This is a genomic window from Sphingomonas flavescens (assembly GCF_030866745.1).
Taxonomy (GTDB): Bacteria; Pseudomonadota; Alphaproteobacteria; order Sphingomonadales; family Sphingomonadaceae; genus Sphingomicrobium; species Sphingomicrobium flavescens.
The window spans coordinates 226,424-283,497 of record NZ_CP133016.1; the positions used below are offsets into that span (position 1 = coordinate 226,424).

Below are 57,074 nucleotides of genomic sequence, written 5' to 3' on the forward strand. Positions count from 1 at the left end.
TGGAAAGGGCCGAGCGGTCTTCGCGCCGAACTGGACGCGCACCATTCAACTGCCGTCAGCAAGCCGACGTCGCCTTATGGCAGCAACATCGCAGTCGGTACTGCAGTCTACGGCGTTCGCAGCCAAACAATCGATTTCTCCCAGGACATGCCGGTGATTTCGGCGACCATGTATCCGGGGTCTGAAATCACGCCTGCCAACATCCGTCCGGCCGGCAACGCATTCCGCAATGCCTATATGAAGGACCGCATCAATGAGGTCGCCTTCAAGGGCGGCTTCGACTTCGATGCCTCATTCATCAAGAGTCTCGACTTCGGCGCGACCTACACCGACAATAAGGTGCGGTCGGCTTACGGCTTCATTCAGAACGATACTTGGGGTGGAACGCTGTCCGCGGCGGCGACGCCAGACTCGCTTTTCATCCCTCGCTCGTTGCGTCCAGACCTCGCGGGCATGTCGGGATCGCAGTCCTCGACCATTCTTCCGCAATATTTCCAGATCGATACCACTGGCCTGATCAATCTACTCAACAGCAGCCTTGGTATCTGTTCCGCGACGACAGGCGGGGCAGGGACGTGCCTTGCGAAATATTCCGTTGACCGCCGCATCCGTGAAAAGACGGTTTCGCCTTATGTGCAGACCACGCACGTGTTCGATCTGTTCAACAACCCGGCCCACTTGCGGCTCGGCATCCGTTATGAACGAACCAAGGTAAGTTCCACTGCGCTCACGGACATCCCGTCCGGTACCCGCTACACCGGCGGCAACGAAATCGGGATCCTACCGAGCAACGGGCAGTCGCAGTTCCTGACGTCGCGGGGCAAGTATCATTTCTGGCTGCCGGCGGCGGACTTCGACGTCGAGCCGATCCATAACTTCAAGCTCCGCGCGGCCTACAGCCACACGATCACGCGTGCAGACTACGCTTCGCTTGCGGGTGGTCTGACCGTCAATTCACCCGCGCGGCCTGATGGCGGCGGCACGGGCGGAAGCGGCAACCCTAATCTTCGGCCCTATCTTTCGAAAAACATCGATCTGTCTGCTGAGTGGTATTACGGCCCCTCCAGTTACGTGTCCGTGGGTTATTTCCGCAAACGGGTCAGCAACTTCATTGGCAACATCACAAGCCAAGGGCCTGCGTTCGGCTTGACCAATCCGGCACGAGGCGCGGCCTATCAGGCAGCCGTGACGGCGCTGGGTGCCAATGCGCCCTTCTCGTCGATCCTCGCCTACATCCGGACGAACTATCCCAATGCCTATTCAGCGCCCGCAGGCGGCGACAACGGGGGTATTTTGGGCCTGCCGACGGACCCGGCGCTGCAGTTCACCTTTACCCAGCCAGGCAACAGCGACCGTGTCGCACATCTCAACGGCTGGGAGTTCGCAGTCCAGCATAATTTCTGGAACACTGGCTTCGGCGCCATCTTGAATTATACGATCGTAAACAGTGACTCCAAGTACAACAACTCGCTTCGCTACACCGTTACCCAGTTCGCGGTGCCTGGCGTCAGCGACAGTGCGAATGCGGTCCTCTACTATGACAAGAACGGCCTGCAGGCCCGAGTCGCTTACAACTGGCGGCAAGGCTTCCTCGCCTCTTATGGTTTCGATCCCAGCTACACGGAATCCTATGGTCAGGTGGATGCGAGCGCGAGCTACGAGTTCCGCAAGGGCGTCACCATCTTCGCCGACGGCATCAATATTTTGAATGCGGATCGTCGCGGACACATGCGCAACGATCACACGGTCACCTTCGCACAACCCGGGTACGCCCGATATTCGGGCGGCGTCCGCTTCACCTGGTGATCGGCCATCGTGCCGATCATCGAAGTTGACGTACTAGAGCCGCCCCACCCTCTCCGGGGCGGCTCTTTGCGTTTGGCCGCTGGCGATAATGCATTAGACCGGCCTGCATGACAGACACTGTGACACGGATTGTCGTTGGTGGTGGCGGGACCGCCGGTTGGCTGTCAGCGGCATTCCTGGCGGCATGGGCCAAGCGCACTGGTCGAGACGACCTGTCGGTCACGCTGGTCGAATCGCCCGACATTCCGAACATCGGTGTTGGAGAGGGTACATGGCCGACGATGCGGGAAACGCTCGCAACGATCGGCATCGAGGAAGCCGATTTCCTCCGATCATGTGATGCGTCGTTCAAGCAAGGATCGCGGTTCGATGGCTGGCGCACCGGCGGGATCGACGACCGTTATTATCACCCCTTCACACCGCCGACCGTCGCCAATGCTCACGACCTCGTCGCCGTTTGGCAGGCGGCTAATCGCAGTCGGCCATTTGCCGGCGCCACTTCCCCTCAGCCCGCGGTCTGTGACGCCGACCTCGCGCCGCGCCAGGAATCAATGCCGTCTTATGCCGGCGCGCTAAACTACGGCTATCATCTTGACGCGGGGAAACTCGTCGAGCTCTTGCGGCGTCACGCGGTCAGCCGGTTAGGCGTGTTCCACGTTCAGGGCCGGATCCAGTCGGTCATCGCTGATGAATCAAACGGCATAGCCGCCGTCGAAGTCGACAGTGCTGGCCGTGTCGACGGCGATCTGTTCCTCGACTGCTCGGGGCTCAAGGGGTTGCTAATCGGCGGCCACTTTCAGTCTGCGTGGAAAGACCAGTCGTCCGTTCTTGCAAATGATCGCGCGCTCGCGGCCCAGGTGCCCGTCGATCCGAAATCGTCGATAGCGTCCCAGACCATCGGCACCGCGCACGAAGCCGGCTGGTTGTGGGACATTGGCCTGCCGACACGGCGCGGGATAGGTTGCGTCTATTCTTCGCGCTTCGTCGAAGACGACCGCGCCCGCGCAATCCTGGATGATTACATCCGCGCGCGAATCCCGGGCGATCGCGAATATTCGGTTAGAAAAATCGAATTTCCTACCGGGCACCGTGAGCAATTCTGGGTTGGCAATTGCGTCGCCATCGGTCTGTCCGCAGGCTTCATCGAGCCGTTGGAAGCGTCGGCCATCGTCTTGGTCGAGCTTTCCCTTCGAGCCTTGACCGAGAGCTTCCCATCTTCGCGGGCACGGATGCCGTTCCTGGCAGAGCGCTTCAACGCTCAGTTCACGCTTCGGTGGGAGCGGATCGTTGAGTTCCTCAAGCTACACTACGTGCTCAGCGAGCGCGATGAGCCTTATTGGCGGGCCCAGCGCGACCCTGCGACCGTGCCGCCGCGGCTGAACGAGATGCTGGCCTTATGGCTCGATCAGCCGCCTTCCGCCGCGGATTTACCCTTTGTCGACGAAATGTTTCCCCCCGCGAGTTATCAATACGTTTATTACGGGATGGGCGGTGCGCTGCCTTCCCGACTCCCGCAAGCCAGTGCCGAGATGATTGCGAAGCTGGCGCGAGCGACCGAGCGAACTCGCGCGCTTTGCTCGGCGCTGCCGACCAACCGCGCTTATTTGGATGCGCTGCGCTCGGGTTCGCGGCAGGAGAGTGCCGCGTGAGCAACCACGCCATCCTGAGCGCCGACGACCATCGCGACCTCCGAGTCATTACGGACCATTCGGCATCGCTCGGTGACGCCGTGATGAGCTGCTTCACCATTCCTGCCGAGTTCCGGCGCCTGCAGAATGAATTCGTCATCCTGTTTCGCCGTGACGCCCGGAGTCGCTCCTTCTCAGCGCTTGCGCTGCTCGGCTTCGAAGCGGGCGAGAACCTGTATCTTGATGGAACCGAGTGGCTCGCGGGATACAAGCCGCTGGCTTTGACGATTGCTCCCTTCCTTGTGGGTCGTGCCGAACAGGATGATGGCGATGCCCAAGTTCACATCGACCTTGACCATCCGCGCATTTCGAAGAGCGGCGGGGGCGTGCGGATTTTCGACGATCACGGCGAGGCGTCACCATTCTTCGAGCAGACGGTACGTCAGCTTGGCGCGCTGGACGAGGGGCATCGGGCGAGCTCGGAATTTTTCGCGACGCTTGAGCGGCACGACCTGCTTGAGCCGTTCGCGCTGGATGTCGAACTCCGCAATGGCGCGCGACATCGGATGGTCGGTTATCATATCATCAACGAGGACCGGCTGGCGTCGCTTGAGGGTGGCGCGCTGGCCGAGCTGAATGCGTCCGGGCATCTCTTGCCGATCTACATGGCCCTCGCTTCGCTCGAAAATTTGACTCGACTGATTGAGAGCAAGAACAGGCAAGTCGGCCATGGCTGATCGGTCGACGGTGTTCGAGAGCCTGCGCCCGGTACCTGAAGAGGTGCTGGACGCATCAGAACTCGCATCAAGGCTCGATCAGGCTAGCGAACCATTTGTCGTCCGCGGCTTGGCGACGGACTGGCCGCTCGTCCAAGCGGGGACTCTCGGGCCGGATCAGGCTCGGGAATATTTGAAGGCTCGGGCGCGAGACCGGAAGTTTACCGTGAACGTCGGCATGCCCGGCGGCGGCGAGCGGCTGTTTTACGACGAGGAAATGGGTATGAACTTTCGAACGGCGCAGGGGCCGTTCGACGAGATCATCGACGGGATTGCCGCGAACGAAGGCAAGCCCGACGCGCCGACGATTTACCTCGCCTCGGTGGACGTTGGCGATTATTTCCAGGGCCTCGGCGAGGAGAACAGACTTCCGCTCGGTCAGCGCCGGCCGATCGAGAGCATCTGGATCGGCAGCCGCACACGGGTCGCTGCCCACACCGACGTGCCGAACAACGTTGCCGTTTGCGCCATAGGGCGGAGGCGCTTTACGCTGTTTCCTCCCGATCAGTTCGCAAACCTCTATCCGGGACCCATCGAGAATACACCGGCGGGGCGGCCCATTAGCATGGTCGACTTTCACCGACCGGATTTCATGGCTCACCCGCGCTTCGCTGAGGCGATGGGAATCGGCCTGGTTGCCGAGTTAAATCCAGGCGATGCCATTTTCGTGCCGTCCCTGTGGTGGCACCATGTCGAGGGGCTGTCGCCCTTCAACGTGCTCGTAAATTACTGGTGGCGAGACGCCCCCGCCTTTCTTGGCAAGCCGGAGGATGCGCTAAATCACGCGATCCTGGCCATCCGCGATCTGCCGCCGGCCGACAAGGCGATCTGGCGCGCGCTATTCGACTTTTACGTCTTTGATAACGGTCCTCGTACCGTTGATCACATTCCGAAGGGCGCGCGGGGCGTTCTCGATCCCTTGACGCCCGATACCGCGGGCCAACTTCGTGCCTTCCTGCTGCGGAGCTTGTCCCGATGAGCGAATGGAAATTGCGCAGGATCGTCATCGCCGGCGGCGGCACCGCGGGATGGATGGCGGCAGCGGCCCTTGGCCGAACGCTGGGTCCTATTGCGAACATCACGCTCATCGAATCCGACGCCATCGGTACGATCGGGGTGGGCGAGAGCACGATCCCGCCGATCGTCACTTTCAACAATCTGCTCGGGATCGACGAGGCGCGATTCATGCGCGCGACCCAGGCTACATTCAAACTGGGCATTCAATTCGACGATTGGAAGCAGGTTGGCGAAAGCTATTTCCATAGCTTTGGCACTGCCGGAAAAGATCATTGGTCAGCCGGCTTTCAGCACTTTTGGCTTCACGGACTCACCCGCGGCCATGATGCTCCGCTGGACGATTATTGCATCGAGCTAAAGGCGGCGCTGGATTGCCGCTTCGCGCATCTTCCCGACAATGGAATGAACTACGCGTATCAGCTCGACTCGACGCTCTACGCGAGATTCCTGCGCGAGATGGCCGAGCGTGATGGCGTGCGACGGCAGGAAGGAAAGATCTCGTCCGTCGAGCAGGATCCGGCCAGCGGCTTTATTCGCTCGCTTACGCTCGAGAGCGGCCAGATTATCGAAGGCGACCTGTTCCTCGATTGCACGGGGTTCCGAGCGCTGCTGATGGAAGGTGCGCTGGGCGTCGGCTTCGACAATTGGGAACGTTGGCTACCGTGCAACCGCGCGATTGCCGTGCAGACCAATTCCGTTGGCCCGGCGATACCGTACACCAAGGCGATGGCGCACGATGCCGGATGGCAATGGCGCATTCCGCTGCAGCACCGGACTGGCAACGGGATCGTCTATTCCAGCCAGTATCTTGACGATGACATGGCGATGGACCGGCTGCTTGGAACCATCGTCGGCGACCCCATCACCAAGCCGAACCGGCTGAAGTTCGTCACCGGCGCGCGGTCGCAGCAATGGCAGAAAAACTGCATCGCGATCGGCCTCTCGGGCGGTTTCATCGAGCCGCTGGAATCGACGGCAATCCACCTTATTCAGCGGGCGGTGCTTCGGCTGATCCGAATGCTGCCGATGGCCGAGGTCAGCCAGCGCGACATCGACGAATTCAATGATCAGCAGCTGACCGACATGGTGCAGATCCGCGATTTCGTCATACTCCACTACAAAGCCACGGAGCGGCGAGACAGCCCCTTCTGGCGGTACGTTGCGGACATGCCGATCCCCGACGCCCTCGCGCAGAAGATGGAACTGTTTCGCGAGACTGGCCGCGTTTTCCGGAAGAACGAGGAACTGTTTCAGGAGAATAGCTGGGTGCAGGTCATGCTGGGGCAGGGGATCACACCACGCGCCCACCATCCTATTGCAGCCAAGCTGAGCGACGCTGAATTGAACGGCCTTCTGTCCGGAATTCGCGACAATATTGCGCGCACCGTCCAGTCCCTGCCCAGACATCACGACTACATCGCCCGCTATTGCGACGCGGCGGAGGCCGACGCGGCATGATAGTGCTTGCATTGATGGCCTCCGCTGCGGCCGCGCCTTCGGGGGACTGGCAGCTCGTTTGGAGCGACGAGTTCAACGGGTCGAAGGTCGACAGGACGAAATGGAGCTTTGCCGTCGAATGCTGGGGCGGCGGCAATAATGAGCGACAATGCTATACCGATCGCAACGCCGTGGTCCGCAATGGCGTGCTGACGATCACCGCGCGGCGGGAAACGACCACCGGCCCGAATCTACCGGAGTCGCAGCGCAAGCCGGGTCAGCCGGTGGCGACGAAAACGCAGCCCTACTCGTCGGCAAAGCTGACAACCGCTGGTAGGGCTCAATGGACTTACGGACGCTTCGAAGTCCGCGCGCGACTGCCACAGGGGCAGGGAACATGGCCCGCGATCTGGATGCTGCCCGCGGACTGGGCCTATGGCCAGTGGGCCGCATCGGGTGAAATCGACATCCTGGAGACGGTAAACCTTGGCGCACCGTGCGCCGAGTGTCCGAGCGGCAAGGATGACCGGGTTCTGGGAACCTTGCACTTTGGCGGCGTCAATCCACGCAACCAGCACAAGGGCGAGGAGATATTCTACCCGCCGATCCTGGACGGAAAATTCCACACCTTCGGGCTTACCTGGTGGCCGGACCGCATGGTTTGGACTGTCGATGGAAAGCCCTACGCGACGCGCACTTCGTCGGAATGGTATACCGAAAGCAGCAAGGCGCCCGGCGCGCCGTTCGACAAGCCATTCTACCTGATCCTTAATCTCGCCGTGGGTGGCGGATTGCCCGAAAGCCGCGATCTCAAGACGGTCGACCCGAAAGCCTTTCCGGCAAGCCTCGACGTCGACTACGTCCGCGTCTGGGCGCGGAAACCCGGGTCGGCGGGCGACTAAACTTGATCAGGGGGGATTAGCGAGATGGGGCGCCGGCGCCAGCAGGTGACCATACGTCATGTCGCGGCAGATGCGGGCGTCAGCCTGCAGACCGTGAGCCGCGTCATCAATCGCGAACCGAACGTCCGCCCGGAGATGGTGGAGCGAGTCCAGGCTTCGATCGACAAGCTTGGCTATGTTCCGTCGATCGCGGCGCAGCGGCTCAGTGGTTCGCGGTCCTATCTTATTCTCGCACTGAACGACCGGGATCGCACGATCGCCGACTGGCGCGAACGGCAGGGCACGGACTGGGTCGATCAGATGCTGCTCGGCGGCATGCTGAAAGCGGCCGAATATGGCTATCGGATGATGTTCGAGCTGGTTGATACGCATGACGACCATATCGCGCGCGAGCTCAGCGCGACAATCGCGGCCCTTCAGCCGGACGGCATCATTCTTACGCCGCCGCACTCGGAAGATCCGAAAATCTGCCAAGTGCTGGCCGATGCGGGAATTGTCTTTGCGCGGATCGGTTCGATTGAGAGTGGTTCCGGCATCGCCATGACTATGGATGATGACCACGCGGCCGCTCTCGCCACCGCCCATCTTGCCGAGCTCGGCCATCGCAAAATCGGGTTCATCAGCGGCTCACCCGAATATTCTTTGAGCCAATGGCGCGTGGACGGATGGCGCGCGGAGATGGCCAAACGTGGTCTGGCGACGGACGGCCTGCTCGAAGAGGGCGACTTCAGTTACGAATCCGGTGAAGCCGCCACCCGCCGGCTGTTGTCGCGAGCGGACCGCCCGACCGCAATCATCGCTAGCAATGACCGCATGACATTGGCGGCATTGGCGGCCGCCAAGGAACTTGCGCTGGAAGTACCGCGGGACCTGTCGATCGTCAGCTTCGACAACACTCCGATCGTCAATTTCACGGAGCCTAAACTGACCGCCGTAGATCAGCCGGTGGCGGAGACCGCGTCGAAGGCGATTGAAATGATCATTCGGAAATTGCGCGGAGACGAGGTGCCGGAAGAGCCGATCGTCGTCGAGGCAAGCCTGGTCGTCCGCAACTCGACCGCCGCTCCACTTGGTCTTTGATAGCCAGCCGTCGACGCGGCAGCCCGCGGCGTTTCTTTGGCTGTATGCCCTCGCCTGGGCCGGCGGCGCTGTCGCCTATGTTCCGTTTCTTACGATCCTCCTTCCGGCGCGGGTTGAGACCCTTACGTCCGACGCCGTTCGATGGCTCGCTTACATGACCTTCTTCGGCGCCATCGCGGCAAGCGTGGGCGGGATCCTGTTTGGCTGGCTGAGCGACTATACGCGGTCGCGCCGTGGATGGATTGCGGCAGGTCTCGTCAGCACCATAGTCCTTATTCACCTGGTGCCCTTCTTCCGCCAGCCGGTGGCGCTTCTGTTCCTGATCATGGCCTGGCAACTCGCGCTGAACATGATGCTTGCGCCCCTCGCGGCATGGGCTGCCGACCACGTGCCGGCCCGCCAGCTGGGATCGCTTGGTGGACTGCTTGCTTTCTCGCCAGCGCTCGGCTCCGCGGCTGGTGCAATCGTTACGATTCGGGGATTGGCGACACCGGACCAGCGTCTGACGCTCGTCGCTGCACTCGTCGCGATATGCGTGCTTCCCGCACTGCTGCTTGGACAGCCAGCATCCCCGCGTAAGCAGGCTCCTGCTATGGACGGCGTTCCTCCGGCTGCGCCATCGCGGAGCATCGCGATTGCGATGTGGGTTGCTCGTTTTCTCGTCCAGGTCTCCGAGGCGGCACTATTTGCCTATCTTTATTATTATTTCCGCTCGATCGACCCCGCGCGCGATGCTGCCTCGATCGCGCGGCTGTTCGGTCTCGTTGTCGGGGCGTCAGTACCGGTCGCGCTGCTGATCGGCCGTTGGTCCGACAAGCACCAGCGTCCGATTGCTCCCCTTTTCGTCGCCTCCACGCTCGGCGGCTTGGCTCTGATCGCCATGGCTACCGCACACGACGCAACGCAAGCCACGGCCGGATATGTTCTGTTCGGCCTGACGACCACGGTTTTTCTGTCGCTGCATTCCGCGCAGACGTTCCGCGTTCTCCGCCACAGCAGCCGGCGCGGACGCGATTTGGGCATTTTCAACCTGACCAACACGTCGCCGTCGCTGATCATGCCGTGGCTGACGGTGTCCATTGTCCCGGTGTTCGGATTTCAGGGCCTGTTCGCGTTGCTCTCCGCATTCTCGCTGGGCGCGGCGGTCATTCTCATTGCCGTTGCGCGCATGGTGCGCCGCGCTTGATTGCTGGACGGATTCGGGCGACAGTCTTGGGAACGTTCACATGGGGAGCAGCGCGGATGGGAAGTTTCAAGCTTTGGGCCTTGCTGGCAGCTTCAACCTATCTCATGCCGGGCGCAGCTTTTGCTCAGGCCGCAAGCGATGCTGTCGCACACGCTGCCAAGTGGCCTTCGGCACACAGCCCGAGCGCAATCACGGATGCGGCCACGGAGCGGATGATTACCGACCTGTTGGCGCGAATGACGATCGAGCAGAAGGTCGGTCAGCTGATTCAAGCCGATATCAGCACGATCAAGCCCGAAGACCTGCAGACTTATCCGCTGGGTTCGATCCTCGCGGGGGGCAACAGCGGACCATATGGCAACGAGCGCGCAAGTGCCGCGGAATGGAGCCGCCTCGTCGGGGAATTTCGTAAAGCCTCGCTCACGCCGGCGGCGAACGGAGTAGCGGTTCCGATCCTTTTCGGCGTCGATGCTGTTCACGGCCACAGCAACCTGCCGAATGCCACAATCTTCCCGCATAATATCGGTCTCGGCGCAGCACACGATCCGGGACTGATTCAAAGGATCGGCGCCGCGACGGCGGACGAGATTGCGGCCAGCGGGATCGAATGGACCTTCGCTCCGACCTTGGCGTCGCCACAGGACCTGCGTTGGGGACGGAGCTACGAAGGCTATTCGTCCGATCCCAAGCAAATTGCGGAGAACGCCCGGGCGATGGTCACGGGCCTTCAGGGGTCTTTGCGCGCCGGCGTTCCGGTTGGATCCCACCATGTCGCGGCAACGGCAAAGCACTTTCTTGCTGACGGCGGCACATTCGATGGGCGCGACCAGGGAGACGCGCGGATCGATGAGACGACGCTGATTGCCCGGCACGCCGCGGGTTACCCGGCGGCAATCGACGCGGGAGCGCTGACCGTGATGGTCAGCTTTTCCAGCTGGAACGGCGTCAAGAATCACGGCAACCGCAGCCTGATCACCGACGTACTCAAAGACCGCATGGGCTTCGAGGGTTTGGTCGTCGGTGACTGGAATGGGCACGGACAGGTTGCGGGCTGCACGGTTACCGACTGCGCAGCATCGGTAAATGCGGGTCTTGACCTCTACATGGCTCCGGACAGCTGGAAGGGTCTCTATGCCAGCCTGCTTGCGGAAGCGAAGTCAGGGGCAGTTCCCGCCGCACGCATTGACGATGCTGTGCGGCGCATCCTTCGCGTGAAGGCGAAATTGGGTTTGCTGGGATCGAAAGTTGAGCGGCGGCTCGATCCCAGTCGCATTGGGGCGCCGGAACATTTGGCCCTGGCGCAAGAGGCCGTCGCCAAGTCCCTGGTCCTCCTCAAGAACAACGGCTCCGTACTGCCGATCAAGCCTGGCGCGAAGGTGCTGGTTGCCGGCCCTGGAGCGGACAGCATCGCAATGCAGGCGGGTGGTTGGACCGTGAGTTGGCAGGGTAGCGATGTCACCAATGCCGACTTCACTAACGGGCAGACGATTTACGGCGCTATTGCCGAAGCGGTCCGCGGCACGGGGGGCAAGGCGACTCTGTCTGCCGACGGCAGCTTCGTGGAGAAGCCCGATGTCGCTGTCGTGGTGTTCGGGGAAAAGCCCTACGCTGAGTTTCTTGGTGATGTTCCGACACTCGCTTACCAGCCGGGCGACCAGCGCGACTTGGCCATGCTCAGAAAGCTTAAGGCCGCTGGAGTACCGGTCGTTTCCGTCTTTCTCTCAGGGCGCCCGATGTTCGTGTCGCCTGAACTGAACGCGTCGGATGCGTTTGTCGCGGCTTGGCTTCCGGGTACGCAAGGAAAGGGCGTTGCCGATGTCCTGGTTGCGGGGAAGAATGGCCGGCCTCTTCGCGACTTCAGTGGAACGCTTTCCTTTCCTTGGCCCGCAGACGCGCGATCGCCGGTTAATGCCCCTCTCTTCGATCGTGGCTACGGACTGACATATGCAAAGCCGGCTGCTGTACCGGCGTTGTCGGAAGATCCCCGAATGGATCTCGCTGCAGCCGTCGACCTCAATCATCTGATCGTCGCAGGCCGTGCCGTCGGCCCGTGGTCAATGAACCTGGGGGACGCTGCTGGCGGGCGCGTGGTGATGGGCGCTACCGCAAGTAGTCTCGGTGGCAAAATATCGATGTCGACTGTTGACCTGTCCGCGCAGGAAGACGGGCGGCGATTCCGCTGGACCGGGCCTGCGAGCGTCTCCATCGACGGCGCGCCGGGCGACTTCACCCGTCAGCTCAACAATGCATTCGCCTTGCGGCTGGATCTCGCGGCTTATGCTGTGCCGGGACCGGTGCAACTGACCTTCGCCGGCAAGTCGATCGACATTAGTCGCATCCTGCGCGGGATGCCGCCAGGTAAGCTGGCAACGGCCAAGATACCGTTGCGCTGCTTCGCCAACGTTGGTGCGACGGTGAACGCCGTCGGCACGCCGTTGCGGATTGAAGCTGGCGCCGGCACCGATCTCGCCATTCGATCGGCGACAATCGAAGCGGTGGGCGAACCGCTTCCCTGCGAATAAGCTTAGCCGGGATCGTCGGTTAGTTCGTCGCGCGCGACTTTCTGGAGTGCGGATGCCTGCGCCGATGATAACCCAAGTTCTTCCGCGGCACGCTCGTTGGGGCCGAGCTTCGTCGGATCGATGCCGGTTACACGACCGAAGACGACCAGCGCTTCGAGGTAGTAGCCCGCAGTGCTGGCGTGATACTGGTCATAGGACCAGAGATCGAGCTGGCCGAACGTGAGCCCGTCGTAAGGATTCGGGTCAGCGACCTTCCTGCTAAAGGCGCGGTTCCAGGCTCGCCCTACCGGCAGTATTCCTGATACGCCTTCCGTTCGACGCCAGACCAACTCGGCTGCCCTGTGAAGGTCGTCGGCCATCGCGCTTACCGGCTTGGCATACCAATGGCCGCTTGGTCGGTAGGTCTGATCGGCACGCGTCCACGTCGCCATCAACTCGATTTTGACGTTCGGATTTCTCGTCCGGAATAAACTGGTGAGTTTACCGACCGAATGAAGATAGGTCGTCGAGTCCCCGGGGTGTGCCTGATCGAGCGTGCTGTACTCCTGGAGTACGACGACGTCCCATGGCCGGTCGATGAGGACGCGACGCTTTTCGTAGTGGAATGACAGCGGCTGACCCCCTTGGGTTTCAAGGCTGACTTTATAGTTCAGGCCGCATTCCTCTGCGAACTCCTGGAAGAGCGCCGGGACGCCGCCGAAGCCTTGGCCAGTGAGATCAGTGACGCGATCAGCGTGCCAATTCCGAACGGGAGAATTTGCGGCATAGGTGAAACTGTTCCCGACAAACAGGATGGTCTTTGACGCTCCGGCTGCGTGAGATGAGCCGGCAGAGAGGCTGAATAGCATTACGGCGATGAGAGGGGTCCGCACCGGGTAATCAGTCCTGCGGCGGGCTGCCAAGAGCGCCGACTTCGCTGGCGATCTTGCGGCCAAGTTCCGTTTCATTGGAAAATGGATTGCTTGCTCGCCCGCCGAGCGCAGCTTTCAGTTGCGCGGGGTCGAGAGCACCATCCCACTTGGCGACGATGATCGTCGCGACGGCGTTGCCGACGAAGTTGGTGAGGCTGCGGCACTCGCTCATAAACCGATCGATGCCGAGGATAAGCGCCATCCCAGCCACCGGCAGGGATGGGATGATCGACAGCGTCGCGGCAAGCGTGATGAACCCCGCGCCCGTCACGCCGGCGGCGCCTTTGGAACTGATCATCGCAACGGCAAGCAACGCGACCTGCTCGCCAAGCGACAGGTGGACGCCGGTCGCCTGCGCAATGAACAGCGCGGCGAGCGTCATGTAGATGTTGGTGCCGTCGAGGTTAAATGAGTAGCCGGTCGGGATAACCAGACCGACCACGCTGCGCGCGCAACCGGCGCGTTCCATCTTGTCGACGAGGGCGGGCAGGGCGGCTTCCGACGAAGAGGTACCAAGCACGAGCAGCAATTCGTCCTTAAGGTACCGGACCAGCGCGAAAATCGAGAAACCCGCGAGCCAGGCGACGCTCCCGAGCACCACGAACACGAAAAGCAGGCTGGTGATGTAGAAGGTCGCCAACAAAGCGCCCAAACTGCTGAGGCTGTCGATGCCGTAGGTACCGACAGTGAAGGCGATGGCGCCGAACGCACCAATCGGCGCGGCCCGCATCAGGATGCCCACGATCCGATAGACGATGAGGCTCAGCCGTTCGAGAAGATCGAGCACCGGTTCTGCAGGCTTACCGACGAGCGAAAGCGAAATGCCGAACAGGATCGCGACCAGCAGAGTTTGCAGGATCGCACCCTCGGTCAGTGCGGAAAGGAGGGTGGTCGGAATAATGTCCAGCAGGAAACCGGTAATACTAGTTTCGTGCGCTTTCTCGGAGAAAGTTGCGACCTTACTTGTATCGAGGGTCGTTGGATTGATGTGCATGCCGGCGCCGGGCTGAACGACATTGGCCACGATCAGGCCAACGATCAGGGCGATCGTGGAGAAGAACAGGAAGTAGGCAAAGGCCTTGGCGGCGACGCGACCGACCGCCGCCATCTCACGCATCCCCGCGATGCCCGTGACGAGGGTCAGGAAGATGACCGGCGCGATAATCATCTTCACCAGCTTGATGAAACCGTCGCCGAGAGGCTTCAGCGATTCTCCTTCGGCCGGCCAGAAATGGCCGACCAACGTACCGAGCGCGATCGCGACGAGCACTTGCACGTAAAGATGGCGATAGAGCGGCCGGCGAACGGAGACCGACTCGTCTTGGTCCACACGAACGATAGATCTTCTCCCAGCCGGACCGGTTTCACGCTCGTCCATCGGCATGAGAAACCCTCCTAAGATGCATGTCGAAGCTCGCCAACCGGCTTTCGCGCGCTTGACTTGGACGCATCAGGACCTATCTAGCCGTTCCATCGTTTTAACACGCTGTAACATAATTGATGGTGCTAGTGACCAACCCAACCCGCGACCTTGATGCGCTGACCGATGACCTCTGCGAGGCAATGCTGACCGCGAACAGCCGTGCTGAGTTGCGCAAGCTGCTTCTCGACCTGTGCACGCCGGCTGAAATTCGGACGCTGGCGGAACGCTGGCACGTCGCGCGGCTGCTCGACGAGACGACAATGTCCTACCGCGAAATCCATGACCGAACTGGCGTGAGTACGACCACGATCGTTCGCGTGGGCCGATTTCTGCGACAGGAACCGCATCAGGGTTATCGGCGCGCACTTGATCGTTTGAGGCCAGCCAGTGCTTAGCGACCGCACACGCCTGCACATTGCGCTGCAGAAGTCGGGGCGGCTGTCCGATTACAGCCGCGAGCTCTTGCGCGATGCTGGCTTCCGAATCCAGTCGGGGAAGAACAGCCTGACCGCACGGGTGGAGAACTTCCCGGCCGAGCTCATGTTCGTCCGCGATGACGACATTCCGACCTTTGTCAGCGATGGCGTTTGCGAGTTCGGGATTGTCGGGCAAAATGTTCTTGAGGAGTTTTCCGCCGAACGGACGGATCTGGGATATGAGGTGCTCGCCGAACTCGGTTTCGGCCGCTGCACGCTCAAGCTCGCCGCGCCCGAGTCGATGCCATATGAGGGACCGGCATCGCTTGCAGGTCAGCGCATCGCGACGTCTTACCCACGACTGCTCGCAAGGTTCCTCCGTGAGAACGACGTCGACGCTACGATCGTGACTATGAGCGGCGCGGTGGAATTGGCGCCGCGTTTGCAAATCGCGAGCTTCATCTGCGACCTGGTGTCGACCGGCGCGACGCTGGAGGCGAACAACCTGCGCGCGTTGGACACCGTCCTGGACAGCCAGGCCGTCCTGATTCGAACGACGCGCCCGATGGACGCGACGCGGGCGGACATCGCCGCCGGCATGATGAGCCGGATCGAAGGCGTGCTGGCGACCAAGGAATCCAAGTACATCATGATGAATGCGCCGGGCGAGGCGTTGAAGCAGATCACCGACATCCTGCCCGGTGCGGAGGCGCCCACGATTGTGCCCTTGCACGGACGGCCGGGAAATTTCGCCGTCCATGCGGTCTGCCAGGAGTCGGTCTTCTGGGAGACGCTGCAGAAGCTGAAGGCCGCAGGGGCTTCAGCCATCCTCGTTGTGCCAATCGAAAAGATGATGATGTGAAGACGCTGGATTGGAATAGTCTGACAGCGGATCAGCGCATCGCTGCGCTGGAACGCCCGGAACAGCGTGATGATGTCGCGTTGAAAGACGGCGTTCGTGCAATCGTCGAAGATGTCCGCAACGGCGGCTGGGCGGCGCTGCAAGGGATCGCCCGGCGGCTGGACGGCGCCGAGCCGCGGCTGGTGGAAGTTGCGCCAATTGCGGTGCAGGCGCGACGGGATCTGCCGGCGGACGCGGTCGAGGCGATCCAGCTGGCGGCGCGGAACATCCGTCGCTTCCACGAGGCGGGAATGCCGGCGGACGTCTCAATCGAAACCATGCCAGGACTGACCGTAGGCAAGGTCTGGCGCGCGATCGATCGTGTCGGCGTCTATGTTCCAGGGGGCAAGACGCCCCTTTTCTCGACGCTCCTCATGCTGGCCATACCCGCCGCAATCGCCGGCGTGCGCGAGTTGGTGGTGGTGACACCGCCTCGAGCAGATGGCGGGCTTGATCTGCTGATCGCTCTTGCTGCCGCGGAATGCGGTATCGAGCGCGTTTGGACCGTTGGTGGTGCGCAAGCCATCGCGGCGTTGGCGTTTGGCTCGGGCAAATTACCCAAAGTCGACAAGATTTGCGGTCCCGGGAATGCGTGGGTGGCGGAAGCCAAAAGATTAGTTTCGGGAATGGTCGGCGGACCGGCAATCGACATGCCGGCGGGCCCCAGCGAATTAATGATCATTGCGGACGATGCCGCAGACGCGCGTATCGTCGCGGCCGACCTGCTCGGCCAGGCGGAGCATGATCCAGCCGCGCAGGTACTGCTCGTGACGGATTCCCAGCGCCTCGCGAGCCAGATCGATCGGCACATCGACGAGCAGCTTTCGACGTTGCCAAGGAAGCCTATTGCAAAGGCGTCACTGGACGCCGCACGGATCATCGTTGTGGAAGACCTCCATCGCGCGGCGGAAGTTGCAAACCTGTATGCACCCGAGCATCTGTCTCTAGCCGTAGGCGATCCCGAGCCGCTGATCGCATCGATCCGCAATGCCGGCGCCGTATTCGCTGGTCGTCTCGCAGCCGAGACCTTCGGGGACTATCTCGCCGGGTCCAGTCACGTCCTTCCAACGGACGGCGCGGCGCGCGCCTGGGGCGGCGTCTCGGTCTACACGTTTCTTAAGGCGATGACGGTGCAGTCGCTGACCGCGGACGCCACCCGGCACTTGGCAAGGCCGGCTGCCCTGCTGGCAAGGCTGGAAGGGCTCGAGGCGCATGCCCGCGCGGCGGACCTGAGATTGGAATTGGTCGGATGAGCACGCTAGCTGCCCGCCTCGCGAGGCCCGAAGTGCTCCAGCTCTCGCCATTCGACATTTCGGCCAACGCAAACGTGGAGTTTGGCCCTAACGCTATCAAGCTCGACGCTAACGAAAATCCCTTCGCGCCGCTTGGTGATGGGCCGCTGGCAGTCAACGTCAATCGCTACCCCGAGCCGCAACCTCGCGGTCTCGTTGCGGCAATGGCCGCCTTATATGGCGTTGACAGTGACCGCTTGGTGATCACGCGCGGTGCCGACGACGCCATCGACATGCTCCTCCGCGCATTCTGCCGCCCGCAAGTAGATGCGATCGCCATCTCCTCTCCGACCTTCACCGCTTACCAGCATTTCGCAAACTTGCAGGGCGCGCGGGTGGTTGATGTTCCGCTCGGGCCCAATTTCGACTTCGGCGCGGAGCGCTTCATTGCCGGGGTGAGGGGGCAGGGCGTCAAGCTCGCCTTCATCTGTTCGCCGAACAACCCCACTGGGAATGAAGTCGACCCGGCCGCGGTGCTGCGCGTCGCCGATGCGCTCGATGAAGTGATCGTCGTCGTGGACGAGGCGTATCTGGAGTTCTCCTCGACACCTAGTCTTGCCATCGCAGCAAGCGCGCGTCCGAACCTCGTCGTGCTCAAGACCCTGTCAAAGGCCTATGGCCTCGCGGGAGCGCGGGTGGGCGCGGCAATCGGCAACGCCGATCTCATTGCGATTGCGTCGCGAGTATTGCCGCCATATCCGTTGCCAACCCTGTCGATTGAGGCGGCTTTGGCTGCGCTCAATCCAGCGCGCCGCGCGCTTCATGAGGAGCGGATCAACCGGATAAAGTCGGAACGTGACCGGCTGGCGCCTTTGCTCGCGACATCGCCATTGATCCGGTCGGTGCGCAATGGCGGCGGCAATTTTCTCTTCCTCGAAGTAGAAGATCCGGAAGCCCGAGCCTCGGAGCTTCGCAGGTTGGGCATCAGGGTGCGCTTCCGACCTCAGGCCGCGCCGGGCGGACTGCGGCTGACTATTGGCACCGAAGCAGAAAATGCAGCGGCCTTGTCTGCTTTTGGAATCAATGAACGCGGGAACTGTGCCCGCAAGGCGGACGTCGTGCGCGAAACCAAGGAAACGAGCATTGCGGTTGCGATCGACCTCGACAGTCCCTCGCCGCGCAGGGTTCATACTGGAATCCCGTTCTACGACCACATGCTCGACCAGGTGGCCGCTCACGGGGGGTTCAGTCTTGTCCTCGAGTGTGATGGAGACCTTGAGATCGATGCCCATCACAGCGTCGAGGATTGCGCCATCACGTTAGGAACTGCTCTATCCAACGCCTTGGGCGAGCGGCGGGGGATCGGCCGGTTCGGCTTTGCGCTCCCGATGGATGAAGCCGAGGCGCAGGTTTTGATCGACGTGTCGGGCCGACCTTTCAGTCGATTCGAAGGGCAATTTTCAGCGAGTCACATTGGCGACTACCCCACCGAGATGACGGAACATGTGTTTCGGTCTTTTGCTGACAGTCTGGGCGCCGCCATTCACGTCCGGGTTGAGGGCGACAATGACCACCATAAGACCGAAGCCTGTTTCAAGGCGTTCGGTCGGGCATTGCGCCAGGCGATCCGCTTCGACGGTGACGCGCAGGCACTGCCGAGCACCAAAGGCGTACTGTGAACGTTGCGATCGTCAATCTAGGTTGCGGCAATATCGGATCGGTTCGCTTGGCGTTCGAACGGTTCGGCATTGATCCTCTGGTAACCGCCGATGCTAAAAGCATTTCCACCGCCGATCGGGTCATTCTGCCGGGCGTCGGCGCGGCTGGCTTCGCGATGGAACGGATCGATGCGCTTGGTCTGCGTCAAACCCTGATGACGTTAAGGCAACCTGCGCTTGGCGTCTGCCTTGGCATGCAATTGCTGTTTGAAAGTAGCGACGAAGATGAAACGCCCTGTCTCGGATTGATCGAGGGCAGGGTTCGCAAGCTTGAAGCGGCAACCGGACTGCCTGTTCCCCACATGGGCTGGACGCGGGTCACGGCGAGGTCGTCAGAAAACGGAATTCGGGACGGCGATTATTTCTACTTCGCGCACAGTTACGCTTGCGATGTTGGCCCGGCGACCGTCGCGACGGCAACCTATGGCCGCGAAATCGCGGCCGTGGTGCGGCGAGACAACTGGATCGGCGCGCAGTTTCATCCTGAACGCTCCGGCAATGCAGGAACGCGATTTCTCGAAGCGTTTCTCCGATGATCGTCTACCCCGCAATGGATCTGATGGGCGGCAAGGCCGTGCGCTTGAAGCAGGGGCGGTTCGACGACAAAACCGCCTACGACACCGATCCTGTTGAGGCCCTCCGCGCTTTCCAGGATGCGGGTTCGCGATGGGCTCATATCGTCGACCTCGATGGCGCCCGCGCGAAGGCGCCTATTCAGCATGAGTTGATACGATCGCTAGCGGCTTCCACGAGCCTGAGCCTGCAGGTCGGCGGGGGCTTCCGGGATGCAGGCCACATCGCGGACATGCTCGATGCTGGCGTCGAGCGCGTGGTCATCGGGAGTCTGGCCGTGCAACAGCCGGCCATGGTGAACGGATGGCTGAACGACTTCGGGGCTGATCGCATCACCATTTCGATCGATGTCAGGATGTCGGGCGGACAGCCGATGGCCGCTGTCGGAGGCTGGGCGGAGGCGAGCGACCGTACTTTGTGGGAGGTCGCTGCGCAGTATGCCGATTTGCGGCATGTGCTGATCACCGACATCGGCCGTGACGGGATGCTCCAAGGGCCGAATTTTAAGCTTCTGGACGAGGCCGTTGAGCGGCTCCCGCATCTGGCCATTCAGGCTTCTGGTGGGGTCTCGAGCGTTGAGGATCTCAAGCGGCTGTGCACCAACGGCGTCATCGTTGGCAAAGCCCTGTGGGAAGGCCGCGTCAGTCTGGAAGAGGCATTGTTCGTTGCCCGCGCGTAGGATCATTCCATGCCTTGACGTCAAGGACGGGCGCGTCGTCAAAGGCGTGCAATTCCGTGACCACCGCGACGCCGGCGACATTGTCGAGCAGGCCAACAGGTACCGCGATGAAGGGGCCGACGAACTCGTGTTCTACGACATCGGTGCAAGCGCGGAGGGCCGCAGCATCGACCTCGGATGGGTTCGCGAAATTGCCCGGATCATAGATATCCCATTCGCGGTGGCCGGGGGGCTGCGGACGCGAGACCAGGCGGCAGCTTGCCTGGATGCCGGCGCGGACAAGATTTCCCTGAATTCCCCGGCACTTGAGCGGCCGCAGTTGATTGACGAACTGGCACGGGATTTCGGCAGTCAGTGCGTTGTGCTCGGCGTCGACAGCTTCGCTGTCCAGGGCGACTATTTCGTCAAGCAATACACCGGCGATCCGGACCGTACGCTTGATGCTGGTCGGCGGACACTCGACTGGGTTCGTGAGGCTTGTGATCGCGGCGCGGGAGAAGTTGTCGTCAATTGCATGCGCCGCGACGGGGTCCGCGGCGGCTATGATCTCGCGCACACCCAGGCGGTTGTCACCGCGGTCGACGTTCCGGTTATCGCCTCAGGAGGCGCCGGAATCCCCGAGCATTTCCGCGACGCCTTCCTAGACGTGGGGGTTAGTGGAGCGCTGGCCGCTACGGTCTTCCACGATCGCATCATCGCCATACCGGAGCTTAAGGAGTTTCTGACCGCATGCGGGATCGAAACGCGCCGCTAACGCGCGACGACATCGCCAGCCTCGATTGGGACAAAATGGGCGGCCTACTTCCCGCGATCGTCCAGGATCGCACTTCGGGACGCGTCCTGATGGTGGGATACATGAATCAGGAAGCGCTTTCCGCGACGTTGAAGAGCGGCCTGGCCACCTTCTTCAGCCGATCAAAGGACCGCCTGTGGCAGAAGGGTGAGACCAGCGGCAATGCGTTGCTGGTCGATGCCATTTTTGCCGACTGCGACGCGGATGCACTGCTCGTGCTCGCGGCGCCGAAAGGCCCTACCTGCCATTTGGGAAGCGACAGCTGTTTCGGCGCTGCACCCACGTGCGGCGCCGGCTGGCTCGAAGAGCTGAGCATGATCGTCAGGGATCGAGCGCGTTCCGCCGATTCTACAAGTTACACGCGCACGCTGCTTGCGGCCGGGCGGGGTCGCATTGCGCAAAAAGTGGGTGAGGAAGGCGTGGAGGTCGCACTTGCGGCGGTTTCGCGTCCGGCTTCCGAATGCGCGGAGGAACTGGCCGACCTGATCTACCATCTGACGGTTCTGATGGAGTCGCTCGAGCTCGGCTGGGGCGACGTCATCGACCTTCTACAGGAACGTCACTTCGCAAGCAGCTCGACTGCGGCTTCGTAAAGCTCGCGCGAAGCGGCGGCGATGACATTGCCGCTGGCGAAATCCTCGCCACCATGCCAGTCGCCAAAATGACCATCGGCCGCACGTACGACCGGGATCAGCGCGTAATAATCGTGCGGTTTCAACCCGCTTTCGATCACCAGATCGATGCTGCCGGCAGCAAGGCGCGCGTAGGCGTATGCGTCATGCCCGAACCGAGCGACGCGGATTGCGTCCAGCACCCGTTGCAGTCTGCTGTTCGCAGAGCCGAACAAATAGGGATCCGTGGTTGAAAAGCGCGCTTCAGCCAAACGCTTGCAGCCGCTAGTCGAGATAGCGCGCCGGTCATTGCCCCGAATGAGCACAGCGCCATCCTCGCCCCCGACGTAAATTTCATCGAGGCAGGGGGCGTCGATTAACCCGAGGACGGGATCGATGCCGTCCAACATGGCGATGAGCGTTGTCCAAGTTGGCAGGCCGCAAATGTACGAGCGCGTTCCGTCAATGGGATCGATGCTCCAGCGGATGGAGCCCTGTCCGAGGGTCTCAGCAAATTCCTCACCAGAAATCCCGTGATGGGGAAATTTGCGGGAAATCATGTCACGGATGACGGTCTCGGCTGCCCGGTCCGCGTCCGTCACTGGGTCGTATTGCCCACCGTCGGATTTATCTTGCGCGTTATGACCGCCCGGCTGCTCCCGCAGGGTTTCTTGCCGTGCCGCCATTGCCAGCTCGATGGCGAAGTCCGCCAGATCGTGGTCCATTGTCATCGGCGGAATGCGCGCATCCAATATTGGCTGGTGAGCCCTGCTGGATTCGAACCAGCGACCTACTGATTAAAAGTCAGTTGCTCTACCGACTGAGCTAAGGGCCCGACCAGCCCGGCTCCGTTAGCTGCGTGGCGAGCGGTGAGCAAGGCGATGCGCAAGATGGCGAACTGTCGTCGATCCATGCACCCGCCAGCCCGGTGCGATTGCCGCCAAAGGGCCGAGCACGAATTCGCGGCTTGCAAGCGAACTGTGTGGGATTTGAAGCCGGCGATCACGGTGACGCCCGCCGCTCCATAGGATCAGGTCGAGGTCGAGCACGCGCGCGCCCCAGCGACGCCCCGAGCGCCGTCCGAAGCTGCGCTCGATCTGTTTGAGGGCCGTGAGCATTGCTCGCGGTGTCAGATCGCTTTCGACCAACGCAACTGCGTTGGCGAAATCGCGCCCGGCACCTCCGTGCGCCGCGTTGAGCATGATTGGAGACGCGTCGAATAGGTCAAAGTCGCGGTCGAGGCTGGCAATTGCCGCTTCGACGACGCCAGTCGGGCGCCCGAAGCGTCCATGCGGGCGATTGGAGCCGATCGCGATGGCATAGAGGTGCGTTGCATGCGGCACGCGCACTCGCCTAGGTCAGGCTAATGCCGTTCGCCAGCCCTGCCGATTTGTCGCCACTGCCGCGCGCTGAAGCGCCGCGCGATTGCCCGCTGTGCCCGCGACTGGTCCATTTTCGCCAGGAATGCCGTGCCGAACATCCCGACTGGTGGAATGCGCCAGTGCCGGCGTTCGGCGATCCGGCCGCCTGGCTGGCGATCGTTGGACTAGCGCCGGGCAAGCATGGCGCCAATCGTACCGGCCGGCCCTTCACCGGCGATTTCGCGGGTGAGCTGCTTTACGCCACGCTCTCGAAATTTGGGTTAGCCCAGGGTCTCTACGGGGCGGCTCAAAATGATGGGCTGCAGCTGCATGGGGCGATCATCGTCAATGCAGTCAAATGCCTGCCCCCGCAAAACAAGACCCTACCTGTCGAAGAAACCAATTGCCGTCCGTTCCTGACGGAGGCGCTGCGAAGTCTGCCGAACCTCACCACGCTGGTTGCGCTCGGGAAGGTCGCGCACGACAGCTTGTGCCGAACCTTCGCTTTGCCCTTATCGCGTGCCAAGTTCGCGCACGGTGCCGAACATGAACTGCCTGGAGGATTGCGGTTGTTCGATAGCTATCATTGCAGCCGCTACAATCAGAATACGAACCGCCTGGACGGACCCATGTTCGAAGCCGTTTTTGCGCAGGCGATGGCCGGTCGCGGTGAGTGACGAGCTTCGCACCGACCGACTGGTGCTGCGGCGTGCGCGCTATGAAGACGCCGAGGCAATGCACCGGATCATGAGCAACCGCGTCGCAATGCGCTACTGGTCGAGCCCGCCGCACCAAGCGCTCGCTGAGACGGAGGAGTGGATGGCATCCATGGTCGAAGCCCCGCCCGAGCTTAGCGACGATTTCATCGTCACCCTGGGCGGGCGATTGATCGGGAAGTTTGGTGCGTGGCGGTTGCCGGAGTTCGGATTCCTGATCGATCCGGCACAGTGGGGACAGGGTTATGCCAGCGAGGCGCTGGTTGCCTTCATCAACCATCGCCGGGGCGCCGGTGGGACCGAGCTAACGGCGGACGTCGATCCGCGAAACGAACCGTCCATTCGCTTGCTCACTCGCCACGGTTTCGAGGAGACGGGCCGAGCAACCGGCACCTGGCAGATCGGCGACGAGCTGTGCGACAGCATCTACTATCGGCTGGAATTGTAGCTCAGACGTCCTGAACGAGGCGCCCGTAGAGTTCCGGCCGGCGGTCGCGAAAGAAGCCGAAGGCGGCGCGATGCTTCTTCGCCTGCACGAGGTCTAGTTCGGCAACCAGGACGCCGGTTTCTTCCGCCCCGAACTCAGCAAGCATGTCGCCGCGTTCGTCGCAGATGAAGCTGTGGCCATAGAAGCGCTGCCCATGTTCAGTGCCGATGCGGTTCGCGGCGACGACGGGGACGACGTTGCTGACCGCGTGACCAATCATCGCACGGCGCCACAGGCGCGACGTATCGAGATCGGGGTCGTGCGGCTCGGTGCCGATCGCGGTCGGGTAGAAGAGGATATCCGCGCCCATCAGCATCATCGCGCGCGCGGTCTCCGGGTACCATTGGTCCCAACAGACGCCGACGCCTAGGGTCAACTTGTCGGGCCCTTTCCAGACCTTGAACCCAGTATTGCCGGGGCGGAAGTAGAACTTCTCCTCATAGCCCGGCCCGTCGGGGATATGGCTCTTGCGATAGACGCCGGCGATCTTCCCATCAGGGCCGATCATCGCGAGACTGTTGTAATGATGCGGGCCGTCGAGCTCGAAGAAGCTGGTCGGGATCCAGATGTTCAGCTCTTCCGCCAGCTTCTGCATCGCCAAAACGCTTGGATGCTCGGCCGTTGGCATCGCCGTCGCGAACAGGCTCTCATCCTCGACCCGGCAGAAATAGGGGCCCTCGAACAGCTCAGGCGGCAGCACGACCTGCGCGCCCTTGCCTGCGGCCTCGCGCACCAGCTCGCTCACCGCGCGAATGTTCGCGGCGGTGTCGTCGGTGAAGGCAAGCTGCAGCGCAGCGACGTTGAGCTTGGTCATGCGGGAACCTGCTGGGAGATACAGTGGAAGCTGCCGCCTCCGGTCAGGATGTGGTCGGCACGCAGGCCGATTGCAACGCGGTCCGGAAATAGCGCCTGAACGACGTCGACGGCATTGCGGTCGTTCGCCGCGCCATATTGCGGGACCACCACCGCGGCATTGCCGATGTAGAAATTCATGTAGCTCGCCGGAATGATCTCACCGTCATCATCCACGATCCGGCCGGGGGAGGGCAGGGTCACGATGTCGAGCCGGGCTTCAGCAAGACGGCGCGCTGCATCCTTGTATACCGCTTCATTCGGATCATCCTTGGTCGCCGTCGGAATGGCTACGCGCCCCGGAGCTACAAAGCGGGCGAGATTGTCGACGTGGCCGTCCGTGTGATCGTTCATTAATCCCGATCCGAGCCAGACGACGCGTTCAAACGCCAAGTCATTTCTGAAGCGCTCTTCGGTTTCCTCGCGGCTTAGTTGATTCCGGTTCGGATTGAGCACGCATTGCTCGGTAGTGATCACCGTGCCTGACCCATCGCCATCGATCGCCCCGCCTTCGAGGATCCAATCGGCTTTGGCGGATGGCAGCGAAGCCCGAACAGCCAGCCGCTCTCCGATATCCTGATCTCCCTCCAGGTCGTACTTTCCGCCCCAGCCGTTGAAGACGAAGCCTTGAGCTTGGCGGCTTGCCCCGGAGCCCACAACGATCGATCCGGTGTCGCGGAGCCAGATATCGCCAAACGGCTCCATGATCACCTCGGCAAAGGGGGCCAGGCGCCGCGCATTCTCGGCGGCGCCCTCATTCGCGGCGACAAGCCAGACCTGCTCGCCAGCGCCATTGGCGTGGATTGCTTCGGCGAAGGCTGCGACTTCGCGTTCCGCCGGCTTGAGATCTCCCAGCCAGAGTTCGGGGTCACTGGGAAAGCCGATCCATACCGCTTGGTGCGGCGCCCATTCCGGAAGGGGAGGAGTTGTCATCGCCGCGCCGCTAACAGTGTCCCACGCCAACGCCAAATTTAGAATCTTGCAAGTCTTTGAACGGAATGCATGATTGAGGTGCCGAGGGAAGGGGGCTCATGAAAGTCACAGGAATGTTGTTGGCGTCCGCAATTGCGTTTGCGGGCTCCGCTGTAGCGTCACCAATGCCGTTGACGGAGGCCGCCAAACTCTTTGGTTCGCGGCCCGACAGCTTCGCGGCGGATTTGTCTCCATCCGGCGATCGTGTCGTGTACCTTTCTGCAATCGGCGGCTCAAAAACAGCCGTGGATGTGCTGGATGTAGCCACCGGCAAGACAACCCGGTTGACAACGTCCGACGGCCGGCCGGCCTCGCTCACGAGTTGCGAGTTCGCCAGTGACACGATGCTGATCTGCGAATTTGGCGGGATGACCAATCTCGTCGGTCAAATGGTGGGCTTCTCCCGACTGTTCGCGATCGACACCACGAAGGCGTCCATCAAGTCGCTGGGCGTTCGGGCCACCGATCGTGACCAGGGCCTCCATCAGAACGATGGAGAGATCCTCGACTGGCTACCCGACGAAAAACGGGCTGCCGTGCTGATGGCGCGTGAATACGTGCCGCAAAGTGGCCGGACAGGCTCGATTATCGAATCTCAGGAGAAGGTCGGTGGTCTTGGCGTTGACCGGATCGACCTGCAGAACCTCCAAACAACCTCGATCGAAAAGCCCAGGCAGAATGGGTGGCGGTATCTGACCGATGGACACGGCAATGTCCGGGTGGTCGGCGTTTACGAGGTCGTCGGGGACAGCCAGCAGCTGACCGGTCGGATCAGATATCAATATCGCCGAGCCAACGACAAGAAATGGATCGACCTGTCCACCTACGATGGCGTCAACAATAAGGGTTTGAACCCCGTCGCGGTCGATCAACCGAGTGACTCGCTGTATTTCCTGCAGGCGCTCAACGGCCGTGATGCATTGTACCGGATGAGGCTGGACGGCAGCGGAACTGCGCAATTGGTCGCGAAGAACGATCGCGTGGACATCGACGGGGTCGTCAGGGTGACGCGCGGATCTCCGGTGATTGGCTATCGCTACACGGACGACGTCCAGCACACGGTCTACACCGACCCGACTTTTCGCGACCTCGCGACCAAGCTCGGCCGAGCTTTGCCGAACACGCCGCTGGTGGAATTCGCCGGCAGTTCGCGCGACGGTACGAAGCTCTTGATCCACTCGGCTTCCGATCGCGATGCGGGGACCTATTATCTGCTCGACCGCGCCAGCAGCAAGATGTCGCCGATCATGGCTGACCGTTCGAACCTGGACGGCAAGGTGTTGGCACCTGTCAAATCGATCACGTATCCCTCGGCGGACGGTAAGCAAATTCCCGCTTATCTGACGATGAGCGCGGACGGCCCCGCCACCAACCGGCCGGCGATTGTCCTCCCACACGGCGGCCCCAGCGCTCGCGACGAATGGGGTTTCGACTGGCTAGCTCAATTTCTGGCTTCGCAGGGCTATGTCGTGATTCAGCCCAATTACCGGGGGTCGGCGGGCTACGGCGACGACTTCATGGGCGATAACGCCTTCCGTGACTGGAAGACCGCCATGAGCGACATTCGGGATTCCGCGAAGTATCTCGTCGACAAAGGCATCGCCGATCCGAAGCGCATGGCGATCGTCGGCTGGTCCTATGGCGGTTATGCGGCGCTGCAGTCGGCGGTTACGGATCCTGACCGGTACAAGGCGGTCGTTGCCATTGCGCCGGTGACCGATCTGTCGGCGCTCCGCACCGATGCGGAAGGGTACACCAATGCCGACATTGCCAAAGACTTCATCGGCAAGGGACCGAACTTGCAGGCCGGCTCGCCGCTCCATCACGCCTCGGCAATCAAGGTGCCCGTTCTGCTGGCACATGGCGACCTCGATGGAAATGTTCGCATTGCGCACAGTCAGCGCATGGAAGCGGCGCTGAAGCGCAACGGCACGCCGGTAGAGTTCCTTCGCTACAAGGACCTTGAGCATCAGCTCGACGACAGCGATGCACGCACCGAACTGCTGACGCACATCGGGGCACTGCTCGACCGCACGATCGGTCACTGACACGAAAAAGGGCGGCTCGGCTTTATGCCGGCCGCCCTCATCATGCGCCGATGCGTTAGCGATTAGCGCGAGTAGAATTCGATCACGAGGTTCGGCTCCATCCGGACCGGATAGGGGACCTCGTCGAGCTTCGGGACGCGCGTGAAGCTGATCTTCGACGTGCCGTCCGGAACTACGTAATCAGGGATTTCGCGCTCGGCGAGGCTCTGCGCCTCAATGACCAGCGCCATTTCCTGCGCCTTCGCGCCAAGCTCGATCACGTCGCCGACGTTCACGCGGCGGCTGGCGATGTTGCACTTCACGCCGTTGACGCGGATGTGGCCGTGGCTGACCAGCTGGCGGGCGGCCCAGATCGTCGGCGCGAACTTGGCGCGATAGACGACCATGTCCAGACGGCGCTCGAGCAGACCGATCAGGTTCTGCGAGGCGTCGCCCTTCATCCGGCTGGCGTCGATATACTGCTTCTTGAACTGCTTTTCGGTGATGTCGCCGTAATAGCCCTTCAGCTTCTGCTTGGCGCGCAGCTGAATGCCGTAGTCGCTGAGCTTGCCCTTGCGACGCTGGCCATGCTGGCCGGGGCCGTATTCGCGGCGGTTCACCGGGCTCTTCGGGCGTCCGAAGACGTTCTCGCCCATGCGGCGGTCGAGCTTATATTTGGCGCTGGTGCGCTTCGTCACGTGTCAGTCTCCAATTTGCTTGGTCATGTCCGCCCGGGACCGCACCGCCAGTCCAGTCGACTGACGCGATCACCGCTTCACCGGGCATGCGGGATCAATTGCGAGCGGCGCCCTTAGCCAAGAGGGCGCTTGCGGTCAAATTCGACGCCTATTCGTTGTTCAGGCGGTGGCCGTCCGCCCGGCCCGGATTATTGCCGCGGCCGTTGATCGACTGAAGCGTCTCCTTCGTGTGCGCTTCGATCAAATCCCACTCGGACTTCTTCATGCAGACCTTCTTGGGACGCATATGCGTGCCGACTTCGGTGCCAACGTTCTGCCGCGTGCAGATGACCGGGTCCTTGTCATTGGCCGTTTGGGGGACCGGTGCGGCTTGGAAAGCCAACATAGCAAGCAATAGCATGGCTTAGAAACCGGCAGGGCGGGCAGGAGCCGTGTCGAATGTATCGCGCCTTCCGTTGAGCATCCGCTCAGCATCTTCCTTTTCGATCCGCCACTCGTCAGTTGTCTTGCAGACCGTGCGGCCACCCATCCGCGTACCGGTGATTTCCTGCGTGCGGCAGATCTTGGCTTCCTTTTTCGGCTTCGCATCCGTCGCCATCGGTGGAACCGCGGGATCCCCGGCCAACGCTGTCGCAGCGATAAAGAATGAGATCATGCCCCAACTCCTCTTACAAGATGTTGATGCGCTTCAACGGCTTAACGGTCAATCCTGCGTCCTGCGAGGATTTACCAGTGCGCGAATGATTCCACGAACCGCCTTCACTTCGCGTGACGACCAGCTCGCCTTGGTGAATATCGTCCGCAGCGTGTTTTTCGTCGCCTGTGTACGCGAAGGCGGGTGGAAATAGCCGGCCTTCTCGAGTTCTTGCTCGAAGTGGCCGACCAGACCTTCCAGTTCCGCGTGCGGTGCCGGCGGTTCAAGTTCCTTGGCGGGAGGCTGGGCGAGGCTGCTCCGGCGCGACCACTCATAAGCGAGCAAAATGACGGCCTGCGCCAGATTCAGCGATCCGAATTCGGGATTGATGGGAACGGTGACAATGGCATTGGCCAATGCCACGTCCTCGGTCTCCAAGCCTGACCGTTCCGGCCCGAACAAAATCGCACTGCGCGCGGCCGACGCGGTGATGCTGTCAGCCATCGCGTCAGGACCGACGACGGGCATGACGAGGTCGCGGCGGCGCACGGTTGACGCGAAGACCTGGCCACAATCGGCCACCGCGTCGGCGACCGTGTCGAACACCCGCGCATCGGCCAGCACGACATCGGCGCCGCTGGCCGCGGGGCCAGCTTCCGGATTGGGCCAGCCGTCGCGGGGAGCGACGAGCCGCATCTCCGTAAGGCCGAAGTTGAGCATCGCCCGGGCGGCCTTGCCGATATTCTGGCCGAGCTGCGCCCGGACTAGCACGACGACCGGCTTCGGAATTTCGCTCACAGCAGCTTGTCGTGGCCCGGCGGCGGGGTCGCTTCCTTTTCCACGCGCTCGGCGATCTCCGCGAAATCGCCCGGCTCGCTGAAGTCCTTGTAAATACTGGCGAAGCGGATGTAGGCGACGTGGTCGAGCGACTTCAGGCCCGCCATTACGGCCTCACCAATCCGCGCGGTCGTCACCTCGTCACCCATCGTTTCCATCTGTCGCTGCACGCCGCTGGCGAGGCGGTCGATGCGCTGCGCATCGATGTCGCGCTTTCGGCAGGCGTGGCCGATGGCGCGGGCCAGCTTGTCGCGGTCGAACGGCTCGCGCTTGCCGTCCTTCTTGACGACGGTGAGGTCGCGCAGCTGGACGCGCTCGAAGGTCGTGAAGCGGGCGCCGCAGGCCTCGCATTGGCGGCGTCGACGGATTGCCGCGCCATCCTCGCTCGACCGGCTGTCCTTAACCTGGCTGTCTTCGTGGGCGCAGAACGGGCAGCGCATCTTAGCCTTGGTAGATGGGGAAGCGGGCGCAAAGCGCGCGGACGCGCTCGTTCACGGCCTGCTCGACCGCGCCATTGTTCTCAGGGCCGTTGGCGGCGAGGCCGTCTAGCACGTCGGCGACCATGTCGGCGATCTCGCGGAATTCCGCTTCGCCGAAGCCGCGCGTCGTGCCTGCGGGTGATCCCACGCGAATACCGCTGGTCTTCACGGGCGGTAGCGGATCGAACGGAACGCCATTCTTGTTGCAGGTGATGCCGGCATGCTCGAGGCTCTCATCGGCGTCCTTGCCGGTGAGGCCAAGCGGGCGCAGGTCGACGAGCGCGAGATGGGTATCCGTGCCGCCGGCGACAAGATCGGCACCGCGTTCCTTGAGCCGGTTGGCGAGCGTGCGAGCGTTGGCGATCACCGCCTTGGCATAGCTCTTGAACTCCGGCTGCAGGGCCTCGCCGAAGGCGACGGCCTTGGCAGCGATGACATGCATCAGCGGGCCGCCCTGCAGGCCCGGAAACACCGCCGAGTTGATCTTCTTGGCGATGGTTTCGTCGTCGGTCAGGACCATGCCCCCGCGCGGACCGCGCAATGTCTTGTGCGTGGTCGTCGTCACGACGTGCGCATGGCCGAACGGCGTCGGATGCTCGCCTGCGGCGACGAGGCCGGCGAAGTGCGCCATGTCGACCATAAAGATCGCCCCAACCTCGTCCGCAATCGCGCGGAAGCGGGCGAAGTCGATGTGCCGGGGGTAGGCCGAACCGCCGGCGATGATCAGCGTCGGCCTATGCTCCCTGGCCAGCGCCTCGACCTGATCGAAGTCGATCAGGTGGTCGTCGGCGCGAACGCCATACTGGACGGCATTGAACCACTTCCCCGACAGTGCCGGCTTGGCGCCGTGCGTGAGGTGACCTCCCGCATCCAAGCTCATGCCCATGATCGTGTCGCCGGGCTTGGTCAGCGCCAGCATCACCGCGCCGTTGGCCTGCGCGCCCGAATGCGGCTGGACGTTGGCAAAGCCGCAGCCGAACAGTTCCTTCGCGCGCTCGATGGCCAGAGTCTCGACCGTGTCGGACGGTGCGCAGCCCTGGTAGTAACGCCGGCCCGGATAGCCCTCCGCATATTTGTTGGTGAGCACCGAGCCCTGCGCCTCGAGCACTGCTTTCGAAACGATGTTCTCTGAGGCGATCAATTCGATCTGCGTCTGCTCCCGGTGAAGCTCGGCGCGGACGCCCTCGTTGACGGCGGCATCGGCCTCGCCGAGCCCGCGCGTGAAAAAGCCCTGCGGCACGGCGTACCGACCGGCGATCTTGCTGTCGATGTCGGCCATGTCAGGCATTCTCCTTATCGGCGGGTTCGGGGTGGGCGAGCTGGTCGACCCGGTGCTGGTGACGGCCGCCGGCGAAGCTGCCGTCGAGGAAGGCGGCGACGCAGGCCTTGGCCATCTCGATGCCGATCAGCCGTGCGCCGAGCGCGATTGCGTTGGCATCATTGTGGCTGCGAGCCAGCGCGGCCGACAGCGGCTCGGCGACCTGGGCACAGCGGCAAGCAGGATTGCGGTTGGCGGCGATGGCAATGCCGATGCCTGACCCGCAAATGGCGATCCCGCGCTCGGCGCGGCCGTCGGCCAGTGCCTCGGCGAGCGAAGCGCCATAGCGCGGATAGTCGACGCTTTCCGGCCCGTTGGTACCAAGGTCGACGATCTCGTGATTCTGCTCGCGGAGCCACTCAATCAGCTCGTCTTTGAGCAAATAACCGGCATGATCGGCGGAAAGGGCGATGCGCATGGCCAAATCCCTAGCGCCCGTCACTCGGCATTGCCACCGGCAGGTCGCTTAAAGTCACTAAGTTCACGCCGAGCAGCGCCGTTTGTGTAACTTTAGCGAATATGCAGCCAGGCTGAACCGACATAACGGCCGACACGGCCTGTAGGACAGCCTCAGGCGGCCAGGCGAATATCCTCGCGGCCGAAAATCTCGACAAGGGCGCCGACGAGCTCATCCATCATGTCCGCATCGTGATGCGGGCCAGGGGTGAACCGCAGACGCTCGGTGCCGCGCGGGACGGTCGGGTAATTGATGGGCTGAACATAGAGGCCGTATTCGGCGAGCAGGATGTCGCTGATCTTCTTCGCCTTGACGGGGCAGCCAACGAGTAGCGGCACGATGTGCGTGACGCTTGGCATCAACGGCAGGCCCGCGGCGGTGAACTTGGCCTTAAGCATCGCTGCCGCCTCCTGTTGGGCGCGGCGCTCTTCGGCGGAAGCCTTGAGGTGGCGGACGCTGGCCAGCGCACCGGCGACCAGCACCGGCGACAGCGAGGTTGTGAAGATGAAGCCGGGCGCATAGCTGCGGATGCAGTCGATGATCATCCGGTCGGCGGTGATGTAACCGCCCATGACGCCGAACGCCTTGCCGAGCGTGCCTTCGATTATCGTGATCCGGTGCGCGACCCCGTCGCGTTCCGAAATGCCGCCGCCCTGGTCGCCGTACATACCGACCGCATGGACCTCGTCGAGATAGGTCAGCGCGCCATATTTGTCGGCAAGATCGCAGATGGCGTCGATGGGGGCGATGTCACCGTCCATCGAATAAACGCTCTCGAACGCGATCAGCTTCGGCGTGTCGGCGTCCTCGGCGGCCAGCAACTCCTCGAGATGCTCGAGGTCGTTGTGACGAAACACGCGTTTTTCGCAGCCCGAGCTCTTGATGCCCGCGATCATCGAGGCGTGGTTGAGTTCGTCCGAGAAGATGACGCAGCCGGGGAGCAATTTGCCCAGCGTGGATAGCGCGGCCTCGTTCGAGACGTAGCCGCTGGTGAACAGCAGCGCGCCTTCCTTGCCGTGCAGGCTGGCGAGCTCGGCCTCCAGCTCGGTGTGATAATGCGTGTTGCCGCTGATGTTGCGGGTGCCACCCGATCCGGCGCCGACATCGTGCAGCGCCAATTCCATCGCCGTCACGACCGCGGGGTGCTGGCCCATGCCGAGATAGTCGTTGGAGCACCAAACGCGGATAGGCTTGGGTCCATTGCCGCCGAAGCACATGGCGTTGGGGAAATTGCCCTTGGTGCGCAGGATGTCGATGAACACGCGGTAGCGGCCCTCGTCATGAAGGCGGTCGATCGCGGATTGGAAAATGCGGTTGTAGTCCAAGACCAGCTCTTGCCGCGGCCCTTTAACGGGTGCCTGCCGGCAATTCCATACCCTGCGGACGGTTCGGCTCGAAATTACAGGGTTTTAACCTCGCCGATCCCGTAGCCCGTTAGCGTCGCCAGCGAGGGGTGGCGAACCGGCGAGGTGAACAGCATCAGGCCAGGCTGCGTTTCGCGCGGCCAAGCCTGGTCGCGGGTAAGGTAAGCAATACGACGAGCAATGCCCGGCCCCCCGTCGATGTAGGTAATTCCAGGAAAGGCCGCAGTGAGTTCGTCATCCAACAGCGGGAAGTGGGTGCAGGCGAGGACGATGGTGTCGATCCGATCACCGTCTGGCGCATCGAACAACGGCTGCGCCGCGGCGCGAACCGCGTCGAAGTCGATAATGTCGCCGCCTAGCTTGGCCTCAGCCAGTTCAACGAGTTCGGGCGAGCCATGGCGAATGATGGTGCAATCGGCGGCGAAACGTGCGGCGAGTTCGTCGACATAGGGCTGACGCACGGTCGCCTGGGTGCCGAGCACGCCAATCACGCGAGTCCGCGACATTTCCGCCGCCGGCTTGATGGCGGGAACGGTGCCGACGACCGGCAGATCCAGCGCGGACCGCACATGTTCCAGCGCGATGGTGGACGCGGTATTGCAGGCAATGACCGCGAGGCGCGGGTGGAAGCGCTCGACGAGGCGCCCGAGCAAAGCGGGCACGCGGCTCGCAATCTCGGCCTCGCTGCGCTTGCCGTAGGGATAACCCGCGCTGTCCGCGGCGTAGACGATGGGCGCGTTGGGGAGGAGCTTAAGCGTCGGGCCGAGCACGGAGAGGCCGCCGACACCGGAATCGAAGAAGAGGAGCGGAGCGTCGGGGGTCAAAGTAATCTCCGTTCGGGCTGAGCCTGTCGAAGTCCTGCTTTGTCCGCCCTAAGAGAGACGGCAGTCCTTCGACAAGCTCAGGGAGAGCGGATGTTGCTGGCGGCAGTCGTTCTGCTACGACCACCCCGATGACGCGTGAGATGCTGTTTGCCCTGGCGATTGGCTATTTGTTTGGGTCGATCCCGTTCGGGCTGGTGCTGACGCGGCTTGCCGGCAAGGGGGACGTTCGCGACATCGGGTCCGGCAATATCGGCGCGACCAATGTTCTGCGCACGGGAAGCAAGCCGCTCGCGGCCCTCACGCTACTGCTCGATTGCCTGAAGGCGACCGCCGCCATCATGCTGGTGCGCCATTTCTTCGGTGACGAGCTGGCGCCGATCGCTGCCGCCGGCGCGATGATCGGGCATCTTTATCCGGTGTGGCTCAAGTTTCGCGGCGGCAAGGGCGTTGCCACCTTGCTGGGCGTCCTGATCGGCCTGCAATTCTGGGTCGCCGCCGTCACCTACGCAATCATCTGGATTTTCCTGTTGCTGACGCTCCGAATCTCGTCGGTTTCAGGAATGGCGGCCGCAGTCAGTGCGCCGCTCGTCGCCTTCATCCTTCATTCCAACCTCACCCCAATGCTGCTCGGTTTCGCGGTGCTGGTGCTGTGGAAGCATCGCGAAAACATCCTCCGCCTCGCGAGAGGCACCGAGCCACGCATTGGGAGAGCGAAAGCTTGATCGAAGATTTAGTCGACCGCCTCAGACTGTTGCGCACGCCCGGGATCGGGCCCGTCACATTTCGTCAATTGCTTCGTCGCTTCGGCAGCGCGTCAGCTGCTTTGGAGGCCGTGCCGGAGCTTGCCCGCCGCGGTGGCGGCAAGGCGCCGGTATTGCGTACGCGTGAGGAGGCTGAGCGCGAGATCGCGCGGGTGGAGAAGCTCGGCGCGCGATATCTGGCGTTGGGGCAGGGGTTGTACCCGCGATTGCTCGCCGAACTCGAAGATGCGCCGCCGTTGCTGATCGCGCGCGGGCTAGTCGGTTTGCTGGATCGAGCCGCCGTTGCAATCGTCGGTGCGCGCAATGCTTCGGCGGCCGCGTGCCGCTTCGCGCGTGGGTTGGCGCATGATCTTGGGCTGCAGGATGTCGCGGTCGTGTCCGGACTGGCGCGCGGCATCGACAGCGCCGCGCACGACGGCGCGCTGGAAAGCGGGACGATCGGCGTCATCGCCGGCGGGATCGACATCTTTTATCCGCCTGAAAACCAAGCGCGGCAGGAAGCGATGTTCGAGCGCGGGCTGGTGCTTGCCGAGATGCCGCCGGCGACCGAGCCGCGCGCGCGTCACTTCCCCTATCGCAACCGGATCATCGCGGGACTGAGCGCGGGGACCGTCGTCGTCGAGGCGGCGCCGCGGTCGGGGTCGCTGATCACCGCGCGGCTGGCTGCGGAGGCGGGGCGCGAGGTGATGGCGGTGCCCGGCTCGCCGCTCGATCCGCGCGCGCAGGGCTGCAACCAGTTGATCCGCGACGGCGCCACGCTCATTCAGAATGCCGGCGACGTGATGGAAGCCGTGCGACAACCGGAAAGCCGCGTTCGGGCGACGTCGGACATTTATTATGCCGACGAACCCGATGGTGAGGACGCGGCGGGGCTGATCGAGGGATTGCTTGGCCCATCGCCAGTGCCGGTCGACGAGATCATCCGGCTGTCCGGCGCACCGAGCGGCGCGGTGCAGATGGCGTTGCTCGAACTTGACTTAGCCGGGCGTTTGGATCGCCATGCGGGTGGGAAAGTCAGCCTGAGGTAACCGGAATGAGGGGGCAATGCATGTGCGGCGAGGTGAGCGTCATCTTGCCCCGGTCGATTGCTGACGTCGGCGTCTGCCATTGCCGCATGTGCCGCCGCTGGGGCAGCGGGCCGTGGATGTCGCTCCAGGCACCGCCCGACACCCGCATCGACGGGTCAACCGTCAAAGTATTTCGCTCATCGTGGGCGGCGGAACGTGGGTTCTGCGCGGAATGCGGAAGTCATATCTTCCACCGTCCGCAGGACGGGCCGGAACTCGCCGTTTCCGCGGGGCTTTTCGATGGCGGTGAATTCCATGTCGCCCGCGAGATATGCCACGATGCTAAGCCGCCCTTCTACCGGTTTGAAGCGAATAGCGAGCGATCGTCTAGCGCGGCACTGGCGTTGCGATGGCTTCCGCGGCTCGTGTGGAGGCGGCTCAGCCGGCCATTTCGCCGCCGCAGCAGTTGACGAGGCAATTCGGGAGTCCCCACCTTACGCGTATGCGTGAGGGGAAGTTGTGAAGCTCGTCGTCGTCGAATCGCCGGCCAAGGCGAAAACCATCGAAAAATATCTGGGCAGCGGGCACCGCGTGCTGGCCTCGTTCGGCCATGTGCGCGATCTGCCGCCCAAGGACGGCTCGGTTGATCCGGAGAAGGCGTTCGAGATGCTGTGGCAGGTCTCGCCCGACCGGTCGAAGCAGCTGAAGGCGATCCAGGACGAGGCGAAGAAGGCGGATACTTTGATCCTCGCCACCGACCCCGACCGCGAGGGCGAGGCGATCAGCTGGCACGTGCAGGAGGTGTTGCGGGGCAAAAAGGCGCTGCCGGCCAATGTCCAGCGGGTGACCTTCAACGCCATCACGAAGTCGGCCGTGACCGAAGCGATGGGCAAGCCGCGCGAACTCGACACTGATTTGATCGATGCTTACCGCGCGCGGCGGGCGCTCGACTATCTGGTCGGCTTCACGCTGTCGCCGATCCTGTGGCGCAAGCTGCCGGGGGCGAAGTCGGCGGGCCGGGTGCAGTCGGTCGCGCTGCGGCTGATCGTTGATCGCGAGCGCGAGATCGAGCTGTTCAAGCCGCAGGAATATTGGTCGATCTCGGCGACGTTCGAGAAGGACGGGCAGAGCTTCGTCGGGCGCTTGGTCCAACTCGACGGCAAGAAGATCGAGCGGCTGACGATCGGCAATCGCGGCGATGCCGATGCGGCCAAGGCGGTTGTCGAGGCTGGGCGGTTCACCGTCTCGTCGATCGAGACCAAGCCGTTCGCCAAGAACCCGCCGCCGCCATTCACGACGTCCACCCTGCAGCAGGAGGCCGCGCGCAAGCTCGGCTTCTCGGCCAGCCACACGATGCGCGTGGCGCAGTCACTCTACGAAGACGGGCTGATCACCTACATGCGGACCGACGGCGTCGACATGGCTCCTGAGGCGATCAGCGCCGCGCGCAAGGCGATCGCGAACCGCTATGACGCGGGCTACGTTCCGGACAAGCCGCGGCAATATCAGACCAAGGCGAAGAACGCGCAAGAAGCGCACGAGGCGGTACGGCCGACCGATTTCTCCAAGGCGCGCGCAGCATCGGGCGACCACGCGCGGCTGTACGAGCTGGTCTACAATCGTGCGCTGGCCAGCCAGATGGCGTCGGCGCGACTCGAACGGACGACGGTCGAGCTGAGCGACGGGGCGGGACGGGCGGTGCTCCGGGCGACGGGGCAGGTGGTGCTCTTCCCGGGCTTCATGGCGCTGTACGACGAAGGCCGCGACGATCCGCAGGACGAAGAAGGTGCGCGGATGCCCGCGCTGCGCGAAGGCGATGTTCCCGCGCGGACCGGCGTCGAGTCCAGCCAGCACTTCACCCAGCCGCCGCCGCGCTATTCGGAAGCGAGCCTCGTCAAGCGGCTCGAAGAACTGGGGATCGGGCGGCCATCGACCTATGCGGCGACGCTGCAGACGTTGAAGGACCGCGAATACGTGCGCGTCGACAAGGGGCGGTTCGTTCCCGAGGAGAGCGGGCGGCTGGTGACGGCGTTCCTCGAGCGCTTCTTCGAGAAGTATGTCAGCTACGATTACACAGCCGAGCTGGAAGACGAGCTGGACGATGTTTCCGGCGGTCGGCTGGACTGGCAGAAATTGCTCGAAGCCTTCTGGCGCGACTTCAAGCCCAAGGCGGGCGAGGTCATGGACCAGAAGCCGAGCGAGATCACGCAGGCGCTCGATGAGTTCTTGGCGCCGTGGCTTTATCCGCCGCGCGAGGATGGCAGCGATCCGCGCATCTGCCCGCAATGCGGCAACGGCCGGCTGTCGCTACGTGGCGGCAAGTTTGGGGCTTTCGTGGCGTGCTCCAACTATCCGGACTGCAAGTTCACCCAAAAGTTCGGACAGGTCGGCGGTGAAGGCGCGCAGAGCGACGGGCCGACGGATCTCGGTGACGGCATCTCGCTGAAAACGGGGCGGTTCGGGCCTTATGTCGAGCGGGGTGAGGGCAAGGACGCCAAACGCGCGTCGATCCCGAAGGACGTGCCGCTGGAGGATGTGACGGCCGAGGTGGCGGAACGGCTGCTTTCCTTGCCGCGCGAGATCGGTGCGCACCCGGAGACGGGCAAGCCGATTACGTCCTCGATCGGGCGCTACGGGCCGTACCTCGCGCACGACGGCAAATACGCGAAGCTTGGGTCGACCGCGGAGGTGTTCGAGACCGGGATGTATGCGGCCGTGGCGAAGCTTGCCGATGCGGCGTCGGGCGCTGGGCGTCAGCGCGGCGCGGCGCGCGAACCGATCGCCGTGCTGGGCAAGCATCCGAACGGCAAGGACGTGAAGGTGCTGGAAGGCCGCTACGGTCCCTACGTCAGCGACGGCGCGACGCACGCGACGATTCCGAAGGGGACCGATCCAAAGGCGGTGACGCTGGACGAAGCGATCCGCCTGATCGACGAGCGCGCGGCCAAGGGCCCGCCGGCGAAGAAGGGCCGCAAGCCGGCGCGGAAGAAGAAATGATCGAGATCGAGCTCAAGCGATTGCCGCATGGCGAGGGGCTTCCGGTGCCGACCTATGCGACCGATGGGGCGGCTGGGATGGATGTCGTCGCGGCGGAGGATTTGACCTTGGCGCCGGGGCAGCGTCAGGCTGTCGCAACGGGGTTCGCCGTTGCGATACCTCCGGGCTACGAGGTGCAGGTGCGGCCGCGCTCGGGGCTTGCGCTCAAGAACGGCATTACCTGCCTGAACACACCCGGCACCATCGACGAAGATTATCGGGGCGAGGTCAAGGTAATCCTCGCCAATCTCGGCGACCAGCCGTTCGAGGTTCGGCGGGGTGAGCGGATTGCGCAGCTGGTGCCGGCGCCGGTGCTCAAGGCGTCGTTCCGCGACGTCTCCGAACTCAGCGAGACCGACCGCGGCGCGGGCGGGTTCGGCTCGACGGGCCAGTGAACCTCTCGGACGACGAGCTTAATCGTTACGCGCGCCATATCGTGCTCCCGCAGGTCGGCGGCATGGGACAGCGGCGGCTGAAGGAAGCGCGCATCGCCGTCATTGGTGCTGGCGGAATCGGCAGCGCGGTTATTCCGGCGCTGGCGGGGGCTGGCGTCGGGCAACTCACGATCATCGATGACGACACTGTCGAACTTGGCAACCTCCATCGCCAGCCTTTGTTTCGCGAACGCGATGCCGGGTATTCCAAGGCGGATCTCGCGCTTCAGTTCGTGCACCGCCTCAACCGGCACGTCGACGCGCGTCCCGTTCAGCAGCGGATAAGCGCGGACAATGCGCAGCAATTGCTAGCCGATCACGACCTCGTCATCGACGGCAGCGACAATTTCGCGACGCGGCTGGCGGTGAGCGACGCCTGCGTGGCGCTCGGCATTCCGCTGCTATCCGCGGCGGCGGTGCAGTTTCAGGGACAGGTAGGGCTGTTCAAGTCGCAGCCCTGCTATCGCTGCTTCGTCGGCGACGCGTTTGACGCTGACGACTGCGACAATTGCGCCGAACTCGGTGTGCTTGGGGCGCTGACAGCCACCGTCGGAAGCTTCGCCGCCCTGTTGGCGATCAATCGTACGGTTGGCGCGGGGCCGCATCAAGAGGGACAGCTTCACCTGTTCGACGGCGAGAAACTCGAATGGCGCGCAATCCGCATTCCGGCGGATCCACGCTGCCGGGCGTGCGGTTCAGCCTAGGGCGATCGCGATCCGGTCGACGAGCTGACGCGCGACCTCATCCTTCGCGCCTTCGGGCCAATCCTCGACGCCTGCTTCAGTCACGAGATGCACGCGGTTGCGGTGACCCCCCATGACGTCGCCGGACACGTCGTTGGCGACGATCCAGTCGGCGTTCTTCTTGAGGCGCTTGGCGATCGCCTGTTCGACGACGTTGTCGGTCTCCGCTGCGAAGCCGATGAGCAGGCGTGGCCGCTGGTCGCTCGCGCCCAGCTCGGCAAGGATGTCGCGGGTGGGTACGAAGTGAAGCCGCGGAGGTCCGTCGCCTTTCTTGAGCTTGCTCGCTGACGCCTCGACCCGCCAATCCGCGACAGCCGCCACGAGGATCGCAGCGTCGGCAGGGAGCGCTTTGAAGACAGCGTCAGCCATCTGGCCCGCCGTTTCGACATCAATGCGCGTCACGCCGGCAGGAGTATCGAGGTGCACCGGTCCGGCTACCAAGGTCACGCGCGCGCCTGCTTCAGCGGCGGCTTGCGCGATCGCGAAGCCCTGTCGTCCCGACGACCGGTTGGCGATCACGCGGACCGGATCGATCGGCTCGTGCGTCGGTCCCGCCGTAACGAGGATGTGCTTGCCGGCGAGGCTCACTTAAGCAGGTGGGCCAGCTGGTCCACGATGTCCCGCGGTTCCGGCAGGCGACCGGGCCCAAATTCGCCGCAAGCCATGTCGCCTTCAGCCGGGTCGATGACGCGGACGCCGTCGGCCTTGAGCTGCGCGACATTTCGCTGGGTCGCGGCATGCTGCCACATGCGGACGTTCATCGCCGGCGCCGCGACGACGGGCTTGTCAGTGGCGAGGAGCAGGGTGGTCGCCAGATCGTCCGCGATGCCCGCCGCCATCTTCGCCAGCATGTCGGCAGTGGCCGGGCAGACAAGAATGAAGTCCGCCGAGCGGCTGAGTTGGATATGGCCGATCTCGACCTCGTCCTTCAGCTCCCACAGCGAGGTGTGCACCTGGCTTTCGGCAAGCGTCCCCAAGCTCATTGCCGTGACGAAATGCTCGCCGCCATTGGTCAGGACCGGCGTAACCTGGTGTCCGGCCTTCTTGAGCAGGCGCACCAGCTCCAGCGACTTGTAGGCCGCGATGCCGCCGCCAACGATGAGAAGAACCCGCGCCATGGTGGGGAATTAGGCTCGCCGCCGCCCTTTGCCTAGTTGCCCGCTGCGGGCAGTTCGTCCTCGATGATGGCCGCGGGGACAATGCCCGACTCCCAGATGGTCGCGAAGGTCCTAGGCGCGGAGAAGGGCCTGCCCTCGACTTCGGCGCGGTGCGAGGCGAGCGCCAGCAGGCGATCGAGCGATGCCTTGCCGACGACGTAGCTGGGGCCGTAGCCGGGCTGGCGTAGGTAGAGCAGCTGCTCAAACCCGACGAGCCGGCTGCTGGCGTCCGACCACCCGCGCGGGGTCCAGCCGGCGTGGAACTTGCCGGCCTCGTCGAGGCCGATTTCGTTCGCCTGGACGCGGAGCGACGCGAGCCCGCGGGCGGCGCGGTTGGCAAGCATCGCCCACACAAGTTCGCGGCCATGCGGCTCGTCGTCGTAAAGGCCCGCCTGCATCAGCACCTCCTCCATCGCCGTCGCGAAGCCTTCCGAGCGCTCGACGTAGATGTTGAACAGCGGCGGAGTGTCGCGGATCGGGCTCGGGTGCGGCTCGTGGACAAGCCGCGCCAGCTCGATCCAGTGGAACTGGTGGCTGGACAGCGGCAGCGGATCGAGCGCGGTTACGTGGGTGAAGAAGTTGCGCTTGTCCGGCGGCGTGTAGTCGCCGAGCTGCCCGAACAGGGCAGAGTGATAGTAGGGCTTGTCGACGATGAAGCCGGCATCGACCAGCAGGCGGTAAATCCGCTCCTGCCGCGCCAGGGCCATGCGTTTGTAGGCGGCGGGATCACGGAGTTCGGGAATGGGCGGGGCCGCGCGGTTGCGCACTTCTTCGAGGCGTAGCGAAGCGAGTGAGCGGTCGAGCTCGCGTTGCAGCAGCACTTGCTGTTGATCGAAGTCGAGTGGGCTCAGCAGGACGTGCTTCAGGTACCAGTTATAATTGTCCTTTCCGACGCCGGACGGGCCGGCGCGTCGCGGCGCCTCGGCCTTGATCCAGGCGGCAAATTGTTCGGTCGCCGCGCGGGCCTGTGCGACGGCGGCGCGTAGCTGCGGCGACGCTCCGGCGAGGGAAATAGTCCGGCGGCCGCCCAAATCATTCAGCGTAAGATCGCCCGCCTGAAGCGCCGCCAGCGCTTCGGCCTGCTCGTTGAAGGCGCGATCGCCGTAAGCCCACAAGTCGTGCGCCTGGCTTCCGGCCAAGTTAATCTTTGCATCGGCCAGCAACGCGGGAACGGCGCTGAGCTGCTCGGTCAGCCTGGCGTCATCCGCTTTCGACAGCGGCCATTTGTATTTCCACAGGTCGATGTTCGGCTCGGCGGACGGACCCTCGTGCGCGGGGACGTCGCTCATCTCGGCGAAGATCGTTTGGTAGAAGCCGGGATCGCGCGCCCATGGACGGAGCACGCGGAGGAAGAAGTCGAGCCCGTTCATTTCGGCTTCGACCAGGCGGTAATCGCCGCGCTGCGATGCCGACCAGCCTTTGGTATCGATCGCCGCCAGCCGCTGCTTGAAGCTGGCGAGCCCCCGCGCCTTCGCGGTCATGGCCGCCGAGCTGTAATCGGGCCGACCGCGAACCATCGTCGGGTGGTTGAACGCGCGCCAGTCGGCGAAGAGTTTTACCAGGCTCTGGTGATCGGAGGCTGAGGCTTGCACTGCCGCGGCTGAGGCAGGTGCTGACAGCGGCGCGGTCAATGCCAGCGCGAGCGCGAATTTGAGCATCGATGAGTCCCCCGACGTTGCGAGCGTCAGGCTATCTGAACGCGTCTATCGTGCAAGCAGGATTGCGGCGGCTGCTGCCGCCCCGGCCAGGCCCGCCAAGACCGCAGTCGTCAGATAGCCGAGCCCACGCGCAGGTCGAACGATGGCGATGTCCGGCAGCGGCGGCGGCGGCGGTGCGGCGCCGCGCGGCGGGTAATATTCGTCGAGCCGGTCGATGAGCTTGGGGAGTTTTTTCATCGCGCGGACCAGGTCGATGATGCGGTCGGCGTAGTAAGCTTCCGGACCGAGTTCCGAGCGCATCCACTCGCGGAGGAACGGTTCGGCGGTCTCCCACATGTTGATGTCGGGATCGAGCGCGGTGGCCACGCCTTCATTCATCACCATCGACTTCTGTAGCAGCAGCAAGTGGGGCTGCGTTGGCATGTCGAAATCGCGGGTGATCGAGAACAGGCTTTCGAGCATGCGCCCGACCGAGATGTCCTTGACCGGCAGGCCGCGGATCGGCTCGCCCGCGGCGCGCAGGGCGGTGGCGAACTCCTGCACATTGTGATGGCCGGGGACGTATTGCGCCTCGAAGTGGATTTCCGCGACGCGGCGGTAATTGCCGGTGATCAGCCCATAGAGGATCTCAGCCAGCCACATGCGCGCTCGCCGGTCGACGCGGCCCATGATGCCGAAGTCGATCGCTGCAATGCGGCCGTCCTTCAGGGCGAACAGATTGCCGTGGTGGAGGTCGGCGTGGAAGAAACCGTCGACGACCGCTTGGCGCAGGAAGGCGCGAACGAGCGTGCCGGCGAGGGCGTGGCAGTCCTGACCCTCGGCGATCAGCGCCTCGCGGTCGTTGAGCTTGATGCCGTCGAGCCATTCGAGCGTGAGGACGCGGCGCGCGGTGCGGCGCCAGTCGATCTCGGGCACGTAATAGCCGGGCTCGGCGACCATGTTCTCGCGAAGCTCGGAGGCTGAGGCGGCCTCGCGCTGGAGATCGAGCTCGCGCGCGGTCCATTGCTTGAACTGCGCGACCACCAGGCGGGGACGAAGGCGCTGCAGCTCGCCGCCGTAGCGTTCGGCGTGTGCGGCCGCCCATTCGTAGGTCTCGATGGCCTTGGTCAAATCCTCTTCGATGCCCGGGCGCAGCACCTTCACCGCCACGTCGCGGCCGTCGGTGGTGACGGCGCGGTGAACCTGCGCGATCGAGGCGGCGCCCACCGGCGTCTCGTCGAAACTTGAGTAAAGCGTTTCCAGCGGCGCGCCGAAGGAGGCTTCGATCGTCTTCTTGATGAGCGCGAACGGGGCCGGTGGCAGGTCGTCCTGCAATTGCGACAGGTTTTCGGCGGCCTTCTCGCCGACGAGATCGGGCCGGGTCGAGAGCGCCTGGCCCAATTTGATGGCTGCCGGGCCGATCGCGGTCAGCGCGGCCGCATATTGCGGCACTGCCGGGCCCCGCGCGCCAAACCGTGCGATGCGCACCAAGCGGCGAACAGGCCGCGGCGTCATTGGATCCGCCTCTATCCCGCGCAGCGCGCCGTGGCGGGCCAGCGTCCGGCCCCACTTCAACAAACGCCACAGATGGGTGACGGAAGCGGTCAAATCTTCCAGCCCGAATGGATGGTGACGAGGCCGCCGAGCATCGGCTCGGCGCTGGCGCGAACGAAGCCGGCTTCGGCGATCATCGCCTTGAACGCATTCGGCTTGGGAAAGCGGCGGATGCTTTCGACGAGATAGCGGTAGCTGTCCTCGTCATTGGTTACGAGCTTGCCGACCTTGGGAATGACGGCGGACGAATATGCGTCGTACAGGTTCGAAAAACCCGGCCAGTCGCTCGACGAGAACTCCATGCAGAAAAAACGGCCGCCGCGCTTGAGCACGCGGCGTGCTTCGCGAAGCGCCACAGGAATGTCGGTTACGTTCCGGATGCCGAAGACGATGGTGTAGGCGTCGAAGCTGTTGTCGGCGAAAGTCAGCCGCTCGGCATTCTCGACCTGCCATGTAAGGCCATCGAGCGCTTTTGCATCGGCGCGCTTCTGGCCTTCGCCGAGCATGTCGGCGTTGATGTCGGACACGGTCACTTGGGCGCCGCGGCGCGCCATGCGGAACGCAATGTCGCCGGTGCCGCCGGCCATGTCGAGGATGCGCTCGCCCGCGCGCGGCTTCACGCGGTTGACGAAGCGGTCCTTCCACAGGCGGTGCATGCCGCCGGACATCAGGTCGTTCATCAGGTCGTAGCGCCGCGCGACCGAGCTGAAGACCTGGCCGACGCGGCGCGTCTTCTCCTCGGGGCTGACCAGCTCGTCACCGAAATTGACAGGGGCGGAGTTAACGGGGTCGTTCATGGGGACGCGGCTCTAGCGGGGTTGCCGACGCTCCGCCATACGGTCGCACGTCATGCCTGAACTTCCGGAAGTCGAGACGACCGTTCGCGGCCTTGAGCACGTGCTGAAGGGCCGGCGGATCGCGCGCGTCGAGGCGCGGCGAGCGGACCTGAGGAGATCGTTTCCGCAGGATCTCGGACAACGTCTGACGGGTGCGCGGATCACAAGCCTTGGGCGGCGCGCCAAATATGGGCTGATCAACACCGATCGCGGCGACACGATGATTTTCCACCTCGGCATGTCCGGGAGCTGGCGGATCGACCATGCGGAGTTGGGCAAGCACGATCATCTATTACTCGAGACCGACGACGGACGGCGGCTCGCACTGAACGATCCGCGGCGGTTCGGGTCGGTGGACCTGGTTCCGACGGACGAACTCAACGAATGGCCGGCGTTCGCTGCACTGGGGCCCGAGCCGCTGACAATCACTCCCGAGGAATTGCGGCGGCGGCTCAGCGAGCGGAGCGCAGCGATCAAGCTGTTGTTGCTCGATCAAAGCATCATTGCCGGCCTCGGCAATATCTACGTCTGCGAAGCATTGTACCGCGCAGGCATCAATCCCAAACGTCCGGGTGGTTCGATTTCGCCCGCGCGGCTGCGCAAGCTGGTGCCGGCGATCCATGCCGTGCTGGAAGAAGCCATCGCCGCAGGCGGCTCGACCCTGCGCGATTTCGCAAGCCCGACTGGCGAGCTTGGTTATTTCTCGAAAAGCTTCTCCGTTTACGACCGAGAGGGTAAGCCTTGCGCGTGCGGCGGGACGGTCAAGCGAATCGTCCAGGGCGGCCGCTCCACCTTTTACTGCCCGCGCTGCCAGCACTGACGACCGCCGTTGACCTCGTGCACCCTTTTGAGTAGGGGACGCCCACTTCGGTGCGAGCCTTGGGGCCGCGCCGTTTTCATTTAGACCGAGGAAGACAATGGCGAATACGCCGCAGGCCAAGAAGCGCATCCGTCGCAACGCGACGCGCCAGACGATCAACCACGCACGTGTCAGCCGCATCCGGACCTTTATCAAGGCCGTCGAGGCGGCTATTGCCTCGGGCAAGCAGGCGGACGCCGCCGATGCCCTCAAGAAGGTTCAGCCGGAGATTGCTCGCGGCGTGGCTCGCGGAGTTATCCACAAGAACACGGCCGCGCGGAAGTTTTCCCGCCTTTCCAAGCGGGTTGCCTCGCTCGGCTAAAAACCCGTCCTAAATGGGCTTGAAACGGGCCGTCGGGAAACCGGCGGCCCGTCTCGATTCTGGACTTGGGAAAAACGTAGCAATTTCCGCGATTCGCGCGGAGGAGGTCCGAGCGGCGATAATTGCTATTGGCGGATTTTAGCCAATTTTTGAAGTTTTGGCCGAAATCCAGTGTCAAGGCTGATTATTTCATTTCTATGAAAAACGGCACTTGCATGCCGCGTCCGACAATCTCAAAAAGGTCTTTCCGGGCGCGAATCCGCGCTGGGGGCAAGAGAGAAGGAAATTCACCGGCGCGCGACTCGGGTCGCGGGCAGCGGAGAAGGCTTGTCTCTTGTTGGGGGCAGTTTGAGTTGGAGGCGCGGAGCAGTGCAAGCCGGAAGTGCGAACGCGACAGCAGAGACGGTTGAACCGTCTGTGGCAGCGCCCATCGAGGCGGCCTGGGAGTCGATTCGCACCGGACTTCGCCGCGATCTCGGGACCCGCACGTTCGATGGTTGGCTAAAGCCCGCGGAGCTTGGCCAGTTCGAGCCCGACAACGGCGCGCTCGACATCGTCATGCCGAGCCAGTTCATGGCGGACTGGGTGCGTTCGCACTTCGGCGAGCGCCTGACGCTCGCTTGGAAAACCGTCCTGCCAATCGTCCGCGAAGTGCGCGTCATTGCGGCGGCCGACGCGCCGCGGCCCGCGCCGCTCCTGATCCTCGAGCAGACTCCTCAGGCCGAGCGCGATCCCAATGCGCCGAACTTCGACCCGCGCTATCGGTTCGAGACGTTTGTCCTGGGTAAGGCCAACGAAGTTGCGGCGACCGCCGCGCGGACCTTGGCGACTTCACCGACCGTCAGCTTCAATCCGCTATTCATTCATGGTGGCACCGGGCGCGGCAAGACCCACCTGCTGCACGCGATCGGTCACGCTTTCCTGGTGCGCAACCGCAGCGCGCGCGTCGTGTCGATGTCGGCCGAGAAGTTCATGGTCGAGTTCATCCGCGCACTTAAGGATAATGACACGATCGGGTTCAAGCAGCGGCTGCGGAGTGCCGACCTGCTGCTGATCGACGACGTCCAGTTTATTGCCGGCAAGGATTCGACGCAGGAAGAATTCTTCCACACGATGAACGAGATCATTACCGCCGGACGGCGACTGGTGATTACGTCGGACCGCGCGCCTCAGGACCTGGACGGCATTGCACCGCGGATCCTGTCGCGCCTGTCGTGGGGCCTCGTCGCGGATATCAATACCGCTGACTACGAACTGCGGTTCAACATCATCCTTGCCAAGCTCGAGGCACTTCCGGGCGTGGAGATGCCGCGCCCGGTGATAGATTTCCTCGCACGCCGCGTGACCAGTTCGATCCGCGAACTCGAAGGTGCGCTCAATCGCATCGGCGCGTACGCGATGATGACGGGGCGGACGATCGATGTGGCTTTCGTCGAGGAGGTACTGGCGAACGTCCTTCGGGCCAATCAGCGTCGCATCTCCATCGACGAAATTCAGACGCAGGTTGCGGAGCATTACCGCATCCGCAAGGCGGAGATGACGTCGGCGCGACGCGCACGCGAGGTTGCGCGTCCGCGGCAGGTCGCGATGTACCTTTCAAAGCAACTGACGCCCAAGTCGCTGCCGGATATCGGACGGCGGTTCGGGGGCCGTGATCACACCACGGTCATCCACGCAGTTCGTCAGATCGAAAAGCTGCGCGCCAGCGATGCAGAGCTGGATGCGGATATTCGCCTGCTGACCCGTCAGCTCGAAGGCTGAGCCAAAACAAAAGGCCCGCCGGATCGCTCCAGCGGGCCTGATGTCTGCAGATTGTCGAGATTAGCCGCGCGGTTGCTGCCGCGGTGGGATGGTGATGCGGACCGTTTCGCCGCTGCGGCCGGGGAAGCCGGTGAACATCGCGTCCACGAGGGCAGGGACCACAATGTCCATCCGGTTCGTCTCCGAGCGAGCCTGCGCCCGGCCGTCGAACAGCGGCGCATTGGTGCCCGCTTGACGGATGTGCAGGTCGATCTGGCTGCGATACTCGACATAGCTGTCGATATCGCGGCCGCCGTACCAGAAGGGGTCATCCCACCCCCAGCGATAGCCGTAGCCGAACCCAAACCCAAAGCGCGGGGAATAGAACGGCGAATAGAACGGATCGCCGAATGCGCCCCACGGCCGTGACGCCGGGAAGCCTGGCGAGGACACATAGCGGACCTGACCGCGATCGATGCCATAGCCGAACTGCACGATCATGTTGGCCGAGCGCGCGTCCGTCGCGGGCGCATAGCCACGCGCCTGTAGCTGCTGGGCGACAATCCCGGCATAACGCTGGAATTCAAGACCACCATTATTGGCCATGCCGCCAACCGGCACGACGAAGAACGTCTGGCCCTGCGGCGCCGGCATTGCCTGGTAACGGGAAACGGTGGTGCTGATCGATTCAGCGCAGGCGCTGAGCGCCACCGCCGACACGCCGAGCCCAATGGCTGCGGCAAACTTTTTGATACGCATAATTACACCCCTTGGTCGGGAATGAGGTTGCAACGCTGGACAGTGGCTGCCGTATAGCATGTCACGGGGTGAACCCGCGATGAAGCGAGCGACTAGCGGGATAGGCCGACCGCATCATAGGCCGCGTCCAGGGTTGGCGCTCCTAACGAGGCCGCGCGCTCAGACCCCGCCGCGAGAATACGGTCGAGTTCGGCGGGATCGGCGCGGAACTGTTCGAGCCTCATCCGCAGCGGTTCCAGTAAGGCGATCAATGCGTCCGACAATGCTGGCTTGAAGGCGCCGAAGCCTTGGCCGGCGAAGCGGCCGAGGACCTGATCCACGGTCTCACCCGTCACCGCGCCATAGATTCCAACCAAGTTCTTAGCCTCAGGTCGCTCGTCGAGCCCCGACACGTCCGCCGGCAGCGGCTCGGGATCAGTTTTCGCCTTCCGAACCTTCTGCGCGATCAGGTCATTGCTGTCGGTGAGCAGAATGCGGCTCATTTCCGAGGGATCGCTCTTCGACATTTTCGCGCGGCCGTCGCGTAGGCTCATCACGCGCGCGGCGGTGCCCCCGCCGATAAACGGCTCGGGCGGGACGAACAGGTCGACATCGAAGTCCGTGTTGAACTTGAGCGCAATGTCGCGGGTCAGTTCGACATGCTGCTTCTGATCCTCACCGACCGGCACGTGAGTCGCGCGGTAAAGCAGAATGTCAGCCGCCTGGAGCACGGGATAGGTGAACAGGCCGACCGAGGAGCCCTCGCGGTTCTTGCCGGACTTCTCCTTGAATTGCGTCATGCGGTTGAGCCAGCCCATGCGCGCGGTGCCCTGCAGGATCCATGCGAGCTCAGCATGCGCAGGGACGGACCGCTGCCGAAACAGGATCGACCTTGCGGGATCGATGCCGCTAGCGATTAGGGCCGCCGCCATTTCGCGGATATTCGAGCGGAGCTGCGCGGGGTCGACCTCGACCGTCAGTGCATGCAGATCGGCAAGAAAGAAGAGGCATTCGGCCTCGTCCTGCATCCGGACCCAGCGGAGGATGGCGCCGAGCAGGTTGCCGAGGTGGAGGTCGCCGGTCGGCTGGATACCCGAGACGACACGCATCTTATCCGGCATCGGTGTACGGCCTTCTGCGGCGGAGGAGCGAGCGCAATTCCTCACGGTCGGTGCCGCCAAGGACCCAGACCAGCGGGAAATAGACTGCCATGCCGCCGCCGACGATCGCGATGACGCCCGCGAGGCGATGCCCGAGCGAACCAGTGAACCAGCCGGACAGCCCCATGCGAATGGCGATGAGCGCCGCAACCATCGCGGCCGCCGCAATCAACTGACGCCCAATTCTCGACGCCAGCCAGCCCTCGATCCGGAAATGCCCGCGGCGGTGGAGGATGACGTAGAGGATCGTGCAGTTAAGCCATGAGCAAATCGCGATGGCCGAGGCGAGGCCGGCGATCCCGAAAGGCGGGATGAGCAGGAAGTTGAGCACCACCGTGGCGACGAGAACGAGTGCGGCGACCTTGACCGGCGTGCCCGTGTCCTGCCGGGCGTAGAAGCCGGGCGTGAGTACCTTTACCAGGACGTAGGCAGGCAGTCCGAGCACGATAATCGACAGCGTGAGCGCCGTCAGCCGGGCATCTTCGGTCGTGAACTTGCCGCCCTGGAACAAGGCGGAGACGAGCGGGAAGGCGCTGACGGCCAAGGCGGCAGCGGCGGGCAGGCAGAGCAGCATCGCCAGTTCGGCGGCCTGACCTTGTACCTTGGAAGCTTTATCCGGCTCGTTCGCACCGACGTGGCGGCTGACCTGGGGGAGGATCGCCGTGCCGAGCGCGGCCCCGATGACGCCGAGCGGAAGCTGGTTGAGGCGGTCCGCGTAGTTGAAATAGCTCATCGCCCCGGTACCGATCCGGGTCAGGAAGAAGGTGTCGATGAACGCGCTGATTTGATAAACGCCAGCGCCCAAGGTCGCGGGGACGACCACGCGCACGAATTGCCGAACGCCGGGCGTCAGGCGTGGCCGACGCCATTTCAGCACGATGCCGGCGCGCGCGCAGGCCGCGAGCAGCAGGCCGAGCTGGAGCACACCGCCGGCGGTGACCGCGATGGCCAGCGCGATAGCCGTGGTTGTGCCGCCGACCTGCACAAAGATCAGTGCGGCAAGCATCGCGAGATTGAGCAGGGCAGGGGCGAACGCAGCGGCCGTGAACCGGGCGAGCGAATTCAGGATGCCGGAGAAGAGCGACACCAGGCTGATCAGAATCAGGTAGGGGAAAGTGATCCGCGTCAGGAAGGTGGCAAGCGCCAGCTTTTCATTGTGGTAGCCGGAGATCGCGAAGACGAACGGCCCCATGATGATCTCGAAAACGATGGTGAACAGCACCAGCGTCGGCGCGAAAACCGCGAGCACTTCCTCCGAAAAATGCCGGGCCTCGGCGTCTCCGCCAGGTCCGTGGAGACGCTGCGCATAAAGCGGGACGAAGCCCGCCGAAAAGGCACCTTCGCCGAACAGGCGGCGAAAGGTGTTGGGAAGGCGAAAGGCGACGAAGAATGCGTCCGCCTGCCAGCTCGCGCCCATTACGCGCGACATCAGCATTTCGCGCGCGAAACCGGCCACGCGGCTGACGAGCGTCAGCCCGCCGATCGTGCCGGTGGACTTGATCAGGTTCATCGGCTTTTCCCGCTCCGGCGGAAGTTAGACTTCAGTCGGGTTTGGCTGGTCGTTGCCGTTCAGACCCTGCTGCTGCTGCGCTTCGATTTGCGCCATATAGGCCGACGCGAAATCGATCGGATCAAGCATCAACGGCGGGAAGCCCATGCTCGACACCGCGTCAGAAATGACCTGGCGAGCAAACGGGAACAGCAGGCGCGGCGCCTCGATCAGCAGGAACGGCGGCATGGCTTCCTGCGGCACGTTCTGGATGGCGAACAGGCCGGCGTAGCTCAGGTCGACGACGAAATGAGCGCCGTTGTCGGACTTGGCCGAAATGTCGAATTTCAGCGTTACTTCATGGACGCTCTCGCCAGCGTCCTGGACGTTGAGATTGAACTGCACGTCGAGCTGCGGCTGGATTTGCCAGGAATAGACTTGGGGTGCGCTCGGATTTTCGACCGAAAGATCCTTCACATATTGCGCGAGGATCGAAACCTGCGGTTGGCTGTTCAGGTCTGCGCCATTGCCATTCGCGCCGGGTTCCAAGTCCGCCATTTAGTGCTGTCCTTACAAAATGTTGTGCTGTGCCGGAGCCGCTTGAGCCGAGCGGCGTTGCAGGTGTCGAGCGCCTAGCAGCCGCAATTATGGGGCGCAATGCTGCCTTCGCGCGTTGGCGGTGTTGGAAAATTTACGAGAAGCGCACTATGTTGAGCGCCAAGCACTATAGGACGTAACAATTGGCCGTCATCGTCATCCTTGCCCTTGTCGCCCTCTTCATCGGGCTTCGCCTGTATAGCGTACTCGGCGAGCGCACGGGGCATGAGCAGCAGCCGATTCTGAAGCCTGCCGAGACCGAAGCGCGCGCAGCGCCCCGAATGGCGCAACCGGCGGCGGCCACAACCGCGCCTGCCGACACCGGCGACATGGCTTATGTGCCGACCGCCGGCCCGGGCGTACGTGCCATCCTCGCCGCCGACTCGAGCTTCGACGTCGCTCGCTTCCTGGAAGGTGCCAAGGCTGCTTACCGCATGATTATGGAAGCCTTCTGGAAGGGCGATCTGGAAGCGCTGAACAACCACGTCGATGAACATGTTCGCGAGGCCTTCGCGGCGGCAGTCGAGCAGCGAAAGGCTGACGGCCTGACACTGGATAATCGCCTCGTGTCGATCGACCATGCTGTCATCTCGGAAGCGGCGCTCGAACGCGGTGTGGCGGTGCTCACCGTGCGCTTCGAAGCGGATATTGCCGCGGTCACGCGCAACGCTGAAGGCCAAGTCGTCGCCGGCTCGCTCAGTGACGCGGTACAGACCCGTGACCTGTGGACATTCCGCCGCGACACCAATTCGCGCGATCCCAACTGGCTGCTGATCGAAACCGACGAGGAAGAGTGATCTTCTCTCTGAGGGCCGCTGCCCTCGCTTCCTTCGCTCTACTGGCTGCCTGCGCGACACAGCCTCTTCCGGCACCCGCACCGGCGCCTTCGACGCCCGTCCAGCCGGTGCCGGCTCCGCTTCCACCGGCGATCCAGCCGCCTGCTGCTCCAGTTGGACGCAATGCGGTCGAGACCGGCGTCAAGCTGGAAGCGCCGCGGACGTTGAAAGCTGAGGAGGCTGCACGAGCTCTTGCCGCATTCAGGATCTCCTGCCCGGCGCTGCTTAAGCGCACAGACTCTTCCGGGCTGACGCTGGCAACCGACTGGCAGGGTGTCTGCGCGCAAGCCGCGTCGCTCGACCCTGCGTTCGCGCCAGGTTTCTTCTATTACAGATTCGACTGGGTGCGCGTGGGCGAGGGGCGGGCTTTCGCGACCGGCTATTATGAGCCGGAAATCGAAGGGTCGCGGACCCCGCAGCCCGGCTACGTTCCGGTGTACCAGCTGCCGGCCGACCTCGTCCGCTGCACCAAGGCCGATGGGACGATGGGCCGCGGCCGCATCGATCAAAGCGGGACTTGCGTGCTCTATTTCACGCGAGCTGAAATTGAGGACGGCGCGCTGAACGGCCGCGGGCTGGAACTGGTCTGGGCCAAGGATCCCGTTGACCTGTTCTTCCTGGAGATTCAGGGATCCGGTCGAGTCCGCTTCGACGATGGCACCGTGATGCGCGTTGGCTATGCCGGGCAGAACGGCCGTGATTATGTCGCGATCGGTCGTCTGTTGCGCGAGCGCGGCATTCTGCCGCCCGGCGGCGCGAACATGCAGGCGATCCGGGACTGGATCAAAGCCAACCCCGATCAGGGCCGCGCCCTGATGCGAGAAAACCTTTCCTACGTCTTCCTGAAGGAATTGACCGGCCCGGGTCCGCTAGGCGCCATGAACGTGCCCGTGACGCCCCATGCATCCGTCGCGACCGATCCGAATTACGTCCCGCTCGGCGCCCCGATTTACATTGCGAATGCGGATCGGCCTGAGATCCTTGGCCCGTGGGTAGCGCAAGACACGGGTGGGGCGATCAAGGGCCCAAATCGCTTTGACACTTTCTGGGGCGCGGGGCCCGAGGCGGTAGCGCTCGCCGGCGGCATGTCGGCGAATGGAGAGGCCCTAATCCTGATCCCCAAGGGCACGGCTGCCCGTGCGCAAGCTCGCCCCTGACGAGGCCGAGCTTTGGGCTCGGGTCGCCGCAACTATCCGACCGCTGTCACGCGACACGCCAAGACCAATGGTCGCCGCGCCAGCAGCGCCAGCCCAACCAAAAACCGCGATCCGAACAGCCAGCCCCCCGTCGAAGGCTCCGGCAAGGACCGCCCCTGTGCCCATCGGCGAAAAAACACTGGATGGGTCGTGGGACAAGCGCATCCGGGGCGGCGACCTCGAGCCTGATCGTATTCTCGACCTGCATGGCATGAATCTCGATCGCGCCTGGACGGCGATCGACCATGGCCTCGAACAGGCGATCAGGAGGGGCGACCGCATCGTCCTGCTCATCACTGGTCATCATCGGCACGGCGAGCCGCCGGTGCAGCGCGGCAAGATCCGCGCGGCAGTACACGACTGGCTGGCGGCCTCGCGGCACGCAGGCGACATTGCCGCTGTTCGCGGCGCTCATCGTCGTCATGGCGGCGGTGGCAGCCTTTATCTCGTTTTGAGACGACAAAAGACGTCTCGCGAATAACCTTTTCTTAGCCTTGATTCATTACCGCGGGGGCGTGGGCGGGAATTTTCTGCCCAGCGAGGCGCAACCGGACCCATGACCGCAGGCACGGCCCAGAAGATCAGCAACGCGATCCTGTCGTGCGGTGCTGGAGTCGCTTCGTTCCTTTTTTCGCTTGGCGCGCTGCTGACGCTCACCGAACTGGATCAGAAGGTCGTTGCAGCGCTTGTCGCTGGCGCGTTCTGTCTGTTGGTCAGCTACGTCGCCGCAGAACGTCCAAATAGCGAAAGCGCTCGAGCGCTATCGGCGCTGAGCGAGCGCCTGCTAGCGGTCGAAGACGGAGATCTGGTATCGCCCGCGCCGCCGTTAGTTCAGCGGAACATGCCCAAGGTTGCAACGGCCGTCGACAGCCTGTTCGCCGAAGTACGCGCCTCGATTGAAAACGCGCACGCGCTTGGGATGTACGATCCCGTCACTTCGCTTCCCAATCGTCTGCATTTCCGTTCAGAAGCCGACAAGCTGCTCCACCAGACAACGGCAGGCATGCTTTCGGCCATGCTGTTCGTCGACCTCGACCGCTTCAAGATGGTTAACGACAGTCTCGGTCACGCTCGCGGCGATCAGCTCTTGATAATGGTTGCCAACCGCCTCCGTGTCGTCGTGAATGCGGAATTTTCGGGAAGCGCCCGCAGCCGACCTTTGCTGGCGCGGCTGGCAGGTGATGAGTTTACCATCTTTTTCCCGACCATCGAGTCCTCTGAAGAGATCTGTCGCGTGGCACGGCGTATCGTGCTTGCCATTTCAGAACCGTTCGAGCTCAGCTCGCATAGCGTCGATATTGGTGCGTCGATTGGCGTCGCGCTGGCGCCCGAGCACGGCCAAAGTGTCGAGGCGCTGATGCGAGCGGCGGACATTGCCATGTATCGCGCGAAGGGTCGCGGCGGTGGACAGCACTGCCTGTTCGATGCCGCGCTGGCCGCCGACCATCAGCAGAAGATCGACACGGAAAAGGCGCTTGGCGATGCTGTCCAGCGCAATGAGTTCGTGCTGGCCTTCCAACCGCAGATGAGCTTGGTAACGGGCGAGGTTGTGGGTGCGGAGGCGCTGCTGCGCTGGAACCACCCCCGCGACGGCTTGCGGATGCCGTCGAGCTTCATTCCAATCGCCGAGCGGACCGGCCTGATCTCCGAGGTCGGCGAGTGGGTGACCAATGAGGTAGCATCAAACCTGGCAGCGTGGCAGCGCGACGGCTTTGATGCTCGGATCGCCTTCAACATCAGCCCGCGCCAACTCGATCGCCCGGACTTTTTTACACGTCTTCGCCAATGCTTCGCAGACGCAGGCGTGCCGTTGTCATTGATCGAGCTGGAGTTCACCGAGAGCGCAGCAATGGAAGTCGGAGCTGGCGTTCTGGACGAGATCGGCGCCCTCCGCAGAGAGGGTGCGCACGTCGCTATCGATGACTTTGGAACAGGTTATTCCAACATCGCGCGCTTGCGAGCTATGCCGCTTGATCGCGTCAAGCTCGACCCGTCACTCATCGCCGACATTGAGAATAGCGAGAAGGCGCGAGTCATCGTGCAGGCGGTCATCCAGCTGATCAAAGGCGTCGGCTGCGAGATCGTCGCCGAAGCGGTCGAGACCGTCGCGCAAGCCGACATATTGCGCGCGATGGGCTGTGATGTCGTGCAGGGCTTTGTGTTTGCTGAGCCAATGTTCGAGGAGGAGTTCCTCGCCTGGACCGGCAATGCGCGCGGCCGCTCTGCCAAGAGCGTCGCCTAGCCTAGAACTTTCCGCACCACGCGTTCGTAAATGCGCGAGAGCGCGTGGATGTCTTCGACGGCTGCGCATTCCCCGACCTTGTGCATCGTCGCG

At 63.2% G+C, this 57,074-nt stretch carries 56 protein-coding genes, 1 tRNA gene and 1 pseudogene (2 of these 58 running past the window's edge); 33 read left to right on the forward strand and 25 right to left on the reverse strand.

What is annotated here, in order from left to right:
- The 9 genes from QU596_RS01185 to QU596_RS01225 form a co-directional block, all read left to right on the forward strand.
- A protein-coding gene (locus QU596_RS01185; RefSeq protein ID WP_308516508.1) for a TonB-dependent receptor crosses the window boundary here: on the forward strand, window positions 1-1,806 show its 3' portion. Its footprint begins 1,194 nt before the window's first position; 1,806 of the gene's 3,000 nt are visible here — the last part of the coding sequence; its start codon lies beyond the left edge, outside the window; it ends in the stop codon at window positions 1,804-1,806.
- Window positions 1,807-1,913: 107 nt separating this feature from the next.
- Window positions 1,914-3,455 (forward strand): tryptophan halogenase family protein, encoded by a 1,542-nt coding sequence (locus QU596_RS01190; RefSeq protein ID WP_308516509.1) that lies wholly within the window; start codon window positions 1,914-1,916, stop codon window positions 3,453-3,455.
- Window positions 3,452-4,171, forward strand: a complete 720-nt coding sequence (locus QU596_RS01195; protein WP_308516511.1) for a SapC family protein — start codon at window positions 3,452-3,454, stop codon at window positions 4,169-4,171. The genes QU596_RS01190 and QU596_RS01195 overlap by 4 nt, the downstream gene beginning before the upstream one ends.
- Window positions 4,164-5,189, forward strand: a complete 1,026-nt coding sequence (locus tag QU596_RS01200; RefSeq protein WP_308516513.1) for a cupin-like domain-containing protein — start codon at window positions 4,164-4,166, stop codon at window positions 5,187-5,189. Before QU596_RS01195 ends, QU596_RS01200 begins: the two co-directional genes overlap by 8 nt.
- Window positions 5,186-6,685, forward strand: a complete 1,500-nt coding sequence (locus tag QU596_RS01205; protein WP_308516514.1) for a tryptophan halogenase family protein — start codon at window positions 5,186-5,188, stop codon at window positions 6,683-6,685. Before QU596_RS01200 ends, QU596_RS01205 begins: the two co-directional genes overlap by 4 nt.
- A complete protein-coding gene (locus QU596_RS01210) occupies window positions 6,682-7,566 on the forward strand; it encodes a glycoside hydrolase family 16 protein (RefSeq protein WP_308516515.1) in 885 nt (294 codons plus the stop codon). The genes QU596_RS01205 and QU596_RS01210 overlap by 4 nt, the downstream gene beginning before the upstream one ends.
- Before the next feature lie 24 nt (window positions 7,567-7,590).
- A complete protein-coding gene (locus tag QU596_RS01215; protein ID WP_308516516.1) occupies window positions 7,591-8,646 on the forward strand; it encodes a LacI family DNA-binding transcriptional regulator in 1,056 nt (351 codons plus the stop codon).
- Window positions 8,636-9,832, forward strand: coding sequence for an MFS transporter (locus tag QU596_RS01220; RefSeq protein ID WP_308516517.1), 1,197 nt, complete (start codon window positions 8,636-8,638; stop codon window positions 9,830-9,832). Before QU596_RS01215 ends, QU596_RS01220 begins: the two co-directional genes overlap by 11 nt.
- 56 nt (window positions 9,833-9,888) lie before the next feature.
- Window positions 9,889-12,354, forward strand: coding sequence for a glycoside hydrolase family 3 protein (locus QU596_RS01225; RefSeq protein WP_308516518.1), 2,466 nt, complete (start codon window positions 9,889-9,891; stop codon window positions 12,352-12,354).
- Window positions 12,355-12,356: 2 nt separating this feature from the next.
- Here QU596_RS01225 and QU596_RS01230 read toward each other — a convergent pair whose 3' ends face one another.
- Together QU596_RS01230 and QU596_RS01235 are read right to left on the reverse strand one after the other, a co-directional pair.
- Complete coding sequence (locus tag QU596_RS01230; protein ID WP_308516520.1) at window positions 12,357-13,202, reverse strand: DUF4886 domain-containing protein; 846 nt, start codon at window positions 13,200-13,202, stop codon at window positions 12,357-12,359.
- 31 nt (window positions 13,203-13,233) lie between these two features.
- Window positions 13,234-14,595, reverse strand: a complete 1,362-nt coding sequence (locus tag QU596_RS01235; protein WP_308516521.1) for a dicarboxylate/amino acid:cation symporter — start codon at window positions 14,593-14,595, stop codon at window positions 13,234-13,236.
- Window positions 14,596-14,774: 179 nt separating this feature from the next.
- Between QU596_RS01235 and QU596_RS01240 the strand changes: the two genes are divergently transcribed.
- Genes QU596_RS01240 through hisIE form a run of 8 tightly spaced genes read left to right on the forward strand, consistent with a single transcriptional unit; the run spans window position 14,775 to window position 21,593 of the window.
- Window positions 14,775-15,083, forward strand: coding sequence for a YerC/YecD family TrpR-related protein (locus QU596_RS01240; protein WP_308516523.1), 309 nt, complete (start codon window positions 14,775-14,777; stop codon window positions 15,081-15,083).
- Window positions 15,076-15,966 carry an ATP phosphoribosyltransferase gene (gene hisG, locus QU596_RS01245; RefSeq protein WP_308516526.1) on the forward strand — a complete coding sequence of 297 codons (891 nt, stop codon included), beginning with the start codon at window positions 15,076-15,078 and terminating at the stop codon, window positions 15,964-15,966. The genes QU596_RS01240 and hisG overlap by 8 nt, the downstream gene beginning before the upstream one ends.
- A complete protein-coding gene (hisD, locus tag QU596_RS01250) occupies window positions 15,963-17,258 on the forward strand; it encodes a histidinol dehydrogenase (RefSeq protein ID WP_308516527.1) in 1,296 nt (431 codons plus the stop codon). The genes hisG and hisD overlap by 4 nt, the downstream gene beginning before the upstream one ends.
- Entirely contained in the window at window positions 17,255-18,916 is a 1,662-nt protein-coding gene (gene hisC / locus QU596_RS01255; RefSeq protein WP_308516530.1) for a histidinol-phosphate transaminase, read from the forward strand. Before hisD ends, hisC begins: the two co-directional genes overlap by 4 nt.
- Entirely contained in the window at window positions 18,913-19,491 is a 579-nt protein-coding gene (gene hisH / locus QU596_RS01260; protein WP_308516532.1) for an imidazole glycerol phosphate synthase subunit HisH, read from the forward strand. The genes hisC and hisH overlap by 4 nt, the downstream gene beginning before the upstream one ends.
- The gene (locus tag QU596_RS01265; protein ID WP_308516534.1) at window positions 19,488-20,207 is read left to right on the forward strand and encodes a 1-(5-phosphoribosyl)-5-[(5-phosphoribosylamino)methylideneamino]imidazole-4-carboxamide isomerase; all 720 of its coding nucleotides are present in this window, start codon (window positions 19,488-19,490) and stop codon (window positions 20,205-20,207) included. The genes hisH and QU596_RS01265 overlap by 4 nt, the downstream gene beginning before the upstream one ends.
- On the forward strand, window positions 20,194-20,961 hold the full coding sequence (gene hisF, locus QU596_RS01270) for an imidazole glycerol phosphate synthase subunit HisF (protein WP_308516536.1): 768 nt from the start codon (window positions 20,194-20,196) through the stop codon (window positions 20,959-20,961). Before QU596_RS01265 ends, hisF begins: the two co-directional genes overlap by 14 nt.
- Window positions 20,937-21,593 carry a bifunctional phosphoribosyl-AMP cyclohydrolase/phosphoribosyl-ATP diphosphatase HisIE gene (gene hisIE, locus QU596_RS01275; RefSeq protein ID WP_308516538.1) on the forward strand — a complete coding sequence of 219 codons (657 nt, stop codon included), beginning with the start codon at window positions 20,937-20,939 and terminating at the stop codon, window positions 21,591-21,593. Before hisF ends, hisIE begins: the two co-directional genes overlap by 25 nt.
- Here the strand turns inward: hisIE and QU596_RS01280 are convergent.
- From QU596_RS01280 to folK, 3 genes are all read right to left on the reverse strand, one after another.
- Window positions 21,560-22,336, reverse strand: a complete 777-nt coding sequence (locus QU596_RS01280) for an inositol monophosphatase family protein (protein ID WP_308516539.1) — start codon at window positions 22,334-22,336, stop codon at window positions 21,560-21,562. The genes hisIE and QU596_RS01280 overlap by 34 nt on opposite strands.
- A gap of 34 nt (window positions 22,337-22,370) precedes the next feature.
- Window positions 22,371-22,446, reverse strand: a tRNA-Lys gene (locus QU596_RS01285).
- A gap of 16 nt (window positions 22,447-22,462) precedes the next feature.
- Window positions 22,463-22,954: a 2-amino-4-hydroxy-6-hydroxymethyldihydropteridine diphosphokinase gene (gene folK / locus QU596_RS01290; protein ID WP_308516542.1), complete on the reverse strand. Its 492-nt coding sequence runs from the start codon at window positions 22,952-22,954 to the stop codon at window positions 22,463-22,465.
- Window positions 22,955-22,977: 23 nt separating this feature from the next.
- Between folK and QU596_RS01295 the strand changes: the two genes are divergently transcribed.
- Together QU596_RS01295 and QU596_RS01300 are read left to right on the forward strand one after the other, a co-directional pair.
- Entirely contained in the window at window positions 22,978-23,649 is a 672-nt protein-coding gene (locus QU596_RS01295; protein WP_308516545.1) for a uracil-DNA glycosylase, read from the forward strand.
- Window positions 23,642-24,136: a GNAT family N-acetyltransferase gene (locus QU596_RS01300; protein ID WP_308516547.1), complete on the forward strand. Its 495-nt coding sequence runs from the start codon at window positions 23,642-23,644 to the stop codon at window positions 24,134-24,136. The genes QU596_RS01295 and QU596_RS01300 overlap by 8 nt, the downstream gene beginning before the upstream one ends.
- Before the next feature lies 1 nt (window position 24,137).
- On the opposite strand, the gene aguB is transcribed toward QU596_RS01300, so the two are convergent.
- Both aguB and QU596_RS01310 read right to left on the reverse strand, forming a co-directional pair.
- Complete coding sequence (gene aguB / locus QU596_RS01305; RefSeq protein WP_308516549.1) at window positions 24,138-24,989, reverse strand: N-carbamoylputrescine amidase; 852 nt, start codon at window positions 24,987-24,989, stop codon at window positions 24,138-24,140.
- Complete coding sequence (locus QU596_RS01310) at window positions 24,986-25,960, reverse strand: agmatine deiminase family protein (RefSeq protein WP_308516551.1); 975 nt, start codon at window positions 25,958-25,960, stop codon at window positions 24,986-24,988. The genes aguB and QU596_RS01310 overlap by 4 nt, the downstream gene beginning before the upstream one ends.
- A 164-nt stretch (window positions 25,961-26,124) precedes the next feature.
- Here QU596_RS01310 and QU596_RS01315 point away from each other — a divergent pair, with 164 nt between their 5' ends.
- Complete coding sequence (locus tag QU596_RS01315; RefSeq protein ID WP_308516553.1) at window positions 26,125-28,047, forward strand: alpha/beta hydrolase family protein; 1,923 nt, start codon at window positions 26,125-26,127, stop codon at window positions 28,045-28,047.
- Between the two features lie 62 nt (window positions 28,048-28,109).
- Here the strand turns inward: QU596_RS01315 and rpsD are convergent, their stop codons facing one another.
- From rpsD to murI, 9 genes are all read right to left on the reverse strand, one after another.
- Window positions 28,110-28,724, reverse strand: coding sequence for a 30S ribosomal protein S4 (gene rpsD / locus QU596_RS01320; protein ID WP_308516554.1), 615 nt, complete (start codon window positions 28,722-28,724; stop codon window positions 28,110-28,112).
- 148 nt (window positions 28,725-28,872) lie between these two features.
- Window positions 28,873-29,124, reverse strand: a complete 252-nt coding sequence (locus QU596_RS01325) for a hypothetical protein (RefSeq protein WP_308516555.1) — start codon at window positions 29,122-29,124, stop codon at window positions 28,873-28,875.
- Window positions 29,125-29,127: 3 nt separating this feature from the next.
- On the reverse strand, window positions 29,128-29,379 hold the full coding sequence (locus QU596_RS01330) for a hypothetical protein (RefSeq protein WP_308516557.1): 252 nt from the start codon (window positions 29,377-29,379) through the stop codon (window positions 29,128-29,130).
- Between the two features lie 48 nt (window positions 29,380-29,427).
- Window positions 29,428-30,156 (reverse strand): RNA methyltransferase, encoded by a 729-nt coding sequence (locus QU596_RS01335; protein ID WP_308516559.1) that lies wholly within the window; start codon window positions 30,154-30,156, stop codon window positions 29,428-29,430.
- Complete coding sequence (nrdR, locus tag QU596_RS01340; RefSeq protein WP_308516560.1) at window positions 30,153-30,635, reverse strand: transcriptional regulator NrdR; 483 nt, start codon at window positions 30,633-30,635, stop codon at window positions 30,153-30,155. Before nrdR ends, QU596_RS01335 begins: the two co-directional genes overlap by 4 nt.
- A gap of 1 nt (window position 30,636) precedes the next feature.
- Window positions 30,637-31,953: a serine hydroxymethyltransferase gene (locus QU596_RS01345; RefSeq protein ID WP_308516562.1), complete on the reverse strand. Its 1,317-nt coding sequence runs from the start codon at window positions 31,951-31,953 to the stop codon at window positions 30,637-30,639.
- Window position 31,954: 1 nt separating this feature from the next.
- Window positions 31,955-32,410 carry a ribose 5-phosphate isomerase B gene (gene rpiB, locus QU596_RS01350; protein WP_308516563.1) on the reverse strand — a complete coding sequence of 152 codons (456 nt, stop codon included), beginning with the start codon at window positions 32,408-32,410 and terminating at the stop codon, window positions 31,955-31,957.
- Window positions 32,411-32,562: 152 nt separating this feature from the next.
- Window positions 32,563-33,774, reverse strand: coding sequence for a 5-aminolevulinate synthase (gene hemA / locus QU596_RS01355; RefSeq protein WP_308516565.1), 1,212 nt, complete (start codon window positions 33,772-33,774; stop codon window positions 32,563-32,565).
- 74 nt (window positions 33,775-33,848) lie between these two features.
- Entirely contained in the window at window positions 33,849-34,643 is a 795-nt protein-coding gene (murI, locus tag QU596_RS01360; RefSeq protein WP_308518018.1) for a glutamate racemase, read from the reverse strand.
- A gap of 122 nt (window positions 34,644-34,765) precedes the next feature.
- Here murI and plsY point away from each other — a divergent pair, with 122 nt between their 5' ends.
- From plsY to QU596_RS01390, 6 genes are read left to right on the forward strand one after another with little or no spacing between them, the layout of a single operon-like run.
- The gene (gene plsY / locus QU596_RS01365) at window positions 34,766-35,359 is read left to right on the forward strand and encodes a glycerol-3-phosphate 1-O-acyltransferase PlsY (RefSeq protein WP_308516567.1); all 594 of its coding nucleotides are present in this window, start codon (window positions 34,766-34,768) and stop codon (window positions 35,357-35,359) included.
- Window positions 35,356-36,426 (forward strand): DNA-processing protein DprA, encoded by a 1,071-nt coding sequence (gene dprA / locus QU596_RS01370; RefSeq protein WP_308516568.1) that lies wholly within the window; start codon window positions 35,356-35,358, stop codon window positions 36,424-36,426. Before plsY ends, dprA begins: the two co-directional genes overlap by 4 nt.
- A gap of 20 nt (window positions 36,427-36,446) precedes the next feature.
- Window positions 36,447-36,875: a GFA family protein gene (locus tag QU596_RS01375; RefSeq protein ID WP_308516569.1), complete on the forward strand. Its 429-nt coding sequence runs from the start codon at window positions 36,447-36,449 to the stop codon at window positions 36,873-36,875.
- Between the two features lie 49 nt (window positions 36,876-36,924).
- Window positions 36,925-39,402 (forward strand): type I DNA topoisomerase, encoded by a 2,478-nt coding sequence (topA, locus tag QU596_RS01380; RefSeq protein ID WP_308516570.1) that lies wholly within the window; start codon window positions 36,925-36,927, stop codon window positions 39,400-39,402.
- Window positions 39,399-39,836, forward strand: coding sequence for a dUTP diphosphatase (gene dut, locus QU596_RS01385; protein ID WP_308516571.1), 438 nt, complete (start codon window positions 39,399-39,401; stop codon window positions 39,834-39,836). Before topA ends, dut begins: the two co-directional genes overlap by 4 nt.
- The gene (locus tag QU596_RS01390) at window positions 39,833-40,579 is read left to right on the forward strand and encodes a HesA/MoeB/ThiF family protein (protein ID WP_308516572.1); all 747 of its coding nucleotides are present in this window, start codon (window positions 39,833-39,835) and stop codon (window positions 40,577-40,579) included. Before dut ends, QU596_RS01390 begins: the two co-directional genes overlap by 4 nt.
- Here QU596_RS01390 and coaBC read toward each other — a convergent pair.
- The 4 genes and pseudogenes from coaBC to QU596_RS01410 form a co-directional block, all read right to left on the reverse strand.
- Window positions 40,571-41,736 (reverse strand): annotated as a pseudogene (coaBC, locus tag QU596_RS01395) (bifunctional phosphopantothenoylcysteine decarboxylase/phosphopantothenate--cysteine ligase CoaBC). The gene QU596_RS01390 and the pseudogene coaBC overlap by 9 nt on opposite strands.
- 32 nt (window positions 41,737-41,768) lie before the next feature.
- Window positions 41,769-43,433 (reverse strand): DUF885 family protein, encoded by a 1,665-nt coding sequence (locus QU596_RS01400; RefSeq protein WP_308516573.1) that lies wholly within the window; start codon window positions 43,431-43,433, stop codon window positions 41,769-41,771.
- 45 nt (window positions 43,434-43,478) lie between these two features.
- On the reverse strand, window positions 43,479-45,020 hold the full coding sequence (gene ubiB / locus QU596_RS01405) for a 2-polyprenylphenol 6-hydroxylase (protein ID WP_308516574.1): 1,542 nt from the start codon (window positions 45,018-45,020) through the stop codon (window positions 43,479-43,481).
- Window positions 45,017-45,763 (reverse strand): class I SAM-dependent methyltransferase, encoded by a 747-nt coding sequence (locus QU596_RS01410; RefSeq protein WP_308516576.1) that lies wholly within the window; start codon window positions 45,761-45,763, stop codon window positions 45,017-45,019. Before QU596_RS01410 ends, ubiB begins: the two co-directional genes overlap by 4 nt.
- Window positions 45,764-45,815: 52 nt before the next feature.
- On the opposite strand from QU596_RS01410, the gene mutM reads away from it, so the two are divergent.
- From mutM to dnaA, 3 genes are all read left to right on the forward strand, one after another.
- Window positions 45,816-46,622 (forward strand): bifunctional DNA-formamidopyrimidine glycosylase/DNA-(apurinic or apyrimidinic site) lyase, encoded by an 807-nt coding sequence (gene mutM / locus QU596_RS01415; RefSeq protein WP_308516579.1) that lies wholly within the window; start codon window positions 45,816-45,818, stop codon window positions 46,620-46,622.
- A 97-nt stretch (window positions 46,623-46,719) separates the two neighbouring features.
- Window positions 46,720-46,983 carry a 30S ribosomal protein S20 gene (rpsT, locus tag QU596_RS01420; protein ID WP_308516580.1) on the forward strand — a complete coding sequence of 88 codons (264 nt, stop codon included), beginning with the start codon at window positions 46,720-46,722 and terminating at the stop codon, window positions 46,981-46,983.
- Between the two features lie 417 nt (window positions 46,984-47,400).
- Window positions 47,401-48,744 (forward strand): chromosomal replication initiator protein DnaA, encoded by a 1,344-nt coding sequence (gene dnaA / locus QU596_RS01425; protein WP_308516582.1) that lies wholly within the window; start codon window positions 47,401-47,403, stop codon window positions 48,742-48,744.
- A 60-nt stretch (window positions 48,745-48,804) separates the two neighbouring features.
- Here the strand turns inward: dnaA and QU596_RS01430 are convergent, their stop codons facing one another.
- From QU596_RS01430 to secB, 4 genes are all read right to left on the reverse strand, one after another.
- The gene (locus tag QU596_RS01430) at window positions 48,805-49,482 is read right to left on the reverse strand and encodes a DUF4136 domain-containing protein (protein ID WP_308516584.1); all 678 of its coding nucleotides are present in this window, start codon (window positions 49,480-49,482) and stop codon (window positions 48,805-48,807) included.
- Between the two features lie 92 nt (window positions 49,483-49,574).
- Window positions 49,575-50,570, reverse strand: a complete 996-nt coding sequence (gene trpS, locus QU596_RS01435; protein WP_308518019.1) for a tryptophan--tRNA ligase — start codon at window positions 50,568-50,570, stop codon at window positions 49,575-49,577.
- Between the two features lies 1 nt (window position 50,571).
- Window positions 50,572-52,131 (reverse strand): murein biosynthesis integral membrane protein MurJ, encoded by a 1,560-nt coding sequence (murJ, locus tag QU596_RS01440; RefSeq protein ID WP_308516586.1) that lies wholly within the window; start codon window positions 52,129-52,131, stop codon window positions 50,572-50,574.
- A 24-nt stretch (window positions 52,132-52,155) separates the two neighbouring features.
- Window positions 52,156-52,668 carry a protein-export chaperone SecB gene (gene secB / locus QU596_RS01445; protein WP_308516587.1) on the reverse strand — a complete coding sequence of 171 codons (513 nt, stop codon included), beginning with the start codon at window positions 52,666-52,668 and terminating at the stop codon, window positions 52,156-52,158.
- Between the two features lie 182 nt (window positions 52,669-52,850).
- Between secB and QU596_RS01450 the strand changes: the two genes are divergently transcribed.
- The 4 genes from QU596_RS01450 (at window position 52,851) to QU596_RS01465 (ending at window position 56,981) form a co-directional block, all read left to right on the forward strand.
- On the forward strand, window positions 52,851-53,504 hold the full coding sequence (locus tag QU596_RS01450) for a Tim44/TimA family putative adaptor protein (RefSeq protein ID WP_308516588.1): 654 nt from the start codon (window positions 52,851-52,853) through the stop codon (window positions 53,502-53,504).
- Window positions 53,504-54,700, forward strand: coding sequence for a murein transglycosylase A (mltA, locus tag QU596_RS01455; protein ID WP_420030993.1), 1,197 nt, complete (start codon window positions 53,504-53,506; stop codon window positions 54,698-54,700). Before QU596_RS01450 ends, mltA begins: the two co-directional genes overlap by 1 nt.
- Window positions 54,701-54,857: 157 nt before the next feature.
- Window positions 54,858-55,220, forward strand: coding sequence for a Smr/MutS family protein (locus tag QU596_RS01460; RefSeq protein WP_308516590.1), 363 nt, complete (start codon window positions 54,858-54,860; stop codon window positions 55,218-55,220).
- A gap of 75 nt (window positions 55,221-55,295) precedes the next feature.
- Window positions 55,296-56,981 carry a putative bifunctional diguanylate cyclase/phosphodiesterase gene (locus QU596_RS01465; protein ID WP_308516592.1) on the forward strand — a complete coding sequence of 562 codons (1,686 nt, stop codon included), beginning with the start codon at window positions 55,296-55,298 and terminating at the stop codon, window positions 56,979-56,981.
- Here the strand turns inward: QU596_RS01465 and dapE are convergent.
- On the reverse strand, window positions 56,978-57,074 hold the 3' end of the coding sequence (gene dapE / locus QU596_RS01470) for a succinyl-diaminopimelate desuccinylase (protein ID WP_308516594.1). Its footprint extends 1,031 nt past the window's final position; only the last 97 of its 1,128 coding nucleotides appear in the window; its start codon lies off the right edge, out of view; it ends in the stop codon at window positions 56,978-56,980. The two genes, QU596_RS01465 and dapE, sit on opposite strands and share 4 nt — an antisense overlap.

Coding starts and splice junctions, on each gene's coding strand:
- QU596_RS01190 (WP_308516509.1), top strand. CDS start 1,914: ATGACAGACACTGTGACACGGATTGTCGTTGGTGGTGGCGGGACCGCC.
- QU596_RS01200 (WP_308516513.1), top strand. CDS start 4,164: ATGGCTGATCGGTCGACGGTGTTCGAGAGCCTGCGCCCGGTACCTGAA.
- QU596_RS01205 (WP_308516514.1), top strand. CDS start 5,186: ATGAGCGAATGGAAATTGCGCAGGATCGTCATCGCCGGCGGCGGCACC.
- QU596_RS01210 (WP_308516515.1), top strand. CDS start 6,682: ATGATAGTGCTTGCATTGATGGCCTCCGCTGCGGCCGCGCCTTCGGGG.
- QU596_RS01215 (WP_308516516.1), top strand. CDS start 7,591: ATGGGGCGCCGGCGCCAGCAGGTGACCATACGTCATGTCGCGGCAGAT.
- QU596_RS01225 (WP_308516518.1), top strand. CDS start 9,889: ATGGGAAGTTTCAAGCTTTGGGCCTTGCTGGCAGCTTCAACCTATCTC.
- QU596_RS01230 (WP_308516520.1), bottom strand. CDS start 13,202: ATGCTATTCAGCCTCTCTGCCGGCTCATCTCACGCAGCCGGAGCGTCA.
- hisC (WP_308516530.1), top strand. CDS start 17,255: ATGAGCACGCTAGCTGCCCGCCTCGCGAGGCCCGAAGTGCTCCAGCTC.
- QU596_RS01265 (WP_308516534.1), top strand. CDS start 19,488: ATGATCGTCTACCCCGCAATGGATCTGATGGGCGGCAAGGCCGTGCGC.
- hisIE (WP_308516538.1), top strand. CDS start 20,937: ATGCGGGATCGAAACGCGCCGCTAACGCGCGACGACATCGCCAGCCTC.
- QU596_RS01280 (WP_308516539.1), bottom strand. CDS start 22,336: ATGGACCACGATCTGGCGGACTTCGCCATCGAGCTGGCAATGGCGGCA.
- QU596_RS01295 (WP_308516545.1), top strand. CDS start 22,978: ATGCCGTTCGCCAGCCCTGCCGATTTGTCGCCACTGCCGCGCGCTGAA.
- aguB (WP_308516549.1), bottom strand. CDS start 24,989: ATGACCAAGCTCAACGTCGCTGCGCTGCAGCTTGCCTTCACCGACGAC.
- QU596_RS01310 (WP_308516551.1), bottom strand. CDS start 25,960: ATGACAACTCCTCCCCTTCCGGAATGGGCGCCGCACCAAGCGGTATGG.
- QU596_RS01315 (WP_308516553.1), top strand. CDS start 26,125: ATGCCGTTGACGGAGGCCGCCAAACTCTTTGGTTCGCGGCCCGACAGC.
- QU596_RS01325 (WP_308516555.1), bottom strand. CDS start 29,124: ATGCTATTGCTTGCTATGTTGGCTTTCCAAGCCGCACCGGTCCCCCAA.
- QU596_RS01330 (WP_308516557.1), bottom strand. CDS start 29,379: ATGATCTCATTCTTTATCGCTGCGACAGCGTTGGCCGGGGATCCCGCG.
- nrdR (WP_308516560.1), bottom strand. CDS start 30,635: ATGCGCTGCCCGTTCTGCGCCCACGAAGACAGCCAGGTTAAGGACAGC.
- QU596_RS01345 (WP_308516562.1), bottom strand. CDS start 31,953: ATGGCCGACATCGACAGCAAGATCGCCGGTCGGTACGCCGTGCCGCAG.
- rpiB (WP_308516563.1), bottom strand. CDS start 32,410: ATGCGCATCGCCCTTTCCGCCGATCATGCCGGTTATTTGCTCAAAGAC.
- plsY (WP_308516567.1), top strand. CDS start 34,766: ATGACGCGTGAGATGCTGTTTGCCCTGGCGATTGGCTATTTGTTTGGG.
- QU596_RS01375 (WP_308516569.1), top strand. CDS start 36,447: ATGTGCGGCGAGGTGAGCGTCATCTTGCCCCGGTCGATTGCTGACGTC.
- dut (WP_308516571.1), top strand. CDS start 39,399: ATGATCGAGATCGAGCTCAAGCGATTGCCGCATGGCGAGGGGCTTCCG.
- QU596_RS01400 (WP_308516573.1), bottom strand. CDS start 43,433: ATGCTCAAATTCGCGCTCGCGCTGGCATTGACCGCGCCGCTGTCAGCA.
- QU596_RS01410 (WP_308516576.1), bottom strand. CDS start 45,763: ATGAACGACCCCGTTAACTCCGCCCCTGTCAATTTCGGTGACGAGCTG.
- mutM (WP_308516579.1), top strand. CDS start 45,816: ATGCCTGAACTTCCGGAAGTCGAGACGACCGTTCGCGGCCTTGAGCAC.
- rpsT (WP_308516580.1), top strand. CDS start 46,720: ATGGCGAATACGCCGCAGGCCAAGAAGCGCATCCGTCGCAACGCGACG.
- QU596_RS01430 (WP_308516584.1), bottom strand. CDS start 49,482: ATGCGTATCAAAAAGTTTGCCGCAGCCATTGGGCTCGGCGTGTCGGCG.
- trpS (WP_308518019.1), bottom strand. CDS start 50,570: ATGCGTGTCGTCTCGGGTATCCAGCCGACCGGCGACCTCCACCTCGGC.
- murJ (WP_308516586.1), bottom strand. CDS start 52,131: ATGAACCTGATCAAGTCCACCGGCACGATCGGCGGGCTGACGCTCGTC.
- secB (WP_308516587.1), bottom strand. CDS start 52,668: ATGGCGGACTTGGAACCCGGCGCGAATGGCAATGGCGCAGACCTGAAC.
- QU596_RS01465 (WP_308516592.1), top strand. CDS start 55,296: ATGACCGCAGGCACGGCCCAGAAGATCAGCAACGCGATCCTGTCGTGC.